The organism is Marseilla massiliensis, from assembly GCF_016899855.1.
Classification (GTDB): Bacteria; Bacteroidota; Bacteroidia; order Bacteroidales; family Bacteroidaceae; genus Prevotella.
The window spans coordinates 1-57,671 of record NZ_JACJJG010000010.1; the positions used below are offsets into that span (position 1 = coordinate 1).

General features: G+C 43.5%; 45 protein-coding genes and 1 tRNA gene (1 of these 46 running past the window's edge). 23 read left to right on the plus strand and 23 right to left on the minus strand.

Going from position 1 to position 57,671, the window contains the following annotated elements:
- Positions 1-240: 240 nt before the first annotated feature.
- Complete coding sequence (locus tag H6A34_RS03665; RefSeq protein WP_021948156.1) at positions 241-837, minus strand: Crp/Fnr family transcriptional regulator; 597 nt, start codon at positions 835-837, stop codon at positions 241-243.
- 34 nt (positions 838-871) lie between these two features.
- Positions 872-2,653, minus strand: coding sequence for a translation elongation factor 4 (lepA, locus tag H6A34_RS03670; protein WP_021948157.1), 1,782 nt, complete (start codon positions 2,651-2,653; stop codon positions 872-874).
- 153 nt (positions 2,654-2,806) lie between these two features.
- Between lepA and H6A34_RS03675 the strand changes: the two genes are divergently transcribed.
- Positions 2,807-3,199, plus strand: coding sequence for a hypothetical protein (locus H6A34_RS03675; protein ID WP_021948158.1), 393 nt, complete (start codon positions 2,807-2,809; stop codon positions 3,197-3,199).
- Positions 3,200-3,378: 179 nt separating this feature from the next.
- On the opposite strand, the gene H6A34_RS03680 is transcribed toward H6A34_RS03675, so the two are convergent.
- From H6A34_RS03680 to H6A34_RS03700, 5 genes are all read right to left on the minus strand, one after another.
- On the minus strand, positions 3,379-3,633 hold the full coding sequence (locus H6A34_RS03680; protein ID WP_205103530.1) for a TIGR03905 family TSCPD domain-containing protein: 255 nt from the start codon (positions 3,631-3,633) through the stop codon (positions 3,379-3,381).
- Between the two features lie 36 nt (positions 3,634-3,669).
- On the minus strand, positions 3,670-4,395 hold the full coding sequence (locus H6A34_RS03685) for a YebC/PmpR family DNA-binding transcriptional regulator (RefSeq protein WP_205103532.1): 726 nt from the start codon (positions 4,393-4,395) through the stop codon (positions 3,670-3,672).
- Between the two features lie 44 nt (positions 4,396-4,439).
- Complete coding sequence (gene pheT / locus H6A34_RS03690; RefSeq protein ID WP_205103534.1) at positions 4,440-6,902, minus strand: phenylalanine--tRNA ligase subunit beta; 2,463 nt, start codon at positions 6,900-6,902, stop codon at positions 4,440-4,442.
- 194 nt (positions 6,903-7,096) lie between these two features.
- Positions 7,097-7,864, minus strand: a complete 768-nt coding sequence (locus H6A34_RS03695; RefSeq protein WP_239480743.1) for an N-acetylmuramoyl-L-alanine amidase-like domain-containing protein — start codon at positions 7,862-7,864, stop codon at positions 7,097-7,099.
- Positions 7,865-7,966: 102 nt separating this feature from the next.
- Positions 7,967-8,950: a Gfo/Idh/MocA family protein gene (locus H6A34_RS03700; RefSeq protein ID WP_205103536.1), complete on the minus strand. Its 984-nt coding sequence runs from the start codon at positions 8,948-8,950 to the stop codon at positions 7,967-7,969.
- 163 nt (positions 8,951-9,113) lie between these two features.
- Between H6A34_RS03700 and H6A34_RS03705 the strand changes: the two genes are divergently transcribed.
- Both H6A34_RS03705 and hisB read left to right on the plus strand, forming a co-directional pair.
- Positions 9,114-10,004 (plus strand): hypothetical protein, encoded by an 891-nt coding sequence (locus H6A34_RS03705; RefSeq protein ID WP_205103538.1) that lies wholly within the window; start codon positions 9,114-9,116, stop codon positions 10,002-10,004.
- On the plus strand, positions 10,001-11,077 hold the full coding sequence (hisB, locus tag H6A34_RS03710; protein WP_205103540.1) for a bifunctional histidinol-phosphatase/imidazoleglycerol-phosphate dehydratase HisB: 1,077 nt from the start codon (positions 10,001-10,003) through the stop codon (positions 11,075-11,077). Before H6A34_RS03705 ends, hisB begins: the two co-directional genes overlap by 4 nt.
- Before the next feature lie 646 nt (positions 11,078-11,723).
- Here the strand turns inward: hisB and H6A34_RS03715 are convergent.
- The 6 genes from H6A34_RS03715 to H6A34_RS03740 all read right to left on the minus strand — a co-directional run bounded on the left by H6A34_RS03715 (position 11,724) and on the right by H6A34_RS03740 (position 18,553).
- Complete coding sequence (locus tag H6A34_RS03715) at positions 11,724-12,344, minus strand: ABC transporter substrate-binding protein (protein WP_205103542.1); 621 nt, start codon at positions 12,342-12,344, stop codon at positions 11,724-11,726.
- Positions 12,345-12,390: 46 nt separating this feature from the next.
- Entirely contained in the window at positions 12,391-13,116 is a 726-nt protein-coding gene (locus H6A34_RS03720) for a DUF5932 domain-containing protein (RefSeq protein ID WP_021948167.1), read from the minus strand.
- 67 nt (positions 13,117-13,183) lie between these two features.
- Positions 13,184-16,720, minus strand: a complete 3,537-nt coding sequence (locus tag H6A34_RS03725; RefSeq protein WP_338088586.1) for a sensor histidine kinase — start codon at positions 16,718-16,720, stop codon at positions 13,184-13,186.
- Positions 16,701-17,369, minus strand: a complete 669-nt coding sequence (locus H6A34_RS03730; RefSeq protein WP_021948169.1) for a bifunctional 4-hydroxy-2-oxoglutarate aldolase/2-dehydro-3-deoxy-phosphogluconate aldolase — start codon at positions 17,367-17,369, stop codon at positions 16,701-16,703. Before H6A34_RS03730 ends, H6A34_RS03725 begins: the two co-directional genes overlap by 20 nt.
- The gene (locus H6A34_RS03735; protein WP_205103543.1) at positions 17,356-17,517 is read right to left on the minus strand and encodes a DUF4177 domain-containing protein; all 162 of its coding nucleotides are present in this window, start codon (positions 17,515-17,517) and stop codon (positions 17,356-17,358) included. The genes H6A34_RS03730 and H6A34_RS03735 overlap by 14 nt, the downstream gene beginning before the upstream one ends.
- Positions 17,518-17,527: 10 nt before the next feature.
- The gene (locus H6A34_RS03740; RefSeq protein ID WP_021948170.1) at positions 17,528-18,553 is read right to left on the minus strand and encodes a sugar kinase; all 1,026 of its coding nucleotides are present in this window, start codon (positions 18,551-18,553) and stop codon (positions 17,528-17,530) included.
- A gap of 811 nt (positions 18,554-19,364) precedes the next feature.
- Here H6A34_RS03740 and H6A34_RS03745 point away from each other — a divergent pair.
- The 9 genes from H6A34_RS03745 to H6A34_RS03785 all read left to right on the plus strand — a co-directional run bounded on the left by H6A34_RS03745 (position 19,365) and on the right by H6A34_RS03785 (position 29,698).
- Entirely contained in the window at positions 19,365-20,429 is a 1,065-nt protein-coding gene (locus tag H6A34_RS03745) for a LacI family DNA-binding transcriptional regulator (RefSeq protein WP_021947746.1), read from the plus strand.
- A gap of 21 nt (positions 20,430-20,450) precedes the next feature.
- Entirely contained in the window at positions 20,451-21,947 is a 1,497-nt protein-coding gene (locus H6A34_RS03750) for a UxaA family hydrolase (RefSeq protein ID WP_205103545.1), read from the plus strand.
- Positions 21,948-22,054: 107 nt separating this feature from the next.
- Entirely contained in the window at positions 22,055-22,891 is an 837-nt protein-coding gene (locus H6A34_RS03755; RefSeq protein WP_205103547.1) for a hypothetical protein, read from the plus strand.
- Positions 22,892-22,963: 72 nt separating this feature from the next.
- Positions 22,964-23,677, plus strand: a complete 714-nt coding sequence (locus tag H6A34_RS03760; protein WP_205103549.1) for a glycoside hydrolase family 25 protein — start codon at positions 22,964-22,966, stop codon at positions 23,675-23,677.
- Between the two features lie 34 nt (positions 23,678-23,711).
- Positions 23,712-24,896 (plus strand): zinc ribbon domain-containing protein, encoded by a 1,185-nt coding sequence (locus tag H6A34_RS03765; RefSeq protein WP_205103550.1) that lies wholly within the window; start codon positions 23,712-23,714, stop codon positions 24,894-24,896.
- Positions 24,897-24,934: 38 nt separating this feature from the next.
- Positions 24,935-26,668: a bifunctional metallophosphatase/5'-nucleotidase gene (locus tag H6A34_RS03770; RefSeq protein WP_205103552.1), complete on the plus strand. Its 1,734-nt coding sequence runs from the start codon at positions 24,935-24,937 to the stop codon at positions 26,666-26,668.
- 31 nt (positions 26,669-26,699) lie between these two features.
- Entirely contained in the window at positions 26,700-27,488 is a 789-nt protein-coding gene (gene nudC, locus H6A34_RS03775) for an NAD(+) diphosphatase (protein ID WP_021947752.1), read from the plus strand.
- A gap of 240 nt (positions 27,489-27,728) precedes the next feature.
- On the plus strand, positions 27,729-28,679 hold the full coding sequence (locus H6A34_RS03780; RefSeq protein ID WP_205103553.1) for a glycosyltransferase family 2 protein: 951 nt from the start codon (positions 27,729-27,731) through the stop codon (positions 28,677-28,679).
- Entirely contained in the window at positions 28,676-29,698 is a 1,023-nt protein-coding gene (locus H6A34_RS03785; protein WP_205103555.1) for a glycosyltransferase, read from the plus strand. Before H6A34_RS03780 ends, H6A34_RS03785 begins: the two co-directional genes overlap by 4 nt.
- 12 nt (positions 29,699-29,710) lie before the next feature.
- On the opposite strand, the gene H6A34_RS03790 is transcribed toward H6A34_RS03785, so the two are convergent.
- Both H6A34_RS03790 and H6A34_RS03795 read right to left on the minus strand, forming a co-directional pair.
- Positions 29,711-30,871, minus strand: a complete 1,161-nt coding sequence (locus H6A34_RS03790) for a glycosyltransferase family 4 protein (protein ID WP_205103557.1) — start codon at positions 30,869-30,871, stop codon at positions 29,711-29,713.
- Between the two features lie 48 nt (positions 30,872-30,919).
- Positions 30,920-31,666: an RNA methyltransferase gene (locus H6A34_RS03795; protein WP_205103559.1), complete on the minus strand. Its 747-nt coding sequence runs from the start codon at positions 31,664-31,666 to the stop codon at positions 30,920-30,922.
- Between the two features lie 69 nt (positions 31,667-31,735).
- Here H6A34_RS03795 and tamL point away from each other — a divergent pair, with 69 nt between their 5' ends.
- A complete protein-coding gene (gene tamL / locus H6A34_RS03800) occupies positions 31,736-33,964 on the plus strand; it encodes a translocation and assembly module lipoprotein TamL (RefSeq protein WP_338088619.1) in 2,229 nt (742 codons plus the stop codon).
- Here tamL and H6A34_RS03805 read toward each other — a convergent pair.
- Positions 33,918-34,424, minus strand: a complete 507-nt coding sequence (locus H6A34_RS03805) for a hypothetical protein (RefSeq protein WP_205103561.1) — start codon at positions 34,422-34,424, stop codon at positions 33,918-33,920. The two genes, tamL and H6A34_RS03805, sit on opposite strands and share 47 nt — an antisense overlap.
- 98 nt (positions 34,425-34,522) lie before the next feature.
- On the opposite strand from H6A34_RS03805, the gene H6A34_RS03810 reads away from it, so the two are divergent.
- From H6A34_RS03810 to H6A34_RS03820, 3 genes are all read left to right on the plus strand, one after another.
- A complete protein-coding gene (locus H6A34_RS03810) occupies positions 34,523-35,326 on the plus strand; it encodes an MBL fold metallo-hydrolase (RefSeq protein WP_021947759.1) in 804 nt (267 codons plus the stop codon).
- Positions 35,327-35,342: 16 nt separating this feature from the next.
- Entirely contained in the window at positions 35,343-36,014 is a 672-nt protein-coding gene (locus H6A34_RS03815; protein WP_021947760.1) for a lipocalin-like domain-containing protein, read from the plus strand.
- 129 nt (positions 36,015-36,143) lie between these two features.
- Positions 36,144-36,683, plus strand: a complete 540-nt coding sequence (locus tag H6A34_RS03820; protein ID WP_205103563.1) for a 30S ribosomal protein S16 — start codon at positions 36,144-36,146, stop codon at positions 36,681-36,683.
- An 89-nt stretch (positions 36,684-36,772) separates the two neighbouring features.
- Here the strand turns inward: H6A34_RS03820 and H6A34_RS03825 are convergent, their stop codons facing one another.
- Together H6A34_RS03825 and H6A34_RS03830 are read right to left on the minus strand one after the other, a co-directional pair.
- A complete protein-coding gene (locus H6A34_RS03825; protein ID WP_205103565.1) occupies positions 36,773-41,197 on the minus strand; it encodes a translocation/assembly module TamB domain-containing protein in 4,425 nt (1,474 codons plus the stop codon).
- A 326-nt stretch (positions 41,198-41,523) separates the two neighbouring features.
- Positions 41,524-42,534 (minus strand): diacylglycerol/lipid kinase family protein, encoded by a 1,011-nt coding sequence (locus H6A34_RS03830; protein ID WP_205103567.1) that lies wholly within the window; start codon positions 42,532-42,534, stop codon positions 41,524-41,526.
- Positions 42,535-42,702: 168 nt separating this feature from the next.
- Between H6A34_RS03830 and spt the strand changes: the two genes are divergently transcribed.
- From spt to H6A34_RS03850, 4 genes are all read left to right on the plus strand, one after another.
- Positions 42,703-43,890, plus strand: a complete 1,188-nt coding sequence (gene spt / locus H6A34_RS03835; protein ID WP_205103569.1) for a serine palmitoyltransferase — start codon at positions 42,703-42,705, stop codon at positions 43,888-43,890.
- Positions 43,891-44,052: 162 nt separating this feature from the next.
- Positions 44,053-46,068, plus strand: coding sequence for an LTA synthase family protein (locus H6A34_RS03840; protein ID WP_205103571.1), 2,016 nt, complete (start codon positions 44,053-44,055; stop codon positions 46,066-46,068).
- Positions 46,069-46,191: 123 nt separating this feature from the next.
- Positions 46,192-46,265: transfer RNA gene (locus H6A34_RS03845), tRNA-Pro, on the plus strand.
- 101 nt (positions 46,266-46,366) lie between these two features.
- The gene (locus tag H6A34_RS03850; RefSeq protein ID WP_239480745.1) at positions 46,367-47,380 is read left to right on the plus strand and encodes an esterase-like activity of phytase family protein; all 1,014 of its coding nucleotides are present in this window, start codon (positions 46,367-46,369) and stop codon (positions 47,378-47,380) included.
- Here the strand turns inward: H6A34_RS03850 and H6A34_RS03855 are convergent.
- The 5 genes from H6A34_RS03855 to H6A34_RS03875 form a co-directional block, all read right to left on the minus strand.
- The gene (locus H6A34_RS03855; protein WP_205103572.1) at positions 47,370-48,182 is read right to left on the minus strand and encodes a hypothetical protein; all 813 of its coding nucleotides are present in this window, start codon (positions 48,180-48,182) and stop codon (positions 47,370-47,372) included. The genes H6A34_RS03850 and H6A34_RS03855 overlap by 11 nt on opposite strands.
- A complete protein-coding gene (locus H6A34_RS03860; protein WP_205103589.1) occupies positions 48,106-50,037 on the minus strand; it encodes a YgiQ family radical SAM protein in 1,932 nt (643 codons plus the stop codon). Before H6A34_RS03860 ends, H6A34_RS03855 begins: the two co-directional genes overlap by 77 nt.
- Positions 50,038-50,108: 71 nt before the next feature.
- Entirely contained in the window at positions 50,109-50,426 is a 318-nt protein-coding gene (locus H6A34_RS03865) for a hypothetical protein (protein WP_021948869.1), read from the minus strand.
- Positions 50,427-50,737: 311 nt separating this feature from the next.
- Positions 50,738-52,318: an NAD(P)/FAD-dependent oxidoreductase gene (locus H6A34_RS03870; protein ID WP_205103574.1), complete on the minus strand. Its 1,581-nt coding sequence runs from the start codon at positions 52,316-52,318 to the stop codon at positions 50,738-50,740.
- Positions 52,319-52,352: 34 nt separating this feature from the next.
- Positions 52,353-53,516, minus strand: a complete 1,164-nt coding sequence (locus H6A34_RS03875) for an alpha/beta hydrolase family protein (RefSeq protein WP_205103576.1) — start codon at positions 53,514-53,516, stop codon at positions 52,353-52,355.
- A gap of 141 nt (positions 53,517-53,657) precedes the next feature.
- Between H6A34_RS03875 and thrA the strand changes: the two genes are divergently transcribed.
- From thrA to thrC, 3 genes are all read left to right on the plus strand, one after another.
- The gene (gene thrA / locus H6A34_RS03880; RefSeq protein ID WP_205103578.1) at positions 53,658-56,093 is read left to right on the plus strand and encodes a bifunctional aspartate kinase/homoserine dehydrogenase I; all 2,436 of its coding nucleotides are present in this window, start codon (positions 53,658-53,660) and stop codon (positions 56,091-56,093) included.
- A gap of 149 nt (positions 56,094-56,242) precedes the next feature.
- Positions 56,243-57,472: a cofactor-independent phosphoglycerate mutase gene (locus tag H6A34_RS03885; protein ID WP_205103580.1), complete on the plus strand. Its 1,230-nt coding sequence runs from the start codon at positions 56,243-56,245 to the stop codon at positions 57,470-57,472.
- Positions 57,473-57,511: 39 nt separating this feature from the next.
- Positions 57,512-57,671, plus strand: the start of a protein-coding gene (thrC, locus tag H6A34_RS03890) for a threonine synthase (RefSeq protein WP_205103583.1). Its footprint extends 1,163 nt past the window's final position; the window shows 160 of its 1,323 coding nt (coding positions 1-160); its start codon is at positions 57,512-57,514; its stop codon lies beyond the right edge, outside the window.

Genomic DNA, 57,671 nt, shown 5'->3' on the forward strand with positions numbered 1-57,671 from the left:
CAATCATTAAGACACTACCCTACCGAGACAAAAGTACAGACATTACCGGAATAAAGAACGGTTGTTACGTGATATATTCGCTAAATTCAAAAGGCATTGCGCATCGCCTGGGATTTGTAAATATAAAAAGGCAATTGTAAATGGTGGCACTTTACATCACGTTTGACCGCATATCAGACGATGAAAGGCCGTGTTCCATTTGATGGAACACGGCCTTTCATTTAGCGCCAAATAAAATGTTTACCCTAAAGTTATATTCGAGCGCACGCGGCTCAACGTCTCAGGGGTCATCTGCAAGTAGCTTGCAATATATACCAGCGGCGCACGCAAAGTCACTTGTGGTGAAAGTTTGCACATCTTTTGGTAACGGTCCTGAGCCGTTTCAAAACGTACAAGGTCAGCATGGATTTGTGAATTGATTAACGACTCTTCAAGTATCTTACGATATAATATCTGTATATTGACATTGTGTAAAGCCACCTCTTCAAGCCTGGCCTTAGGAAGCGCATATATCAGTACAGGCTCAAGAGCCTCTACCTGCAAGCGTGTAGGCTCTTCCTTAAACAGGCTTTCTATGCACATCACGATATTACCCTCAACGGCCATATGCTCCGTAACGTCTTTCCCTTTCTTGAAATAAAACTGGCGGATGAGTCCTTTTTCTATATAATATATATTTTTACATATTTCACCTTCACGCAAAACCATCTCGCCCTTTGCAAACTTCATCGGCACGAGCACGTTTTCCAATATATCAAGCTCGTCATGCGTCATCGTGCTGTACTTTCTTGCCAGCTCACGAGCGATGTCGCGCTTTGTTTTCAACAATTCTTTCATTACTCCTCCCTTTCTTTTAAATTCTGATTTAGCCTTAATCCAATTTCAGGACAGCCAGGAATGCCTTTTGCGGAACTTCCACGTTTCCGATCTGCTTCATTCGTTTTTTGCCCCTCTTTTGTTTTTCCAATAACTTTCGTTTACGGCTTACGTCACCACCATAACACTTTGCCGTAACATCCTTTCTTACGCACTTGACCGTCTCACGGGCAATAATCTTTGAGCCTATAGCGGCCTGGATTGCTATGTCAAACTGTTGTCTTGGTATAAGTTCCTTAAGCTTCTCACACATACGGCGACCAAGAACCACAGCGTTATCCTGGTGGGTTAATGTAGATAATGCGTCAACAGGCTCGCCGTTAAGAAGTATGTCAAGCTTCGCCAGTTTAGAAGGCCTGAAACAATCAACATAATAGTCGAACGACGCATATCCCTTAGATATGCTCTTGAGTTTGTCGTAGAAGTCTATGACAATCTCGCCCAGCGGTATCATAAAATGCAACTCTACCCTATTGCCGCTTATATATTCCTGTTTCAAGAGCTCTCCGCGCTTATCAAGACACAATTTCATTATCGGTCCGATATAGTCCGTTGCCGTAATTATTGAAGCCTTTATATATGGTTCTTCAATATGGTCTATCATCGTTGCGTCAGGCAGTCCGGACGGATTATGCACTTCCTTTACATTCCCCTGCTTATCGTAAACCATGTACGATACGTTCGGTACCGTTGTTATAACGTCCATATTGAATTCACGGTCAAGACGTTCCTGGACAATCTCCATATGCAACAAACCAAGGAATCCGCACCTGAAACCGAATCCTAAAGCAACTGATGACTCTGGCGCGAAAGTCAGCGACGCGTCATTTAATTGCAGCTTCTCGAGTGATGCGCGCAGATTCTCATAATCAACCGGATCTATAGGATAAACTCCCGCAAACACCATAGGCTTAACTTCCTGAAACCCGGATATCGCTTTGGCACAAGGGGTATCAACATGTGTAATAGTATCACCCACTTTTACTTCCTTACTATCCTTTATACCGCTGATTATGTATCCGACATCACCAGTTTTCAACGTCTTGCGGGGAATCATGTCCATCTTCAACACACCTACTTCGTCGGCAACATACTCCATTCCTGTATTAAAGAATTTCACCTTGTCCCCTTTACTAATACAGCCGTTTTCAATCTTGAAATATGCTATAATGCCCCTGAAAGAGTTGAATACCGAATCAAAAATCAATGCTTGTAAAGGAGCACTCGAGTCACCTGCCGGATGTGGTACGCGCTCAACAACAGCCGCAAGGATTTCAGGTATTCCCTCACCTGTCTTTCCCGAAGCACGGATAATCTCGCTACGGTCACATCCAAGCAGATCAACTATCTCATCCTCTACTTCATCAGGCATAGCCGAAGGCATATCGATTTTATTTATAACGGGAATTATCTCGAGATCATGTTCCAATGCCATGTAAAGATTACTTATTGTCTGCGCCTGCACACCTTGCGTTGCGTCAACGACAAGAAGCGCACCTTCACATGCTGCTATACTTCGTGAAACCTCATACGAAAAGTCAACATGTCCCGGAGTGTCAATCAAGTTCAATATATATTTTGACCCATCATGTTCATATTCCATTTGTATGGCATGGCTCTTTATCGTGATACCGCGCTCACGTTCAAGATCCATGTCGTCAAGCATTTGTCCTTCTGTTATCTGGATTGTCTTTGTATACTCCAACAAACGGTCAGCAATTGTAGATTTTCCGTGGTCGATGTGTGCTATTATACAAAAATTTCTTATCTCGTTCATCAATTCTTACTTTTTGGAACGCAAATATACAAAAAAATGTATTCCAGTCCTAAGAAATTGGTTATTTTTATGAATAAATAAAAAAAAACTACGCCTTATGACAAATATAAAAAGATATTGATTACTTTTGTATCAGTAAAACGTGAATCTAACATGAAAAAATATTTATTTTTATTGTTCAGTTTGCCTCTGTTAACGGCATGTCATGAAAGCCTTGAAGACAAAGCAGAACGTGAAGCTGACGAATTTACAAAAAAGAATTGCCCTATTGCCGTTTCCGAAAACATTGTGAACGACAGCATGAAATATGAAAAAGAAACACGTACAATACACTATTTCTACACTATCAGCGGTAAAGCCGATACAACCGCTATAAACAAACAGCAGGCAAAAGAAGAACTCATCAAAGGAGTAAAGGATGCCATGACCATAAGGACATACAAGGAACATGGTTTTAATTTTGCTTATACATACTTCTCCGCCAAGAACAAAGGACAAATACTTATTGATGTAAAAGTTACGCCAAAGGACTATAACGGCAAATAACTTCAGGCGATTGATGAAAATACAAGCCTACTGTATAATACCCACAAACCTGTACTCCTAAAGAAAACCTTTCAGAATAGACATTTCCCATTCATAAACGTGCTATGATGTTCTCATGACCCATTAAAAATAAGGGTGGAATGACAGGAGTCGTTCCACCTTTATTTCTTATCAGGACTCTATTGCCGTTCCAAATGTTCTATTGCTCTACATAGTTGGTCCGGACAACTTGTCGTCTTACTTCCACAACATATGCCATTAAGTTTGCTCTTGACTTCATCGATATTCATTCCTTTTACAAGTGAACAAATACCTTTCAGGTTTCCGTTACAACCGCCAACAAAACTTATATTGCTTATACGGTTGTCATCATCAACTTCAAGATTTATTAGCTTACTGCAAGTTCCGGAAGTTATATAAGATATTTTTTTCATTTATGACAATATCCTAAATTTCATATAAAACACGTATTATTCCGGTTTCATATTTGTATAAACACTTTGCACATCATCGTCATCCTCAAGCAAATCAACCATTTTGTCAATAGTTTCACGCTCTTCAGGTGTAACGTCTTTAAGGTCATTGGGTATACGTGTGAACTCTGCACCTGTAACTTCAAAGCCGTTTTCTTCAAGATGTTTTTGTATTTCACCGAAACTCTTTGGGTCACCATAAATGGTTATCTCGCCTGATTCTTCATCTTCATCATACTCATCATCAACCCCATAATCGATCAAATCGAGTATCATTTCATCCATATCAAGCCCGTCTTTTTTCTTGAATGTGAAAACGCATTTATGGTCAAACAGGAAAGAAAGGCTCCCCATCGTACCCAAGTTACCATTAAACTTATTGAAAATAGCACGCACATTGCCAACAGTACGGGTTGTATTATCAGTTGCCGCATCAACAAATACAGCTATTCCGTGAGGTCCGTATCCTTCATATGTTACCTCTTTATAATCACTTTGATCCTTACCCATTGCATTCTTTATAGCACGCTTTACATTCTCCAGCGGCATATTTTCACGCTTTGCATTAAGGATAATAGAACGCAAGTGAGGATTATTATCCGGATCAGGACCACCGGCTTTAACTGCTATTGCTATCTGCTTACCAATCTTTGTAAATGTCCTGGCCATGTGCCCCCACCTTTTAAGCTTTGTAGCTTTACGGTATTCAAATGCTCTTCCCATATTATGTAACTATATCTGTTATTTTACTGTTTTATTCTTCCAACTTATCTTAATTCAGCATTCAACTCTTTCTTTAGATTTGAAATGAGTTTATTCATTATGCTGTCTATCTGTTTATCTTTCAGCGTCTGATTTTCGTCCTGAAGTATGAAATTTACAGCATAGCTCTTTTTACCCTCCGGTAAATTCTTTCCTTCATATACATCGAACAATTCTACACTCTTTAGATACCTACGTTCCGTCTTATTTGCTATCCGCTCTATTTCGCTGAACTTTACACTCTTGTCAAGCAATAGGGCCAAATCACGGCTGACAGCAGGATATTTGCTTATTTCACTGAAATGTATTGTATTCTTACGGATTGCCCTGAACAATGTATTCCAGTGAATATCTGCATAATAAACAGGATTTTCTATATCAAATTTTTTCAAGATATTCCGACATATCAAACCGATTTCAGCAAAAACCTTACCAGTTCTGTCTTCCAATGTAAGCCCGTCACTGAAAATATTATTGTCACTTACTTTCGTTGTTATCGCATTATTAGCGACGCCTAAACGGCGGAACAGATTGTCGACATAAGCCTTAAGCTCATAAAAAGAAGAATCCTCATCAGCATGAGCCCAACTGCCAACGACACGTTTTCCTGTTATCCATAAGCCTATATGGGCGTCCTCTTTATAGGCGGCCATAGGATTTTCCGGATTCTTTTTCTCGGGAGAATACTTGTAGATATTACCAACTTCAAAGAATCTCAAGTTCGGATTTTTCCTATTTATATTGTAAGCAACACTTTCAAGCCCACCAAACAAAAGTGTTTCACGCATTACATTCAAGTCCGAGCTTAACGGATTCATAATACGGACAAGATTCTCGGCCGGGTAAAGATTAAAATCTGAATAGTACGCTGCTTTAGTGAGCGAATTATTGAATATCTCACTAAAACCATAACCAACCAACTGCTCAGCAATAATATTCTCTAATTTATGCTTATGGTCATCGTCTCCCTTTATTACCAGCGAGCTCTTGAGCTGTGTTGGAATTTCAACATTATTATATCCATATATACGCAAAATGTCTTCCACAACATCGCATGGGCGTTGCACATCAACCCTATATGGAGGTACACTTAGTTCCAAGCCATTCTCTTTTTCATCATCAATTTTCATATCAAGGCTTGTTACTATAGACTTTATCATATCCGCAGACAAGTCCTTGCCTATCAATGAGTTTACATACTCATACTCTAAAGAAACCTTGAAGTCTTGTATTGGCTCAGGATAAACATCTTTTATCTCCATGGATACTTTACCTCCTGCCAACTCCCTGCACATAATTGCTGCTTGTTTTAAAGCATATATAACACCGTTAGGGTCTATTCCTCTTTCAAAACGGAACGATGCGTCCGTACTTAATCCGTGACGGCGTGCACTCTTTCTAATCCAGGTAGGATGGAAATAAGCACTCTCCAAAACGACATTCCTTGTTGTTTCGTAAGTACCACTACCCTTACCACCGAATACTCCTGCTATGCACATTGCATCTTCTGCATTGCATATGGCCAAATCATGCTCTCCAAGCTTGTGTTCAATCCCGTCCAATGTTACAAACGGAGTACCTTCCGGCATGGTCTTTACCACGATACGATGTCCTGTAACCATATCCGCATCGAAACAGTGCAATGGTTGACCATATGCCATCATGATATAATTTGTTATATCAACAATGTTGTTTATCGGCCGCAAACCGATAACACGCAATTTTTCCTGCAACCATTCAGGACTTTCCTTTACCTCGCATCCTGTAATACTTACGCATGCGTAACGCTTGCATGCATCATGGTTTTCAACCGTAACATCTATCGGCATATCATTATTATCGACGCTGAAAGAATTACAATCAGGACGATGCAATGATGTTTCATACCCGTTGCGCAATAGCCAAGCATATAAATCCCGTGCTACACCCCAATGGGAGAGCGCATCTGCACGATTGGCCGTTATGTCTATCTCTATTAACCAATCACTTTCCAAATGGTAATATTCTGCCGCCGGCAAACCTATTTGCGCATCATCCGGAAGTACAATAATACCGGCATGGTCATTACCCACACCAATTTCATCTTCGGCACATATCATACCGAAACTTTCCACGCCGCGCAGTTTCGACTTCTTTATAACAAATTCCTTATCCCCGTCATAAAGGACGCAGCCCAAATCGGCTACTATCACTTTTTGCCCGGCCTTGACATTAGGAGCTCCACAAACTATTTGTGACGGAGTATCCTTGCCTAAATCTACGGTAGTAACATGCAAATGATCCGAATTCGGATGAGGCTCACAGGTTAAAACTTTTCCAACATACAGACCTTTCAATCCTCCTTTTATACTCTGCACCTCTTCCAATGCGTCAACTTCAAGGCCTATGGATGTTAAAGCGTCGCAAACCTCTTGTGGCGTAAGGTTAAAATCTACATATTCCTTAAGCCATTTATAAGATATATTCATCGCAATTTATTTTATAATGCTGTTCTTTTTAACCGACCGCAAAAGTACTAATTTTTAGTCATTCACACAAAAGTTTATGACAAAAAACCACAAGTTACAGTATTGTACAAAGATTAACGCATAAAGTTACAGTATCACAAATAGCGCAACTGACAGTATTTGTAATTGTTAAATATATTCCTACAATAGTAGTCTTATTCTGTTAGTCTGACGATTCTCGCCCCTGTCATTGTGCGTTGTTTCTGCAAATATGCATATAATGTCATTGTTTCTTCAACTACTTTATGTCTCAAGCTCGACGCATTTATAAGATGGAGTCCGTCTTTATGCCATACAGCAAAACCGATATGCTGAATGTCTAATCCCTTTAACGATGTGGTCAAAGCAATGATATCCCCGTCTTTTACCGTTTTACGAAGGAGAGCCGTATTGGTTATTCCACCTTTCGGAATATACCTATATGACTTCTTGTTAATTAAATTCTCCATTTTTGCGATCTCGGGCAAATATCCGGGATTTTCCTTCAACATCTTATACTTTCCAGGGTTGGATGACATGTAATATACATTGACATCCTGAACTGAAGAAAAAGGAGGGTCTGGACTTTGTATCTCGGCACATATGCCTTTCGATGTGTTGTCTTCTATCCACTCCGTAAAATAATGCAACCTTCTCGTATAATGCGGCATTTCTCCACCACGATAACGTATTTTACACAAATTATCGCAAAACGCCTTAAATGTAAACTTCCCTTGCTTCACACATAAATTCAATGCCACAACATTCTCAACGAATGTCGTACAGTCAAGTTGCCGTAAATTAACGACCAGCTTCTCTGTCTTATTTACCTCCAACGTATGTGCCACATATGGAATACCCAACAACTTCCGTGCAAAGAAAATAATAAAGTTGGTATTGCCGTTTTGCCGGCGCGCATCAGTAAGCAGGTTTATTACACGCAAACTGTCAGACTTCTCGTACTGTACGTCATAAGCATGACATAAACATGGCAGCAAAATCAACGCAATTATGAAACAGACTTTCTTCACAACAATAGTGATATCTTAAAATTTCCCCAATATTCTGTCGAGCACCCAATTTACAGGCGTCGCCGAAACACTTGTACATGAACATGCCCCAAAGCCCTGCAAATCTTCAATGACGGCTGTTATTATAGGCAATTGTACATAAGGAGGATTAGGTACTGTTATACTTGTTGTACCTTCACTCGTCACTAACTGGATTGGGTCGTAATTATATACAGAGAAGCACAACATTCCCTTATCACCGATAACCTCGATTCTGTCCTCTTTGGCTGACTTATGCCCAACAAAGCACCACGAGCCACTTCCGGGTAACCCACTCTCGAAACGAAAGCATGCACTAACACTATCTTCAGCCGAATACAATCCTGCACGATTGGCACACATACCTTCAGCCTCGGTTATAACGCCGAACAAATCCTGTAACAAATCCAACTGATGGGGAGCCAAATCATAAAAATACCCTCCGCCTGCAATGTCCGGCTGTAGACGCCACGGTAAAGAGCCTCCCGAGGAATAATCCAAATCACGCGGCGGACACGAGAACCGAATCTGAACATTCATAATGTCCCCTATACCACCTTGCCGTATTATTTCCTTCACTTTCCTAAAATAAGGTAGATACCTTCTGTAATAGGCAACAAAGCACGGAACTCCGGTCTGTTCACTTATGCGGTTGATTCTCGCACAATCGTCATAGCTCGCCGCCAAAGGCTTCTCTACATATACAGGCTTTCCTGCCCTCATTGCCATTATTGCAAACGTTGCATGGCTTGACGGCGGCGTAGCTATGTATATAGCATTGACATCCGGGTCGTCAATCAATTCTTGAGCATCGGTATACCATTTGCTTATATGATGCCGTTCGGCATAAGAGCGTGCCTTCTTTTCGCTACGGCTCATCACGGCAATCACTTCAGAACCTTCAACTTCATTGAATGCCGGACCGGATTTCTTTTCAGTCACCTCCCCACAACCAATGAATCCCCACTTCAACAATTTCATAAATGTGTTCGGATTTTATATTAAACGTCAATCATGCCGCGCCATCCATACGCCATGACAAGTATTAATGTTTTGCAAAGTTAGCATTTTTTATTGACATCATGGTACCATCTTACCAGGAATATTATTACTTTTGCATTATATTATAATAATATCAAGAAAAATGAACAATCTAAAACAAGCCGCGTTAGACAAGAGCCGCAGTTATATTTCATGTCTTTCGGAGGCCCACAGAATGCTTTTCGACAACATCAGGCAGATTTTCAGCAAAACCTGGATATTTGTTCTTGCGCTTTCCATTTTATCTGCCACGTATTTCTCAATCCATATCCATGCAATGCTGTACGGCACGAACACAGCCCTGACAACAGGGATATGCATAACGGCCGTGGCAACATTGTGTGCCCAAGTTGTTTACTTGGCACGGGTAATGTTCTTGATTAACGGCAGACCGATGATATGGAACATCAAAAGATGTACCAATATTACCGCTTGTTATATTGGCTTTTGCTTTATCCTCACCCTCATTTACGCCGCGATAACCTACGGAATCGTTCTGTCCAAGGGAAGTGTTACGCTTGCCGAACTATTGCCAGTGTTCTATATCTTCGGAGGCGTATCGTTTGTAATAATGCTCATCATGTTGCCTTTCATATACGTTGGGCTGAAATACATCATGGAGCCGGACAGTAAACTCAGGAAAATTATTACCAAGTCATATGTTACGGGCTTACGTTACTGGGGCTTCATATTCATAGCTTTATTACTTGCTACACTGTGTACTTCCATATGTGGCGCGTTGGTGTCCATCCCTACATTAATCGTTATGGCAGCCAACGCACTTTCCGTATTTGGCGTCAACTATCTCGGCGACCCTACAGGATTACCGCCTTACTTTACGGTAATTCAATTTACTGTCATTACATTTTCATCATTTATATGCTTGTATATCAATATTTTCGCAATATTCGTTTGCTATTTCCTTTATGGCAGCATTGAAACTAAGGAGAAGGAGAAAAAGGAATACGAAAAGAATAAAAACGTAAAAGAATGAAACCACAACGCATATTGTTTATCGACCGCGACGGAACGCTTGTAGAAGAGCCGCATGACGAACAGGTTGACTCGTTCGACAAACTTAAATTCACAAAAGGAGTTTTCAAGAATCTTGGATTCATACGTTCGAACCTTGACTTCCGTTTCGTTATGGTAAGCAATCAAGACGGTCTTGGAACCGAGTCTTTTCCAGAAGAAACATTCTGGCCGGTACACAATTTTATATTGCAGACTCTTGCCGGCGAAGGAATCACGTTCGACGACATACTGATAGACCGCCATTTCCCAGAGGACAACCATCCATGCAGAAAACCGGGAACAGGCATGCTAACCGAATATATCAATAACCCACAATACGACATTCCCGGAAGCTATGTCATAGGCGACCGTGACACTGACAGGCAACTTGCTGACAACCTGGGGTGTAAAGCCCTTATTTTAGGACAAGACAACATGTCTTGGGATAAAGTTTCAGAAATACTTTTTGCCGGCGAACGCACGGCAGAGATAAGACGGACGACAAAAGAAACGGACATATACATATCCTTAAATATCGACGGAACGGGCAAAAGCGACATTTCCACCGGTATAGGATTCTTTGACCACATGCTGGAACAAATTAGCAGGCACGGGATGATGGACTTAACCGTTAATACAAACGGTGACCTGCATGTGGACGAGCACCACACTATAGAAGACACCGCCCTTGCATTGGGTGAATGCATATTGAAAGCATTAGGGAACAAACGTGGTATCGAACGCTATGGTTATTGCCTGCCTATGGACGACAGTCTTTGCCAAGTAGCCCTTGACTTCGGCGGAAGGCCATGGCTGGTATGGGAGGCGGAGTTCAAACGCGAGAGGATAGGAGAAATGCCTACTGAGATGTTCTATCATTTTTTCAAGAGCTTAAGCGACGCCGCACGGATGAACTTAAACATCAAGGCAGAAGGAGTCAATGAACACCACAAGATTGAAGGTATATTCAAAGCGCTGGCAAGAGCGCTGCGCATGGCCGTAAAACGTGACATCTATCATTTTGAATTGCCGTCAACCAAAGGCCTGCTATAGCCCTTTGTACATCAGACAATATAACAGGTTAATAACAAAAGCAGGAGTGTCATAATGAAGAAATCAGCGCCCCAAAAGTTTTTTGTCTAACTTTTGGGGCGCAATGTGCCGGACGTGACGACATTGTCAGGGGCGCACGTTTTGTTAATTTGCACCGCAAAGCATTGCCGCCGTTATGACAGATTGTAAACGTAAACGTGTGTTTGCACGTCATTTGTCTATACATGTTTTTCGGGCAAAAGTGATGAAATAGGTTGCCGATAGTGGCGCCGGCAATGTTCAATGCTGCGTTTTACCGTCGACAAGTAGACGAAAGGTCGTGTTTTGTGTCATGATATGCCATGTTTTATTATGAAAAAGACCGTCTTTTCAGTACGATATGACGGCTTTTACGCACCGAAAAGACGGCCTTCGAAGGGCAAAAAGTCGGTATTTACGCCTTTTCCTTGCCACATTTATTGCACATTTTTACTGTTAAAGTCATAACATATTGCCGTACAGAGAGTTGCGCTTGCACGCCGTAGAAAGGCATATTTGCGGCCAAACGCCTTTCCGACTGGAAATAACGCCGCCACGGAACGTCAACACAAATCAGTTTGTAAGCTAACAGAGTGTTTGCCTTACATAATGAAAATATACCAGCCTCTCAGCCTACGGCAAACACAAACACGACCAAATAATACAATTGTACCGCCAAGACATATACCGGCATGAACGGAGCGAACATGACAACCCCGGAATACAGGCTTCTGAATATATCGCCGACATGCGCCAGCCCGCCGCTTGCCATGCCGTATATGATTGAAAGGACTGTTATAGAGAATGTTATTATAGGTACAAGCGCTGAACTGAACGCGCTCGGGAATAGCCCTCCTGACACTCCTAAAAGTACGGCATGCGGTACAAAGGCAAGCATAACAACAACAAAAACCATCACGCATGCCACGACAGCAACCGTATATACGGCATGCCGACAACGATAGGCCAACCGCTCTCCGCGCCAAAGCGAGCATAACGCATCCTTTAATCCGCTATGCGAATAAGTACCGTATGCCATGAAACCGAGCAACAGCCAAACGAGCAAAGGACACGACATATTATCCACAAAGCTCCCGAAGTACCACCTTACGCCCTCGCCACTCAATACAGACCTTAATTCGGCATACGGCCATACGGACGCAACTATCCAAGAAAAAAGCACCAACGCCGCCTGGAGCACGACCAAGACTATAACAGACCACGGTAAAACCTTACGCTTTAAGTTCATCCGAATACTATCAAAAAACATTCATGAACAAATCCATCATATCATCTTAATTCTCGTCAGGACGTAGATTGTCCGCATCTAACACGTGCAATTCAATGGCGCGTGTAACAAGACGTGTGGCATTCACTCCCACTCCGCCGTTTCCGTCGGGAAACAACTTACGTACAAGTTCGTTTTGACGTTTCTCAAGACTCTTAACCCCGAAAGGCATACCACGCAAACCCGTTATCTGCTCTTTTGTATATCCCAACGCCAGATGGCGTAAAAAACGTTCGTCGTATTCGTCAATCTCATAGTTGACCAATGCCTCTTGCCTCAAGATACGGCTATTGACGCTATGCTTGAAGCATTTAATTATTTTATCAAGTATAGGCTTATTGAACACGAGTTTGCGGCCTTCCATGACTTCGGATATATCACTTCTCGTCAACAACTCACCGGTTTTAAGAATTATGCCGTTGCATCCGGCGTCCAATGCATCAACCCATAATTTCTCATTCAATATTTCACCAGTAAATATCAGTACCTTTATTAACGGATACATCTCCTTAGTCTGGCGACATATCTCCACTCCTACAGTTGTCGAGCCTCCCAGGCCTAAATCCAACAACACAAGGTCCGGCTGCCGTTGCTTTATCAAACGCCAATATTCCACCTCGTTGGCAGCCGTACCTATTACTTCGGCTTCAGGCACGTCATTTCTCAATATTCCCTCCGTACCTTTCAATTCCAAGGGGACATCCTCAACTATTATAACACTGAACTTATCCATAATCAAAATAATTTATATGCTTTATATAATCTCCGGAACATACCAAAGGCTGCCCCTGACACCATTTTCACTTATCTTGTAAAATATATTTTCCGTCACCGGCAAGAGTCACCTTGACCGTAACAGCTCCATCATCATCCGCTACTACGTCTATTCCACAACCATGAAGATTTGTCTGTTCAGCGTTCTCACGAACGATCTGCCTGCATATCAGGAATGGTATATTAGCCGTAGAAGGTGTGAACAGATCTACATTTTGCCTATCCTCAATCTTCATGTTACGGCATACCAAATTAACAACAACATATCTTTCCATGACAAAATCTACCGAGACATCAGAAGCTTCATATCCACATTGCTTCTTCAAGATATCAAACAGGTATGTAAGTAAAGTCCTGTCGCCCAACACATTGCATTCCACTCCCAATATTCCCTCCATTGATACGGGCCTGCATTCGAACTTTACATTCTCTATCTGCCGCCTGATTTGCTCACATAGGATAGAATAAAGTTCCTTATAATACTTGGCCACTTCACATATTGCGTCAATGTTGCCCTCTGTGTCATCAACCAGCTGGCGTATACGCGAAGGGTAATACATCGTCTCATGCTTAAGCGTGCTTAAACTGTTATCAATGACATTGTTACTTATATATAATTTCTCGATTTCATATTTTATCCTGTGCAAATCGTCTTCGGCATATTCAATGTCGAGCGATTTCACCCTGTCTGTATCAATGGACCGCGCTAACGCAGCTTGTATCTTCAGTATTATGTTTTTCAATACGTCGGGATATTTTCTTACATCTACGTCATTTATTAAGCCTGCTTTTTCCTCATTACTTATATCGGAAAGCAATATCTTGTTGATGTTTTTTATATTCTCGACACAAAAACGGAAGTACAACACATAACGATAATACAAGAAATAATAAGCCGCAATTATCGCAACAAACAATATTATAAGTATGATAATCGCTATTGTCTTATTCGTCTTTGATTCCTGCATAGCTACGCAATAGTCAGACAAGCCATTGTCTGCCGAACGGGCTTTAAACAGTTGGGTATAAATCTTGTTGTTATACACATATAGTCCCCACTTATGTAAAGCAAGAGCTGCCACCGCGCTTTCGTTACGCATGTCCTGTATAACATCATAATCGGTCTTGACGTTATTATGAAACCATATAAGTTCAGCTGGAACTCCGTTAAAACTTTCATCCCCGGAAATATAATATTTCCCCTCGGGATACAAAAGTTTGTAATTCTTATTAAGATAATATATAACTGAATCGGCAAACTCAAGTGTCCGTAAATAAGTACCGCTCACATTGCTATAATATGCCGAGTCTGCATATATGTCGGCTGAATCCAGAAAACATGCACTCATTTCGTCTACCCTATCTGCCATATTGCCAACTGTGTTACGGGAAAAAGCATATTGCCCGTATAATACGGTACAAATTAACAATATAACATTCCTGATTACGCCGAACGGAAGACGAAAATAAAACCTGCTACCTTTACCCTTTTCACTTTCAGCAAATAATCCGCATACGCGGAATATATTGCTGATTTTTTTATATTTCTCGATAATACCTTTACAGTTCATCAGCCCGAAACCATGCCCGTTATAAATCTTATGTTCGAATATCCCTGACAATTCCTTTTCCGATAATCCTGTTCCTGTGTCACTTACAGATATCTCCACATAGTTTTCCGTCTTAACGGCATATACTTTAACCGCTCCTCCAACAGGGGTGAACTTACGGGCATTGTCAGCAAGAGTGTTCAACATGAAGAGTGTTAAGATTTTATCCGCTTTAACTACCGCGTCCAATGGAATAACCTCAAGACTGACACCCTTCAGCCTGAACGACATGCCGGATTTCGATAAAATATCGAACACCTCGTTTATGTTAAAACTTTCAATATGCAAGCTAAGCTGGCCCTGCTGTAGCTGAATCCAATATGTAAGAACGTCATTATATTCGTTGATTTTATCCGTCAGTTCAGCCATATACGCCTTACGTTCTTCATATATGCCCTTATTACCTGATTGCTCCTTTAATTTTCCTGCCTCATTGATTATTCTATCTATATACGGAATAACGTTATTTACGAGAAACACTTTTGCCTTGTTATCCAAAGCCCTTCTTTTGTCACGTTCAAGACTCAGCCTACTCAAAGACAACTCTTCATTTATTGTCTCATACTTGTCATTAAGCTCATCCTCCCTTAGTTCTTCGTGTTCCTCCCACGTCCTCAATGGCACTAGCAATTTATCTATATACGCCTGGTTATTCTTCTTTTTTCCTAATTTGTCAAATACATAAAGAAGAGCTATAACGACGGCCATCAACAAAAGAATGACAACAATCAGTGCATTTAGTTGCACGGAAATACGGTTTAGTTGTTCTGCACGTGCCTCCAACTGCCGGTCCTGCCGCGTTTCTTCTTGAATGTCCAGATACTCATTGCGATTCAAATCGCTGTTGTTTTTATCGTCCATGGCCGAATAGACCATGCTTAAACATTCCCTGATACTGGCCACAAGATCCGGAGCCTGCTCTACCGCAGGATTGCCATTCAGCGCATTCTCGAGACATATCAACGACGATGAATAATCTCCAATCGCCCAATAACAAAACGAAAGGGTACGATACGCGCCTACAATCTGGTAAACATCCCCATAATCAGAAAACAACCGCAACGCCTTTTGGGCCAAATAACCTGCCAAAAGACTGTCCGGCATATTATCATCATTAATGTAAGTAAACGCCGCACGGTTTTCCGCGATCAGCTGTCGGCGGGTTTTCCCTGACAGTAAATGCTCACTTATCGACTGCAATGAGTTCGCCTGCCAATAAGTATAGCCATAGTTTTTCGCCAATATATAACACTGGAACAAATACTCAAGTTCTTTTTGCGAAGTGGCAATATGTGATTTTTCGTCTATAATGCCACCACTTCCAACCTGGTATAAATAATTAAGGTATTGCGCCGTATCCTTCTGGATGTCGCCGGATGGGTCAATTTCCTTTAGAGACTCTTTAGTCTGGCGGGTAAGGCCGACATAATAATAATAGGTAGAGCAAATTATTGAATATTCAGTCCTGGCATAAATCAACCTGTCAAGCATGCGCTCCGGCAAGACAGATATTTCTTCGTCAATTCGCTTTAAGCGATTTGAGGCCCGTTCCTTGTATTCGTAAAAATCCTTGTTACGTGACATACGTTGGCACAAGCGCATATATTGTATGTCCGCAACCAAGAGTTCTATTTGGTTGTCCGTTGATTCAACAACCAGACCAAGAAGGCTGTCGGCTTTTGCGTACTCCATTCTCGCCATGCTGACAAAAGCCAAGTTATTATACGCTTCCGCCTTTCCGGCTGGGTAACCGTCGCACATGGCCAATGCACTATCCGCATAAATCTTTACAGAATCAAGACTACGGTAATGATAAGCGTAAGACAAAGAATTAAGTACGTCAACTCTTCCGTCTTTTGAAGAAGTACAAGCTGACAAAAATAAAAGGCCCAATATGCCGACAAGCAATATTGAGCCTTTATAATAATATCTATTATCCGCGTGCCTTCGCAATGTAAGCCAAAGCCTCCTTGCACTTGTCGGTTATTGCCTGCCAGTTGCCTGCGGCTACAACATCCTTCGGGAAGAGCTTAGAGCCCATGCCCACGCAGAACACTCCGGCCTTGAACCATGACGTAAGGTTCTCCTCGTCGGGAGAAACGCCACCGGTCACCATCAGCTTAGACCATGGCATAGGAGCCAAAAGGCCCTTAACCAACTTAGGTCCGAGCACGTCACCGGGGAACACCTTGCACAGGTCACACCCCTTCTCCTGGGCGAAACCTATTTCGGATACGCTTCCGCAACCAGGGGTATAAGGGATAAGGCGACGGTTGCAAACCGTAGCTATCTCCGGATTGTACAACGGGCCAACAACGAAATTAGCCCCAAGCTGGATATAAAGCGCAGCCGTAGCAGGATCGACAACCGAACCTACGCCCAAGGCAAGCTCCGGACATTCCTTAGCGGCATACTTTACAACCTCTCCGAATACCTCGTGAGCGAAGTCGCCACGATTGGTGAACTCAAACGCACGCACACCACCGTCATAACATGCCTTGATTACTTTCTTTGCTACCTCTACGTCCTTATGGTAAAAGACAGGTACCATACCGGTTGCGCCCATCTTGCCCAACACGGCGATTTTATCAAATTTTGCCATTTTCTTCTTTTTCTCTTTTAAATATTAAGTAAAGTCCCAGACAATAGGAGCATACAAGTTCCCAACCTTCCTCTCCCAACTCGTTCAGGGCTTTCTGCTCATCTTTAAAACAAAATGATACTACCTTATATTCAAAACGTCTGCCCATACGGATTGAATTAACGCTGAACACGGCCTGAAGCGTCGCCACCTGCAAGGTTCTCAACCTCGTCTGCCGACATAAGGTTGAAGTCGCCGGGGATAGTGTGCTTCAATGCCGAAGCCGCAACGGCAAACTCAAGAGCCTTACCCTGGTTGTCGGGATATGTCAGCAAGCCGTGGATAAGTCCGCCCGCGAACGAGTCGCCTCCACCAACACGGTCGATGATCGGCATGATGTCATAATGCTTGCTCTGGTAGAACTCCTTGCCGTTGTAGATAAGAGCTTTCCATCCGTTGTGGCTTGCGGAAAGCGACTCACGCAAAGTTGATACGACATACTTGAAGCCGAAAGTCTCCATCATGCCCTTGAATATGCCGTAATATCCCTCTGCGTCTGTCTTGCCGCCCTCTACGTCAGCGTCAGGCTTGAAGCCAAGGCAAAGCTGCGCGTCCTCCTCATTGCCTATACAGACGTCAACATATTTCATGAGGGGCTTCATGATGCTCTGTGCCTTCTCCGAGGTCCACAGTTTCTTACGGAAGTTAAGGTCAACGCTTACAGTAACTCCATGACGCTTTGCGGCCTCGCAAGCAAGACGTGTCAATTCGGCAGCCTTGTCGCTGATAGCGGGCGTAATGCCGCTCCAGTGGAACCACTGTGCGCCTTCCATAATCTTGTCGAAATCAAAGTCTGAAGGATCAGCCTCTGCTATTGAGCTGTGGGCACGGTCGTAAATAACCTTAGACGGGCGCATGCTCGCTCCGCTCTCAAGATAATAGATTCCGACACGGTCGCCGCCACGGGCGATGAACTGCGTGTTGACACCGTAACGGCGAAGCGCGTTCACGGCGCACTGTCCTATTTCGTGCTTTGGCAATTTGGTTACGAAATATGCGTCGTGGCCATAATTTGCAACGCTGACCGCCACGTTAGCTTCGCCACCGCCATATACAACATCGAAAGAATCGCTCTGGACAAATCTTTTCTGACCCGGAGAAGAAAGGCGAAGCATTATTTCGCCTAATGTAACTACTTTAGCCATTTTCTTTAATTTTAATTTTTTGAATGTTTATAGATTCGTTTTTTCGTTACAAAAATACTATTTAAATTATAACCAGACAAATAAAAGGACAAAAAATAAAGCTTTTTCAGAAAAATATTCCTGTATTTTCAGCATTCCGATAGCGTCAGCCATTTCCCTCTCCTGTTTATTGTTGTGTAAGCGAACCACCCCCGACGGCAAGCGCAAAGGTACGCATTATCACCCGCACCGCCAAAAAAAGCGTGCGGCTAAGGCGTTAAAAAAATTCACAATCGAATCGGATGGGCGTTTTTGTAATTGTAAGTGTAAGCGGTACGGACGGCCCGTCGTGGATTTAAGGCCAAGCCGTAGGGCAATTATGGATTACAATTACAATTACAGTTAGCCCCATGCGTGAACGCAAATATGGCAAAAGAAAAATTATATTATATATATAAATATATATTTATATATATAATATAAACCCTAAAATACCACTTGCTTACACTTACCCCTACCCCAAACTGTAATTGTAATTGTAATTGCCGTACGCCCCCTGCGCCGCAAGAGCCATCGATACGCCCCCGCATAGGCCACGTATGGCCCCGTAAAGGCGGCACCCTCGAGACAAGGATGTCCCGTCCCTCCCCGTGGCGGGGCGGAAAGAAGGCGAAAGGGACGGGGCGGACGGGCAGCCGGGGCTAATGTGTTAAAACGGGCAAAACGCGATTGTTTTGGCTAAAAAACTGCACGTGTTTTTCGCACAATTCATTTTTTATATGTATTTTTGCCGAAAATATCAGCGTTTGTTCCGTAAAGGCAGGCAGACATCATGAATGAAAAAATCAGAATAAAGGATATAGCCGAAAAGTCGGGAGTATCGGTCGGGACGGTAGACAGGGTGCTCCACAACCGTCCCAACGTGTCGAAAGCCGCTCGCGAGAAAGTCGAGTCGGTACTGAAAAACATCAACTACCAGCCGAACATGTACGCAAGCGCGCTTGCCTACAACAAGTCATACGTCTTTTATTGCATCATCCCCAAACACGAATCGGAGGCTTACTGGGAAGAAATAGAGGAAGGAGCGCAACGTGCATGCGAAGCACGACGCGACTTCCATGTAGACGTGAAAATGATGTATTACAGGAGGTTCGACTCCGACACGTTCGTAAAAAAATGCAAGGAATGCCTTAACGCTAACCCGAATGGCGTAATAGTAGTGCCGAGCGAACTCGAGATCACCAAGAAATTCACTGACAAGCTGCATGAACGCAACATCCCTTTCATCCTTCTCGATTCGTACATGCCCGACCTTAAGCCCCTTTCCTTTTACGGGCAGGACTCATTCTGTAGCGGGTATTTCGCGGCAAAAATGCTGATGCTCATAGCTTCCGGGGAAAAAGAGATAATGCTTATGAAGCAGACAAAAAACGGGAAAGTGGCGAGCAAGCAGCAGGAGAACCGCGAAGTAGGCTTCAGGCATTACATGCAAGACCATTTTCCAAAAGTAAAAATACTGGAACTGGACTTACCGCTTGACGGGGACAAGGAACGGTACGATGAAATACTTGAAGAGTTTTTCGTCAGCCACCCACACATACACCACTGCATAACCTTGTGCTCAAAAGGACACATAGTAGGCGAATTCCTGCTCAAGACAAACAGGCGCGACATACAGATTATGGGATATGACATGGTTGAGCGCAACGCCAAATGCCTGCGCCTTGGCTCAATATCATTCCTTATTGCGCAACATGGCTTTATGCAAGGTTACAATTGCGTCGACACATTATTCAAGGCCATCGTGCTGAAAAAGAAAGTAGACCCGGTAAACTACATGCCTATAGAACTGCTGTCGAAAGAGAATATCGACTTTTACAGAAGAACTCAATTATAAACAATTAAAACAAATCATTTTATGGAACAAGTTTCTTTTATCAAGATTAACAAGGCCGACACCGTTGTCGTATGCCTAAGGAACTACCAAAAGGGCGAGACCATCAACGTTGACGGCAAGGCCGTCACGGTCATGCAGGACACACCTGCCGGCCACAAAATCCTGATACACGATACTCCGGAAGGAGAAAACATAATAAAATACGGATATCCCATAGGGCACGCCAAGGAAAATCTCAAGGCAGGACAATGGGTCAACGAGAACAACCTGAAAACAAATCTCGCAGGAACTCTAAGCTACGAATACAATCCTGTAAATGAGGAACTTGACATCCCGACAGAGAACATTACCTTTAAAGGCTACAAGCGCAATAACGGCGAAGTAGGAATAAGGAACGAGGTATGGATTGTCCCGACCGTAGGCTGCGTCAACGGCATTGCCGAGAAACTGGCAAATATGCTTGCCGAAGAAACAGAACTCGAAGGCATAGACGCCGTGCATGCCTGGCACCACAATTACGGTTGTTCGCAACTCAGTGACGACCATGAGAACACAAGAAAGATATTACGCGACATTGTGCTCCATCCTAATGCCGGCGCGGTACTCGTATTAAGCCTTGGTTGCGAGAACAACCAGCCTGACCAGTTTGAAAAACTCCTCGGCGACTACGACAAGGACAGAATAAAATTCCTTGTTGTGCAGAAAGTACAAGGCGACGAAATAAACGAAGGAATGAAGATTCTCCGCTCGCTTTACGGCATCGCGAAGAACGATAAACGTACCGACTGCCCCCTGAACGAGTTGCGTGTCGGCCTAAAGTGTGGCGGTAGCGACGGCTTCAGCGGTATCACGGCGAACCCGCTTGTCGGAGAATTCTCGGATTTCCTCGTGGCACAAGGCGGAACATCAATCCTTACGGAAGTTCCCGAAATGTTCGGAGCCGAGACAATCCTGATGAATAGGTGCAAGAACGAAGACCTGTTCAACCAGACAGTCAAGCTGGTCAACGACTTCAAGGAATACTTCCTAAGCCATGGCGAGCCCGTAGGCGAAAACCCGTCACCGGGCAACAAGGCCGGCGGAATATCCACACTTGAAGACAAGGCTCTCGGGTGTACCCAGAAATGCGGCCGTGCCCCCGTTTGCGGAGTGCTTGGCTACGGCGACCGTCTACGGACAAAGGGCCTAAACTTATTATCCGCCCCGGGCAACGACCTTGTCGCGTCTACAGCTTTAGCGGCGGCGGGTTGCCAGATCGTATTGTTCACGACCGGACGTGGAACACCGTTCGGAACGTTCATCCCGACAATGAAAATATCAACGAACACCAACCTGTATAAAAACAAGCCCAACTGGATAGACTTCAATGCCGGAGAACTTGTTGACGGTACGGAAATGCATTCGTTGCTCCGCAAGTTTATCGACAAAATCATTTCCGTTGCCAATGGAGAACAGACTTGCAACGAAAAGAACGGATACAGGGAAATATCCATATTCAAGAATGGCGTGACATTGTAAAATAAGCAACAATCAAAGAACGGACGGCAATGCAATAGGAACAGCCCCTGTCAATCTATGGCATTGGCGCCCGTTCATTCGACAAATTGTATTCATAACGACATAACATGAATATTCTCGCGAGAAATTTCATCAAACTGCTGTCAGCCGGAACTTTTAATGTTGAAGACACAGTTGAGCCCATGTCCGAATACAAATGGAAAAGACTATTGTCGGCGGCTGAAACGTACAAAGTTCAAGATTTCATAGGCAATGGAATTACTACTATCTGTAAATCGGGTGTTACCATAATTCCGACACGCATTCAGGAGGCCGCACAAAACCTAACCGTAGCTAAAGAATACGGGAAAAAACAAGACTATACAAAACTTGATACAATTACAGTTTCAGGCAAGGCTAAACCGTTCGCGAATTTTTACTTGAACCGAAAATACAATAAAATCGTATTCAATGAGATTCATAGCATTGACACGTCAATTGACTCGATTGTTTTCATAAACAAATTGATTGAAAACATCAATAAGCTTTTAAACTCAGGACTGGACTTCAGGAGCTTGTCGGATCTCGGCTTCTATTTAAGGCTAAACGGTGATAAAATAGATTTCGTTAAAACAGACGGATGGATTAAAGCGTTAAAAATTCAAGGCATTGCGAATCTTATAGGTAATTGCCTCGTACAATTATTCAACTTTGACAATGACGAATTACCGTTCATTACCGAAACAGGTGATAAATACCTACATACCATCTCAAGAGAGATAGACAACATGATAACCAACCCCACTCGACATATCGAAATAAACGACAACAGTCCACAAAAAGGAATAAACCCCATAAAGAAACCTAATTCACACCCTATAAAATACAAATCATATTGCCCGCTTGAGACGTCAAGCAGATTTATGGCCAATATAATTAAAAGTCTTTCAAATATTGATGAATAACTAAAATTTTATAATTTTTTTTGAGATACAGACGATTAGCAGTACCTTTGCATGAAATAAGATACGCCCGTAATGAAACAATACATAGTTCTTTTTATTTGTCTATCACTTTTCAACATACTGCCTTCCACTGCCCAGAATGACGATCAAGAAAGCTACATCCAATGCGAGGACACCTGTCGCCATGTGCATGGAATAGACCTCAGCCATTATCAGGGAGAAGTTTTCTGGGAAAACGTCGGCGCAAACAGTAAAATGGCCTACGTATATCTAAAGGCAACTGAAGGTAGTACCCATATTGACGAAACTTATGAAAGAAACATTGAATTGGCTCATCGTTATGGGTTGAAAGTCGGGTCATACCATTTTTTCCGTCCCAAAACAGACCTGGCCAAACAACTGGAAAACTTCATTTCACAATGCCGCCCTGGCGACCAAGACCTCATACCAATGATTGATATCGAATCTACAGGCGGATTAAAGACTGATGAATTCTGCGATTCACTCTTCAAATTCTTGGATCTGGTGGAAAAAGCATACCGGCAAAAGCCTTTGTTGTATACTTATACAAACTTCTACAACAAGCACCTGAAGGGGAAAATCGATGATTATAAGCTCATGATTGCCCAATATTCAGACGAAAAACCGCAACTGGCTGACGACAGGGACTACACAATGTGGCAATACACGGCTAAAGGACGTATCAACGGAATTAACGCATACGTTGACAAAAGCCGTTTCATGGGCAGGCACAGCATGAGGGAAATAAGATTCAAACACTTTTAAATAAAACGGTAATTTAACATAAAGGAACAGTACAATGGCTATCATAAAATGTCCAGAATGCGGCCATCAAATCAGTGACAAAGCGCCCGTATGTCCTGCATGTGGTGTTGAAATAGCAGGAAAAACAGTAAAATGCCCATATTGTGGAGAAGCATATTTCAAAAGCGAGACAGCGTGTCCACATTGTCATAAAACAACTCCAATAAGCACCACTGAAATAGAACAAACGACAGGCAACAACGTCCACCAGAGCATTACAAATGCACCGGCCACAACGCCTGTAACTGAAGAAGGGCATGAAATACAAAATAACAGTATTGATAAAAATCATGTACCGGAAAACAATCCTAACCGGAAAAACAACAAAACAATAATACTTGTATCAGTAGCCATTGCATTGCTGGTACTCGGCACGTGCCTGTATTTCTACAATAACGCAAAGAGCGACAGAGAGCAAGAAGAATACATCTTTGCAATGCAAAGTGATGATCCTACAATATTACAAGCATACCTTAATAACTTCAAAGACGCTCCGCAAGCCCATATTGACTCTATTGCCAGACATCTGGAAGAACTTAACAAGATAGACCAAGACTGGACTGACGCTGTTGTCATGGGCTCAAAGAGAGCGTTAACCGAATATCTTAATACGCACCCTGACAGCCCACATAAACAGGAAGCGCTTGAAAAGATTGACTCTATCGACTGGGCACAATGCCAAAAGCTGAACACGGCAGATGCATACCAACTATACATAGACAGCCATTATGACGGTAACCATTACGAAGAAGCCGTAATTGCCCTTAATAAAATAAAATCCAGCGAAGTGACGCCTGATGATAAACAATTCATCAGCAGTATATTCCATAACTTCTTTATCTGTATCAATTCCAGGAACGAGAGCAATCTTACGGCAAACATCGGCGACAATATAAACTTCCTTGGTAAACCAAACGCGACAAAAGCCGACATCGTTTCATTCATGAACAAGATTTATAAAGAAAACGTGGAAAGCATGATATGGAGCATAACAAGCGATTATGAAATAAGCAAGAAGGAAATAGGTGACCTTCAATATGAATACAGTACAACATTTATGGTCAGCCAAGACGTCAAAAAGGATGACGGCACTAATACAATAAATAAATTCCGTATAAATGCGAAAGTCGATCCAGACGGTAAAATAACGGAAATGGCCATGACCAGAATCATCGAATAACACTCCGCCGGCGATACTTAAGGAAAGCAAGCACAATCATGAACAAATTAATCACCACTTGCCTGTTGGCATTCGGCCTTACAAATATGATAGCAGCACAAGAAAAAAGCGTAGAGATACGAGTTATACAGACAAGCGATGTACACGGTTGTTTCTTCCCTTACGACTTCATCAACCAGAAATCCATGAGCGGCTCGCTTGCAAGAGTGTCAAGTTACGTGAAATCGCTTCGAAAGGAATATGGAGACAACCTGCTTTTGTTGGACAACGGAGACATTCTGCAGGGACAACCGACATGTTATTACTGTAACTTCATTAAGCCAGAAATGCCAAATGTGGCAGCCTCTGTGATAAACCATATGGGCTATGATGCGCAAACCATTGGCAATCATGACATTGAAACAGGACATGCAGTATATGACAAATGGATAAAAGAAGTGAAGTGCCCTATGCTCGGGGCTAATATCATCGACACGACAACGGGATACCCATATCTTAAGCCGTACGTGATTTTCGAACGCGAGGGAGTGCGTATTGCGGTATTAGGATTGACTACTCCGGCCATCCCGAACTGGCTCAACGTACGTTTATGGGCAGGATTACGTTTCGAAGATATGGTCAAGAGCGCTAATTATTGGACAAAACACATCATTGAGAACGAACATCCGGACGTTATTATCGGTCTGTTCCATTCAGGCAGAGACGGAGGAATAACCACCGATTCGTATGACGAAAACGCCTCTTTGCGCATTGCCAATGAGGTGTCGGGATTTGACCTAATACTGTATGGACACGACCATAAAAGCAACAAGGAAAATGTAAAGAACAATGATGGAAGCAATGTCTTATGCCTGAATCCTTCATCAAACGCGAATTTTGTTTGTGACGCGACTATAAAAGTAACATTGAATAACGGCAAAGTTACCGGGAAAAGCATAACCGGAGAAATACACGATATCAGGCAACAGCCAATCGACAAAGAATTTATCGAGATATTCAAAAACGACATAGATAGCGTAAACTATTTTGTCACACGCAAAATTGGCACGTTCAAGAACTCCATATACACTCGAGATTCTTATTTCGGGAGCAGTGCGTTCTGCGACCTTATACACAACCTACAGCTAAAGATTACAGGAGCGGACATATCGTTCAACGCCCCATTGTCATTTGACGAATGCATAAAAGCCGGCGACGTACATGTAAGCGACATGTTCAACTTGTATAAATACGAGAACCAGATATACGTCGTGAAAATGACAGGAAAGGAAATCCATAATTATCTTGAGATGAGTTATGGCCTTTGGACAAACACGATGCAAAGTCCTGACGACCATATCATGTTGCTCGAACACAACGGCAACGGAGCTGACGGCTATGGTTTCAAGAATCTTGCTTTCAATTTTGACAGTGCCGCAGGTATCGATTATGAAGTGGATGTAACAAAACCATATGAAAAAAAGGTTAGAATAACAGGAATGACAAACGGAGAGCCTTTCGATGAAAACAAATGGTATAAAGTGGCAATGAACAGCTACCGCGGCAACGGCGGCGGTGAGCTGCTGACTAAAGGGGCGGGAATTCCGCATGACTCATTGCCGGAAAGAATTATATACGAAAGTGAACTTGACCAGCGATACTACCTCATGAAGGAAATAGAAAAAGCAGGGATAATGGCTCCCGAACCCAACAATAATTGGCATTTCGTGCCTAAAAGCTTTACCGAGAAAGCCATAATAAAAGACAAAAAGCTTCTATTTGGAATAAACTGACAACATATAATAATATCCAAAGACGTTTATCATGGACAAATATTGGTTCGTCTTCATCAAATCGGAACTATTGCTTGAAAAGACAAGCAATGGTAATTACACAATTCCGTTACAAGAGAATCCACCGATTGCCGTCGACAATGCGGACGACATACACAACATAACCCCATTAGGCGATATTGAAGTCAAGACATATAACTCGGGGCATGACAACATTGACACCTCACGCTATGAACTTTGCGGCCTGCGTGCTTCATATAATAAACTGACTTATGAACTGTATCTGAAAGCAGGAAAATGCGCGGAAATACTATATTGGGACTCTAACACAAAATTCTGCGGGAAATGTGGCGGAAAAATGAAACTGCACACCGATATATCCAAAGTATGCACAAAATGCGGCCGCGAGATATGGCCACAACTATCAACAGCCGTCATTGTACTAATCCGGCGTGAAGACAAAGTCCTACTCGTTCATGCAAATAATTTCAAAGGCCATTATTACGGCCTTGTAGCAGGCTTTGTCGAAACAGGCGAGACTTTGGAGCAAGCAGTCCAAAGGGAAGTAATGGAAGAAACAGGCTTGACAATAAAGAACTTACGGTATTTTGGCTCACAACCATGGCCCTACCCCTGCGGGCTGATGGTTGGTTTTCATGCCGACTACGCAAGTGGAGAAATCCACTTGCAACGTTCCGAACTCGGAGCTGGTGGATGGTTCAGCAAAGACCATCTACCCGGAATTCCTGAAAAATTATCAATAGCAAGAAAACTCATTGACAACTGGCTTGAATCGCAAGAAGGCATTTCAGAGCCATAACGATACGTCAATATATATTCAAGTTGTAACCAATTGAGAATCAGATACATTACAAAATGCCGCCTTTCAGCTAACGAAAGACGGCATTTTACATCTCAAAAGACGCTCTTTCGTTAACTGATATACGGTCGTTTAAAAAAGTTAAGCATACGTATTATCAAACACCAAGCACTTTGACAAACACTATCATTCGTACGCTTATTATTTGCCTTGTTGCAAATAAAATATTACTTTTGCACCATGAGCGACAAAAAACAACCCTTAGTAAGTTTTATCGTGACATGCTACAACCTGCCTCACGACATGGTGAAGGAATGTCTGAACAGCATTATCAACCTGTCATTGCGTAAGGCCGAAAGGGAAATAATACTCATCGACGACGGTTCTGACACCGACCCGCTTGCTTCTTTAAATGATGAACGTAACGAAATAATGTACATCAGACAAAAGAACGGTGGACTAAGTTCGGCCAGAAACACAGGCCTGCGCATGGCTACGGGCAAATATATCCAGTTTGTCGACGGCGACGACCGACTTGTTACGGAAGCATACGAAAGATGTCTGGATGTCGTAAGATACAATGAACCGGACTTGGTGCTTTTCGATTCGACGGACAGTGACAAGGTGCGCATAAACTACGAACTGCCAGAACCAATGGATGGCGCTCACTACATGAGGCATAACAACATACACGCCGTAGCATGGGGATATATCTTTAACAGAAGAATACTCGGCAACTTACGGTTTACACCCGGCACATTGCATGAAGACGAAGAGTTTACCCCACAGCTGATATTACATGCCGAAAAAGTGTACAGCCTCAACATAACGGCATATTATTACCGCAAACGACAAGGCTCTATAACAAACAACGTAAACAAAAGAAACATAATAAAACGCCTAAACGACGTTGAACGGATAATAACACATCTCAATTACCTGGCTGACATATTGCCTGCAGGCGACAAAAGTGCCATGAAAAGGCGAGTAGCGCAACTTACGATGGACTATATTTACAATACGGTTATCCTGACACGTTCGGCAAAACAAATAGAAAAAAGAATCAGCAGGCTGGAGACAAAAGGCCTATTCCCTTTACCTGACGCAAATTACACCACAAAATATACAATATTCAGACATTTGTCAAAAAACAGAATACTCAGAAAAATTTTCGAAATAACGCTGAAATGACACCCTCACAATATAAAAACCTTATATCTGTAATAGTACTAACATACAACGAAGAAAAAACTATTACCCGCACACTCAACTCTATATTATGCCAAAAATGCCATGTCCCATTCGAGATCGTACTGGGAGATGACTGCTCAACAGACAACACGCGCAAGATATGTGAAGAATACGCCAAACGGTTTCCCAACATCATACGATTAATGGAAAAGGCACCCAACAAAGGTGTTATTGATAATTATTTCGATTGTCTATTGGCTTGCCAAGGGAAATACATCGCAGACTGTGCCGGCGATGATTTCTGGGTTGACCCACTGAAACTGGAGAAAGAAGTAACTATATTGGAAAATAATCCAGATGTAACATTAGTGCATACAGACTGGATGTATTATGATGAAGAAACAAAAGCGACAACCAGTCCCGGCACAAATCCGTTCAACTCAGACATCACGGACGGGAGAAAAATGCTTGAAGCCATCATAACACAGACTAAGAGGCCTATAATTCATCTATGTACTGCAATGTACAGAGCTGATATAATGAGAAAAGCATATAATGATGACCCTAAAATGTTCAGAAATAAAGATTTCGGATGTGAAGACTTGCAGATTTGCTTCATCATGGCCTATATGGGGAAAATAGCATACATACCAAAAATTACATTGTATTATAGCTATGGACGTGAAACCGTTTCATTCTCAAACAATGATAAAAAACAATTTATCTTCGTAAAAAAAACGACAAATCTCAGCTCGTATATATGTAAAACGTATAATATAAACAGTCAAACGACTTATAAATATTTCCAAAACAGGTTGTTTGGACTCACTATGCACGCCTTTCGTTGCAAAGATAAACACTTACATCGAATGGTGCAGGATTGCAGTAATGACTGGCAAGTCCAAATTCCAACAAAAGCAAAAATTGCCAATGTAATAATGTCCAACATGCTTACATGGAATTTATTTTTATATATCCGCAAGATTTTCGTAGGCATTAAACACATTTTAAGAAAATAATAATTATCATAATTAACCATGACTTGATATAATATTCTTGAAAACCTGTTCTAATTTTAATCCGACAGCTTCCTGTGACACCATATTTACAACTTCTGATGAAATCATTTTTGAACTAATATTATCATCTGAACAACGCTTTAACATTGCCTCTGATAATTGAACTGCATCGTCAATCTTTGTCACAGTACAACCAGACAACTTTTTAATACTTTGTGGAATACAATCAGTTGAAATCACAGGTATTCCTGTACACATTGCTTCAAGCAATACCAATGGCTGCGCTTCACTTCTTGACGCAAGTACAAGGCAGTCGCTGTTATACAACAAATCACGTACTCCTTTCTTGTCAAGTTCACCACAAGCAATTATCTGATTACTGTTTCCCAACATTGCCATACAACTTGGCCCCTTTGTATCCTTTCCTGCTATATACAACTCTACATTGGCATTATGCGTTACCAAGAGTTCAAATGCACGGAATAATACATCATATCCTTTTCGTGGAATAAAATTCGCTAAACAACAAAAACGATATCTTCTCCCTTTCAACGGCTTACGCTCTTTATACGCAAAAAAATCAGTATCAATAGTATTCGATATTTCAATCCAACGGTAGTCTTTACCAAAATAACAAGAAATATCATCAACCAATTCCGCAGCAACAGGAATAACCATATCCGAAGACTTATACGTTTCTTTCAATAAAGGAATCTGCCAGACTTTTGTCAGGTCCGTTCCAAACTCTGCTTTATATATCATTGACGGCAAATGCTCAGTAATCACGAACGGAATGCCATATTCCTTACTTATCTGATATGCTGCATAACCAGCCCATTTTGCACAGTGCGCATGAATTATGTCTGGTTTGCCATTAATATGTACATACGTGTTAAACATACTTCTCACAATATTCACCCAACGCTTAACATTCGGACGAACACACAACGGTATGCCACGCATGTCTGAACGATACACTTGTATGCCGTCAACGGTAACCCATCTACGCTTATACGGAGTTAACAAATATGTAAAAAGGCCACGTCTTACAGCTAATTGAACATTTGCCAAAATTGTTACATCATGTCCCAAAGCTGCTAAAGCCTTACTTTGTTCTAAACAAAACTCCCCACCATAAGGAGGAAAAAACGATGGTATTTCGACTATTTTCATACTATATTTGGCTTAAATCCTAAAAAACAAGACTCATAAAAGTCAAACTCACCTTCTTCTAAACTCCGCACAAGTTACAGCCGTAGCAACCGCAACATTAAGACTGTCGATTCCTTTGGATTTACGATAACATGGAATAAACAAGGTACGATTGACTTTTGACATGACTTGTGGAGAAACCCCATTACCCTCATTACCCATGATTATCATGCCATATGAAGATAACTCTTGAGAATAAATATTTTCTCCTTCTAACGAAGTTGCATAAACAGGTATTTCTGTAGGCAACCCATCAAGCACTGCGCATAAATCTCTATATACGAGTTTTACCCTCGCTATACTGCCCATCGTTGCCTGCACAACTTTTGGATTAAAAGCATCTGCAGTGTCAGGACTACAAAATATCGTCGAAATGCCAAACCAATCGGCAATGCGTATTATTGTTCCGAGATTGCCAGGGTCTTGTATTTTATCAAGCGCAAGACACAAATCCTTGTTACATATATCAATAGAAACTTCTTCATGAGGTTTACGAAACACCCCAAGCACCTGTTGGGGATGCTGCAAGAAACTGACTTTGCCAAGCTCTTCTTCTGTCACAACCGCATCTTGCTGACGCGGAGCGATGTTAGTCGAAGCATACCATTTATCTGTAGCGACAAGTATTTCAGGAGTCTGCACAGCCAACAAGTCAGCCACAACTTTTGGCCCCTCTCCTACAAAACAGCCCTCTTTGTCACGATTCTTTTTTAGTGCTAAAGAGTGGATATATTTGATCTGGTTCTTGCTTATCATATCATTTTTAAGTTTTGCAGGACAAAACTACTAAAAATTTAGTATTTTTGCAGTCTAAAACAAAATTAAGTGATAAAACGGATAATAAATAGATTGCAAAAGATAGTTTCCACATTAATTATTGTGGTAACAATCACTGCTTGTTCAGCCTCAAAGTTCATTCCTGAGGGCAGCTATCTATTAGACGATGTCAAAATAAAATCCGACACAAAAAATATTGAAACCAGCCAGTTAGAACCTTATATAAGACAAAAAGGAAATTCCAAATGGTTTTCACTTTTTAAAGTTCCTTTAGGCACATACGCTTTATCAGGACGCGATACAACAAAATGGATTAACCGAAAACTGCAAGCCTTGGGAGAAGGTCCTGTTTTATTTGATTCCCTTCAGGCAGAGCAGACATGTAACGATTTAAGTAACGTATTACATGGAATGGGATATATAAAAGCACAAGTAGACTATGCATTGAAACGTGAAAAAAAGAAAAAGGTAAAAGTAATATACAACCTCCATCCTGGCAAACGCTATCATATCAGCTCTATTAATTATGACATCCAAGACAAAAATATTGACTCTGTACTTAAAAATAAAAAATTTCATTCTACTAATCTGCGCATTGGCATGCCTTTCATGGTAAGTGTTCTTGACAATGAACGAGAACAAATTACCGACTTCTTAAATAATAATGGCTATGTCAACTTCCACAAGGATTTCATCTCGTACTCGGCTGATACAATAAGTGGAAGTACAGATATAGACATAACACTACATCTGCATAAATTCATATCCGGCAACGGCGAAGAAGAAACAGAGCATAAACAATATACCATTGGCAAGATAAATTATCACGCAAATGGTGATTTTGATAAAATACCATTACGAAAATCCGTTTTGGAAGAAAATACGATTATTGAAGCAGGAAAATTATATAATGCCGATGAACTGCAAAAAACCTACAACCGATTCGGACGGTTACCAATAGTAAAATACACTAATATTAAGTTTACAGAGCGACCTGACAGCAATATTCTTGATTGCAATATAGGAATAAGTACTAATAAGATCAACAGCATAAGTTTTCAGCCGGAAGGTACAAATACAGCTGGAGACCTTGGGGCTGCAGCCTCTCTTACTTATGAAAACAGAAATATCTTCAGAGGAGCAGAAACATTCAGCATAAAACTCAGGGGAGCTTTTGAGGCAATAACGGGACTGGAAGGATACCAGAACCAGGATTATGAAGAATATAGCCTGGAGGCAAAACTTTTGTTTCCACGATTTGTCGTGCCGTTCTTGTCTAAAAAGTTCAAGAAACAGTCAACAGCCATGTCAGAGTTGACAGTTAGCTACAACATGCAAAACAGGCCTGAATTCCACAGAAGAGTCTTCACAGCAAGCTGGAGATACAGATGGAATGACATATCCGGGAAAAAAAGCTATAAATTTGACTTGATAGACCTTAACTATATCTACATGCCATGGATATCAACCACATTCAAGGAAGAATATCTTGACGATGTAAACAACAGGAATTCTATTTTAAGATATAATTACGAAGACCTATTTATAATGAAATTAGGTTTCGGGATGTCATTTAACAATGGCGATGAAGCATATAAAATCAACGTTGAGACATCAGGAAACTTTTTAAGTGGAATTTCTCACTTGTTGGGAAGCAAACGCAATGAAAACAATCAATATACTCTATTTAACATTGCATTTGCCCAATACGTCAAAGGAGATTTCGACTACACAAAAATTATAATGTTCGACCGCAACAATAGTTTGGCATTACACGCCGGCCTTGGCATAGCCTACCCTTATGGAAACAGCATGATATTGCCGTTTGAAAAACGTTATTTCTCTGGCGGTGCAAACTCCGTAAGAGGTTGGAGCGTAAGAGGACTTGGTCCTGGTAAATTCAAGGGAACAAACGGAGCCATTGATTTCATAAACCAAACAGGAGATATAAAACTTGACTTAAATATTGAATTGCGATCATTTTTATTCTGGAAAGTGTATGGTGCGGCATTCATCGATGCCGGTAACATTTGGACCATCAGAGCTTATGAAGAACAACCTGGTGGACAATTCAGGTTTAAGGATTTTTACAAACAGATAGCTGTTGCGTATGGCTTGGGAATAAGATTTAACTTCGATTTCTTTATTCTTCGCTTTGATATGGGTATGAAAGCAATAAATCCAGCATACAATTCAAATAACGAACACTATGCCATTTTCCATCCTGATTTCAGTCGTGATTTTGCCTTTCACTTTGCAGTAGGCCTTCCATTTTAACAAGCCATTTACCATTCCTTTTTACAACAGGTATTCTAAAAACAGCTTGTTCGGTTATACATCCCGAAGTCCCAAGTGTATCCACCCGCAAGAAATTAAAGATAGAACAATTAGCCACGACAAAAGTATCACATATGTGCTCTATTTCACCTATTTCATGAGTCGCGCCAACCTGCTGCGTCCGTATGATGTCCACATCCGCCTGAGAAATATTACTTGAAATAAAACTCAACCATCTTTTTGACTCTATTGTACAAAAAGGCACAGCACCAACGAAATCTAAATTAAAATAACAAGACGCAAAACAATCAACGACATGCCCGACTTCTTTATCATTTTCATCTTTTGAGCCTGAACATGAGAGGAAAGATAATAGAGCAAGAATGCAAAGAAACATAAAAACAAATGCATATAACCGCACTTTATCTACGTTCAATATTTTAATAACCATAAGTTTCATTCCCTATACTTTACAACATTAAAAATTTCTACAAAGGTATTAAATTTTTTTGCCCTATAACCTTTTCTTTATAAATTTGCAGACAAAAATAAAAAAAGATGCTGAAATTTATATCTTTCGGGAGTGGAAGTAGCGGTAATTGTTATTACATTTTCACTGAAAAATACGGATTATTAATAGACGCCGGTATAGGTATTAGAAAGATGAAAAAATATTTCGGCGACTTTGGTTTAAGTTTTAATAATATTGACTGTATTCTCGTTACTCATGATCATGCCGATCATGTAAAAGCCGTAGGATTTGTAAGTAGTACATACAACCTACCGGTTTACGCAACTGAAAAAGTACACGAAGGCATTAAGCGAAACTATTGCGTTAGAAAAAAAATTGACAACAATAATATCAAGTACATCAATCTTGGAGAGAATATATTGTTAGGCGACTTCACCGTCAGTACGTTCCATGTTCCGCACGACAGCTTGGATAATGTTGGTTTCAAAATCAAATATGGAGAACAGACATTCTGCTTGATGACCGATATCGGGCATGTAACAGAAGAGATGGCCCATATAATAAGTGAGGCTAATTACCTTGTCATCGAATCCAACTATGATGAGGAAATGCTATGGAGCGGAGCATATCCTGAATACCTTAAAAAGCGAGTATCCGGCGGCATGGGACACTTGTCGAACAAAAAATGTGTACAAGCAATAATAGAAAATGCGACGAACAGGTTGCAAGAAATCTGGCTATGCCATCTTAGCCAAGAGAATAATCACCCTGAATTAGCCCGAAAAACAATAGAACTGGACTTGAGAGAGACCGGAATAGATTACCTGTCAACCGTTCCCGTTGAGGTCCTAAGAAGAAATGTCCCAAGCAAGATATATGAACTCAAATGACTAAATCAAAATAACAATGAAAAAGTTTTTAGTAAAAAGTGTGTGTTTATGCACTGCGTTAATTTTCAGCTCACAAGCAAACGCCCAGCTAAATCTTGGAAACATACTTAAGAACGTAGTTTCCGGAACAAAAGACAAAACTGAGACAAACAACTCGCAAGACGAGAACAAAAACGGAAGTATCATTTCCACGATCACAAATATCTTCTCTGGGAATAAGGTAGCCACTAAAGATAAAATTATTGGTACATGGGTTTATGAGGAACCGGCAATAGTATTGTCAAGTGACAATAACCTTAAAAACATCGGAGGAAAGCTGGCTGCATCGACAATTGAAAACAAACTGAAAGATAAACTCGAAGGATACGGCCTTACGAAAGGATGTGTCAAAATGACCTTTGACGAATCTGGAAATTTCACTCAGACAGTAATGGGAAAAGAACTGAAAGGCACATATACCATAGAAGACAAAAACATCACGCTCAAATATGGAGGTAAAGTATCACAAATCATTGGTACCACGCAACTCGACGGCAACAATCTGTTAATAGTCATGGATGCATCAAAATTACTTAAATATGTAAATGTCTTAGGAGATATATCCCAGAATGCAACTTTAAAGACAGCAACGTCCCTGCTCGGCAGCATGGACGGACTTGAATGCGGTTTAAAGCTTATCAAGCAATAGTATCCTGAAAAAAGTTAAAAAACAAAAAAAAACAGAAAAAGTTAATTTTTTTAATTTTAAAATACTACCTTTGCACCCGCTATTACGAGTTAGTAGCATAATTCAAACCTAAAATAACAAAAAAACAAAATGGCAACAAAAATCAGATTGCAGCGTGGCGGTCGTAAAGGCTATGCCTTTTACCGTATTGTTATCGCTGATGTAAGAGCACCACGTGATGGTAGATTTACAGAAAAAATCGGAACTTACAACCCAAACACGAATCCGGCTACTGTAGATTTGAATTTCGACCGTGCACTTTATTGGGTAGAAGTTGGCGCACAACCCACTGACACTGTACGTAATATCCTTAAGCGTGAAGGTGTGTATCTCATGAAGCACCTGCGTGGCGGAGTCAAGAAAGGCGCTTTTGACGAGGCTGCAGCCCAAAGTAAGTTTGACGCATGGAAAGCTAACAAGGAAAAAAGTCTCGAGCTCATACGTGAAAACGACGCAAAGAGCAAGAAAGAGACTTATGCAAAGAACCTTGAAGCTGAAAAGAAGTCAAATGAAGCAAAAGCTAAACAGGTCGCAGAAAAGAAGGCCGCCATCGAGGCCGCTAAAGCTGAGGCAGCAGCTGCCGAGGCTGCTTCTGAAGCAACCAACGAGGAAGCTCCTGCTGAAGCATAATAACGACATTTTATATTTTAACGACAAAAAAGATGGTGGACAAGCTTTTGTCCACCATCTTTTTTGCGTACATATCGCAATGATTACATTCAATCATCCGCATCATCCGGCAATATGACCGACGGCCTACGTTTCCTCTTATAACCAAACAATTCCAACAACGAGTTAAAATCCTTTTTGAGTATGATGCCTATGCCTTGAGTATTCAATGATGACTTCGTAAAGTATCTGTCATTAGTCTGGTTATAAACCTTAAGGGCTATATTCCCATTTGGCAGCAACAAATAATTTATATCAAAGTCACCAATGAACGATGTTGTTGCATTAGCATTGTCACGATATCCGAATTGACCGTTGATAATGAGCCTATTGTTTAGCAGACGCCCAGACAAAAGACCTTCGTATTCTGCGTTGTTAAATCCCTCGTCACCGGTGCTTATGTTAGCGCCGAAAGTCCAGTTGTTGTTCTTTACGAGGCTACCCAGCAGAGTGTTTATCTGTTGGCTTATGGTTCCGCTCAGTAAACTCTGCATAGCAAGGCTCGTTTGGTTGGATTGGTTCTGTTCCGAGGAGTTGTTATTACTTTGCATATAGAAGCGTCCGACACTTAAGAGGTACACCACCTGCTGGTTCATCTCCTCCTCGCCATTGATGACAGTGCGTACCATTTGTTCGGCGTCCTCGTTTACCGTTGGCATGTCTATATTAAAGTCTACGTGAGGCGCCTGCGGCGTACCGCTTATATTCATAAGGCAGTCAACCCTTACATTATTGCTCGAGAAACTGTTCCCCAACTGCAGGTCAGACAAAGGTACTCCATTAACAGTATATACGGCCTGCAAATCTAACAAGGCGTCATAAGGATCGCCGCCAAAAACAATCGTGCCTCCACGCTGGAATTGAAATATCTTTTTAATTATGTTCTGTATTGTCAATGTATATACGCCATGATCAATGGTGTATGTTCCGAACATATCAAATGATCCTTTATTAAAATACGAGGCCCTTATCGTTCCGGTGCCGTTCAGGGCTATATAGTCATTCGTGTTTTTATCCATCAGCACCCTCAACGTAGCGTCTGGTGTCATGTTTACGATGAAGTTTATCCTCATGTCCGAAGGTATATCGACAGGTAAATACCGCTCTGCAGGACTTTCTACAATGTCCCTCCCAAGTGTGTCACCGTCATGCGACAGCGAAGTCTTGTCGCGCCAAGTTATGAATTGCTGGTCAGATATTACGCCAGGGCTTGCCGCATTATATTCTATGAACGAGTTATTTTCAGGAGTAATGTCTATGTCTATGTCAACCCTTCCATCGCGTCCCTGTATGCTGCATACGCCTGTGCCATAGGCCGTGCCGTAAAAAGAGTCGTCACCGTACCCGTTGGTGTCGTAGCATAGCAGGTTCTTAGTACTAATGCTTACGTCATAGGTCAAGTGGCTGAGATGCTTATGGTGAAGGCTGCCGTTTACGATACCTATGTTGCCGTTCCGGTCACGTATGGTGTCCGCCCTGAACACTATATTGTCTGGCATGAAATGTATCGTATCGTTTACAAGGCTATAGCTGACGTTTATTGGTGTTATCCGTGCTTTGCCGTTTGCCACGACCTTGCCTGTCAATTCGATGGCATCCAGCGGGCCGTACAATCTGAGATTGCCATTGGCCTTTGCGTTGATTTCGTCCATAAACGCTCCGCAAAAACTTTCAAGAAACTCTATATTAGTATCTTCGGCCTTTATGCCCAGGTCAATGCGGTTATTGGCTGGAGAAACATAGCCCTGTATCGTAGTTCGTGCGTTATCGGCGTCGTCGGCACGTGCGTCGATATCTATACGTTTGTCTTCCTTGTTCCAGTTTACTTTGGCGAAGAGCTTGCCCATCCTGCCGTGCTCGAACGTGAAGTTGTCAACTATCAGGTCGGCATATGCATCCGGTCCATAGAAGACCGATTTCACGTAGGCCTTACCAGTCATGTTTCCACCGAACTCTACTGAATGGAAATTAACAAGCCCGAGTACATAGTTTACGTCAACGTCTTGCAGGTCCACAGTTATAGAGTCGTCGGCATGCTTCGTGGCCATACCGTCTATCCTGATATGCTGCCTGTCATGCTCTATGGCAAAATGGTCTATCGTCAAGTCACCCCCGTTGTAGGCGATACTTGAAGGCAACACATTCCATATGGTATCATTGACCAATATATGCGACGGTTTCACGGCTATATCAACACCTGTACCCCCAGCGTCGCTCCTAACAAACCGCGTCTCGGCGTTTAATACACCCGCCATCAGTCTGTCCATGTTGTTGCTCCATCTGACCGATGTCGCAAGCTTGTCGTCAACGGCAGCCGCTTCGAGCGACAGATCTAGCCTGTGACCGTTACCCATAACCTTGCACACGCTACCGTCCACCGACAGAGTATCGCCTAACGCGTCCATCCGTATTGCAAAATTCTCGTACGGATTGCCGTCATAGTCAATCCTGTCTGCATGGCACACCATAGACATCACGCCGAGACCGTCGTCCACGTTGGCACTTACTTTCAACGGGGCACCAAGTTCCAGCGGCACGTCGAACAAGACTGAGAGCCAATCCGTCTTTACTACCTCGGCATTAAGAGTAAACCTGTTATCCGTTGCGCCAGCTCCCCCACACAGAGTAGGCAACCTCGAACCAAGCATGCCCGTAAGACTCCTTGCGATAGTACGCAACCTATAATCACCTGTAATCCGTGCTGTAGCAAAGTCGCTGTGCAATGCCAGACTACCCGCATCGGCCACCACGTCAAGGCTGTCAAGCCTATACACAGTATCGCTGGAGTACATCGAAAAATTCCTTACCCCCACACGACCCTTAAAAAAGTTAGCCTCGTTTCCAGACATCCGCGTGTCCATACTTACGTCCAAGTCAAACTTAGCTCCACTCCACCTATCAGTTATCTTCAAGGCTGCAAGGTCGAGTCGCCGCACCGTAGCTTCAATATCAGCAGTACGCCCCGACGCAGACAGATCCATACTGCCGCTGACGCTTATACTTCCGTTTGGGTCGTCAACACTCAGCAAACCGTTGAACGAAGACCCTCCGTAAGTTCCCTTCGCCGTAATGCCTGAATAAGAATAACCGTTATAATCGAACCGCGGAAAAACACCGTCAATGCGTACGTCAGAAATACCGCCTTTGCCTACTCTACACCATGCCTTTACCGTTGTGGCCAACATACCTAACCGTCCGTTGTCAAGCAGCCGTCCCACGTCAAGCCCCGCCGAATTGACATAAGCTTCTACACGGCCTCCGTCATGCCTAAACCTGACGTCAGCCCGCCCAACATCAGTACGCAGCAAGCCGCTAAGCGTCATCATCCTGCCCTTGCCTGACACGTTTCCAGAATAGCTTACGTCACCAAGACGCAGCAAGACCTTCGCCACATCGTCGTCCACATCGGTAAAACCATTAAGAGCCATGTCCAGCCCAGAGGCGGTGCATGCCAGCCTATCGATGTCTGCATACCAAGCGACTCCGGCTTCCGATTTTGCCACACGTCCTCTAGCCGCAAAAACGACGCCGTTTCCTGGAGACCTTACATCCAGCCTACCAACGTCCAATGAACGCCCCGTACCACTGAACTCGGCGCTGAGAAACAAAGGCTCTGTGTACCCAGCAAACGAAGGCACAAAGCACGCCAGATCACATAGCGACACTTTCGACGAACCAATCCTACCCCAGAAGCGCAACGTCGACAGATCCGGACCGCCGCTCCTCGAGACGTAATCAGCATGTACGCTGGCAAGACGAATCTCCGAACCTGGCAAATCCAGTTCCAGTCCTTCAAGTTCAGCTCCGTCGTCACATACGGTAAGGTCAAGCCCTAGCCTCTTGACTATAATGCCCGAAGACTCGCTTAACGACAACTTCTTAACCGAAACGCACATACTATCTGGCGTATAATACGGTATTACCATATGTGCACTTATGTCCTTAACGAACAAATGGCATGGATTAAACCTCGACGGCGTAGGAGGCACGTCGTAACGATCATACTTCACCGAACCGTGCCGTATGATTAGCGAATTGACACTAAGCTCTAAGGATGACTTTCCATCGCCTCCCGACGCAAGCGAATCGAGAACAAACTGGTAGTTAGGCTCAACGTCGGCGCCAGCACTGTAGAACACACCCTTAACACCGAACATCTGCGCTGACGACACACGTATTCGCCCAGACCGTATCAAGAGGGCATAGTCAACCTTGGCGGCCAGACGCGACGCACTGACCATCAACACTGATCTCTTGTCGTACATCCTGAAACCATCTACGACAACCCTGCCCAGCAGCCCAAGATGCACCCTGTCCACCGACACCCTGGCACCTAACCTACCGCCCACGACTGAGGCCACACGCTCCCCTATCCAGCCCTGCACCGCCGGCAGTTGCACAAGCACCGCCACCGATACATACAGGATAACGACAGCCCATATCGCCGCCCTTAGTATACGTTTTATCGTCTTCAATTTCAATATCTCTGTATATTAGCGCCGCAGCAGTCGTAGCCATAACGCAGCACATCCATAATCAAATAACCATACAAAGGTAAAAAAAATAGGCGGAATAAATAACTATCCGCCTGTATTTTAATGATTTAAAACATATCTGCCTATTATTTGGCAGAACAAAAAAACAAAGACATTTCATCAATAACATTTAACGCAATTCCCTCACTGACGGAATATCCGAAACCGCAGAACTGAGAAAATAAAAGTTAAGGTCGCTCAATTTCTAACAAAACTTCATTAAAATGACAAAACACATCCTCAGAGTGCCTGAACAACCCAGATTTTTATTTTTCGTGAAGCCCTGGCCTGTCCCCTCTTCTTGGCCACTCAGCCCTAGCGTTGATTATGTCGTTAAAGAACACGCTGAAAGCAGTCTGCATTGCGCTAGGGCGACGCCTGGCCTTCTCGGCATAAGGATTTACTATAATGCGTATGCCCTTGTTCACCACGGCTATATCGACATCTGCACCAGTCATGATAGGATCGCCGTCAACATGCACAAATCCCGCCTTCTCCCTGCGCACATGTATGCGCTCTGTCTTGAATGTCTTGATGTTAGGGTTCTTGTCGAGCGTTTTATTGAACATGTCGATACTAAGCTGAGGGGCCTCCATAACGCCAAATGGTTCCATGACGACTACATCAAGCAGACCGTCGCTCATCGACGCCTGCGGTGCTATGTAGGCGTTATTGCCGTACTGCGAGGCATTAGCACAGGATATAAGGAATGCCTTGTTGAGGAACGTGCCCCCGCCATCTTCTATCTCGTATGTCTCGGGCTTATACTTCAGGCCTTCACGCAGGATGTTCTCAAGGTAGGTTATGGGGCCACGCCTACCGGCCTCAGCAAACTTCATGCTGATGAAGGCGTCGAACCCCATGCCGCACGTACAGAAAAAAGGCATAGAGTTAATCACTCCATAGTCAAGCTCGTGTACAGTGAAAGCGTTTACCACTCCTACGGCCTTGCGCACGTCCATGGGCAACATCAGGTGACGAGCCAGGCCGTTACCCGAGCCGCATGGTATGACACCTAGAGCCGTGGCCGAACCCGCTACGGCCCGACCCACTTCGTTTACCGTTCCATCGCCGCCAACAGCCACTACGGCATCAAGCCCCGACCGGACAGCCTCGCAGGCTATCTCGTAAGCGTGGCCGCCGTAACGGGTGGCAACTATCGAATAATCAAAGCGGGTACCGTCGACGGCTTTGCCGATGGACTCGCCGACACTCTGCTTCCTTGACGTTCCTGAAATCGGGTTGACAATGAACAATATGTGCTTCTTCGTCGTCATAAGTGATGCAAAAATAATAATATTCAATATAAAAAGATTTGCCGCAAGCCAATATTTTCACTTTTGAAACACTTTTCCACGTTTTTTCTTAGGCTTTCGACATTTTTTTGTATCTTTGCAGCCTGATTTTGAAAGTATAATGTAGTAAAACTACACCTTATTCTTATTATGGGACTATTACAAGAAAGATACAAGAACTACCGTGAACCGCAAAAGTTCATGGAAGCTGGCGTCTATCCGTATTTCCGTGAAATAACGGGCAAACAGGGCACCGAGGTACAGATGGAGGGTCACAAGGTACTTATGTTCGGCTCTAACGCCTACACTGGTCTGACTGGCGACCAGCGCGTTATCGACGCAGCCAAGGCCGCGCTCGACAAATACGGCAGCGGTTGCGCCGGCAGCCGTTTCCTCAACGGCACGCTCGACCTGCACGTACAACTGGAAAGGGAGCTTGCTGAATTCGAGCACAAAGACGAGGCGCTGTGCTTCTCGACTGGCTTCTCGGTTAATGCCGGAGTGCTGTCGGTGGTCTGCGGGCGTGAGGATTATATTATCTGCGACGATCGCGATCATGCCAGCATTGTCGACGGCAGGCGCCTGTCGTTCGCCACATGCCTGAAATACAAGCACAACGACATGGAAGACCTCGAGAAACAGCTACAGAAGTGCCGCCCCGAGTCTATAAAACTAATCGTTGTAGACGGCGTATTCTCGATGGAGGGCGACCTTGCCAACCTACCAGAAATCGTGCGTCTGAAAAAGAAATACAACGCTTCGGTAATGGTGGATGAGGCCCACGGACTAGGAGTGTTCGGCAGGCAGGGACGCGGCGTATGCGACCATTTTGGCCTGATTGACGACATTGACCTTATCATGGGCACCTTCTCGAAGAGCTTGGCCAGCATTGGAGGTTTCATCGCCGGAGACAGAGATACCATTAACTACCTGCGCCACACTTGCCGCACGTATATCTTCAGTGCCTCAAACACGCCAGCGGCTACCGCTGCGGCCATGGAAGCCTTGCATATCATAAAGAGCGAGCCCGAAAGAATAGAGCGCCTGTGGAAGGTGACGAATTACGCCCTAAAGCGCTTCAAGGAAGAAGGATTCGAAATTGGCGACACCGAAAGCCCGATTATCCCCCTGTACGTACGCGACGTAGACAAGACTTTCCTCGTCACCAAGTTGGCTTTTGACGCCGGTGTATTCATCAACCCCGTAATACCTCCTGCATGCGCCCCGCAAGATACGCTTGTACGCTTCGCCCTCATGGCTACGCATACAAAAGAGCAGGTGGAGCGCGGTGTGCAGGCCCTGAAAAAGATATTCGTCGAACAAGGTATCATTAAATAAATTCAAGAATCAAGGAATTTTTCTTCTGCGGTTAAGGAAGTTAATCAAGGTCAAGGAGAAAGACATTAGCCTTGCATGGTGAATGCAACAAAACGTATCGTCTTTCTCCTTGACTTGTATTAAATCCTTAACTATTGGAAACATATACCGTATCCACAGACCATGAAAACATGTAAAATCAGTATCGGCGGTAAATCTCCTACCAAGGTTTACGCCGTGTCACTATGTTATCTTCTTTCCATACACATACTTGCGTTGGTGTTCTTTTCAGCGTTCCGTCTCATGCTGTTCCTGTCCGCCGACTACACATTCCCGCCCGACATTGCAGGCGACTATGCGCTTTATTCAATCGCCTTCATTCGTGGACTATGGTTTGACAACGTCATAGCGTGCTACATCCTACTGCTGCCGCTGGCGGCGTTTTGGATAGCGGCATGGTTCGGCTGCACGGCAAGATGGCTGTACCGTTCGTCGGCATGGTACTTCACGATACTTTACGCCCTGTGCTTTGTCATTTCAGCCGCAAACATACCATATTTCAACTACTTCTTCAAGCCAATCAACTCCTCGATATTCAATTGGTTTGACTATATGGGCACAACGGCCGGCATGGTGTTCGGCGAAAGCTCGTACTACCTTCCCATGGCATTGGCTATAGCCACGATAGTTGCTTTCGCCTACATTATTTACAAGCTGTCAACGCTGACGTACGGCAGAGTTACAACAACAATCGGCACATGGTGTCTGAAAGGCGCCGGCATAACGTTCGTAGTTGGCGCCCTGCTCGTAGGCCTGTGCGTATTCGGCATACGTGGACGCCGCGGATACAACCCTATTAAGGTAAGTCAGGCATATTACTGCAACGACCCATTCCTCAACCAGCTTGGAGTCAATCCTGTTTTCAACATAATGACAAGCGCAATAGATGACAACCGAAAGGAGAACAAGGCACTGACACTCATGGCGGCAGACGAGGCCGTAGCCAACACACAACACTTATTGGGCAGGGCAGGCATTGACGGCATATCACCCATAGCACACATTGTCAAAGCCGACAGCAACATTACTATGGTGAAAAAGAACGTGGTAATAATCCTGATGGAGTCGATGTCTGCAAGCCTGATGGGGACATTCGGCAACAAGTCAAGACTTACGCCATTCCTCGACAGTCTGTACCACAGGTCTTTGAGCTTCAGTAACTTTTATTCGTCCGGCATTCACACCAACCACGGCATGTACTCAGCGCTGTACTCCTTCCCCGCCATCATGAAACGTAACGCTATGAAGGGCTCGGTAATACCAGTGTATTCTGGACTGCCGACGGTACTGAAGCAGAACGGATACAGCACAATGTTCTTCATGACCCACGAGTCGCAATACGACAACATGAACGCCTTTTTCAGGACAAATGGCTTTGACGAAATATACTCCCAGGAAAACTACCCCGCCGACAAGGTTGTCAACGGCTTTGGAGTGCAGGACGATTACCTGTTCCAATACGCCCTGCCCGTACTCAACAGACATGCGGCAGATGGTCGGCCGTTCTTCAGCGTTCTGCTGACAATCAGCAACCATCCGCCATACATCATCCCTCCATACTTTCATCCGCATAGCAAAAAGAAAGAAGAGCAAATCGTAGAATATGCCGACTGGTCCATAAAAAATTTCATGACCGAAGCCTTAAAACAACCATGGGCCGACAATACTATTTTCGTACTGATGGCAGACCACGGTAAGCTCGTCGGAACGCCCGAGTGTGAAAGCCCTCTGTCATACAACCACATTCCACTGATGATTTTCGGCAAGGACATAGAGCCACGTATAATAGACAATGTCGGCGGACAAGTAGACCTAATGCCCACCCTTCTCGGTATCCTGAACATCGGATATACACATAACGGCTTCGGAATAGACATGCTGAAGGAGAAACGTCCGTACATGTTCTTCACCGCAGACAACCTCATAGGTGTAAGAGACACTTCACGTCTTTACATATATATTCCCGACACACGCCAAGAGCTACGCTACAACGTAAAGAAAGACGGAAAGGTTGCTCCGGCGGAAGACAACGAAACCTTCAAGGCAATGAAGAATTACGGATTCTCGATGTTGCAATGTGCCGAAACACTTGTCAAACGACAACAAACCGTTGACCATCCAAGGAAAAAACAAAAATAAGCCAGACAGTGAGTGACCAACGATAAATAATTGGACTCCCAATAAGAATTATGGCGAAAAAACTTGCAGGATATAAGAAAAAAACGTACCTTTGCACCCGCAATAACAAAGAAGGTACGTATTCGGGGTGTAGCGCAGCCCGGTAGCGCGCCTGGTTTGGGACCAGGTGGTCGCAGGTTCGAATCCTGTCGCCCCGACAAGTAAAGGGATTATACCGACACAAAGGTATAATCCCTTTGCCTTTTACAGACAACTTGCATCCCACCCAGCACTATATACAACCACATTACCGCACAGCATGAGACAAACAATCTTTATCCTATTCATGATTATGGCGACAACGTCAACGGCGCAGACGGAATTCATAAGGGAATGCGGACAACACGCCTTCCCAAAGACGGTGCCGCCAGGCAACTACAGCGGAATAACGCACATAGAGAAAAATAGGTACGCTATTGTATCCGACAAATCCGAGAATAACGGTTTCTATGTCTTTTCGATAAACATAGACTCGATATCCGGCGAGATAAACGACGCCAGCCTCGAGTCATTCAGGGGAGACTCATGCCGTGGCGGCGACTGCGAAGGAATAGCATATATACCGGAATCTTCGACATTCTTCATAAGCCGTGAGTCTGACGCAACAATAGCCGAATATGATTCAACTGGAAACACTAACGGAAAAACGCTCGAGATACCCGCAATATACAAAAGTGGCATGGGTAACTACGGTTTCGAGTCATTGGCCTATGACAGACAGTCCCGACTGTTATGGACCATTAACGAAAGCACACTGCACGGCGACGGACCACAAGCCACGTCTAACAACGGCGCCGCCAACATATTGAGGCTGCAATCATTCGGCGACGATTTACGTCCGATGGCACAATACGCATACAAAATGGATAAACCCGAGGCACATTCAAAATCAAGTCAGTATGCAATGGGGGTAAGCGAAGTAGCAACCTTGGACAATGGCCGACTGCTCATACTCGAGCGCGAATTCTTCGTCCCCAAAACTAAACTCGGCGCCTTCGTACAATGCAAACTGTACGAAATAACACCGTCAAAAGAATACGAAATTCCTCTTGACGGGGAGATTAACCAGCAAACGAAAATATTACCGAAAAGACTTATCCATTCATTCAAGACAAAACTGCAACTTTTCAAGAATTCAATAGCCAATTATGAAGGGATGTGCGTCGGCCCGAAATTAAAGGACGGCAGCACTGTACTGATATTGGTCAGCGACTCGCAAAATCAATATGCAGGCGTGCTAAAGGACTGGTTCAAGACAATCGTCATACGGTAAACCTTACATAACACCTATCATCAAAAGAAGCATTACCGTCCATAAGCCCCTTGGTTGCCTTGAACGTTCCTATGCACAATGGGTCGTCAGCCAACTGCCTGGATAAAGCCATTTCACTATCCTCCAATGTCGGCTTAAGGAATGGATAACCGTCACTTGCCAGTATTATCTCGCCGCAATCATCATTGACGTTGATTACTTTCACCTTAGAGGTCGGTATTTCAAATCCATCAATGACAGGATAGTCTATATTTTGGTGCATGCAACATTCCTTCAAGTCGTGCATTATAAACCTACGTCCGGGGTCATACGTACATACATCCCCAACCTTGAGTCCACCTTTCATGGCCGCTTTAAGGTATCCTGCACGCTTATCCGCAAGCACAGCCTCCTGCGGTTTGGGATTGTCATAGTATGTTCCTCCAACAATACACTGGCAATCGCCGACCATCCACACCTGCTTATGGCAACATGAATATACCACGGCGCTGGCGGTAAGCCGTTCTACCGGATGTCTTTCGAGATAATCCAGACTCAGCGCATGCGCCATATATTCGTTACGGACTACAGCGGTTACATTAGCACAGAAATCATCCACACTGATGTCAGCCGGCATTATGCCGATATACCACCTTATCAGCTCCATACAATACCTGCCATTCGACATTCCGGGACTGATTTCAACAGCTGTCTTGCTTGTACTCCCGTCAATCACGGCGACAAAGCTATCGTTTATTGCCAGACCGTCTTCGCATGCCTCCTGACTTTTCTTTCCTACGATGGCCTTCTCTATTATCTTCATTGTATACAGATGCTTTTTTGTGAGTATTGCCGCCTGAATACAAACGGTTGAGTAAGTCTGGCCGACCGATACGCCTCAACTCACGCTCAATGTTACGGCGCTCCTCCGGCTTGTACCAGAAAAAAAACTGTCGTTGAGCAAGTTTCTCACGCTGAGTCTTGGCCGAATATACAGGTTTCAAGGTATAAGGGTCATATCCGGTATACCATGTCTCAGTACTTACTGTCATTGGGGTTGGCGTAAAATCCTGTACCTGTTCGAGGTGGAAATCCAGTCCTTTAGTTATCACGGCAAGTTCAGCCATATCCTCTTCTGTACATCCCGGATGGCTGCTTATAAAGTAAGGTATGATCTGCTGCCTGAGATTTTCCCGGGAATTTATCGCGTCAAATATTTTCTTGAACTCCTCAAACTGGGAGAACGAGGGCTTACGCATCAGTTTAAGAACATTGTCCGAAGTGTGCTCTGGAGCCACTTTTAGGCGTCCACTCACATGACGGCATATCAGTTCGCGTATATATTCCTTTGCAGCCTTGTTACACTTCTCGTCCTTGCTCTTGTACAACAGCAAGTCATAGCGTACGCCACTGCCTATAAAGCTTTTCTTTATTCCCGGCAAAGCGTCTACAGCCCTATACACATCAAGCAATTTGCCGTGGTCGGTATTGAGGTTCGGGCATATACCTGGATGTATGCACGACGGACGTCTGCACTTTCCGCAAATAGATTTATCACGTCCTGACATACCGTACATGTTTGCCGACGGCCCCCCAAGGTCGCTGATATACCCCTTGAAGTCAGGCATTTTTATTATGTTCCTGACTTCCTTCAAAATGCTGTCCTTGCTTCTTGACGTAATAAACTTTCCTTGATGGGCACTTATAGTACAGAAAGCGCACCCACCAAAACATCCACGATGTATATTAACCGAGTGTTTTATCATTTCATAAGCAGGTATGCGCTTTCCCTTATATTTAGGGTGTGGCAATCGGGTGTACGGCAAGTCGTATACCGCATCAATTTCCTCTGTCGTCATGGGAGGATACGGAGGATTTACAACCGCATACACTCCGTCGACCTCCTGTAATATCCGGTGTGCATGCAGCATGTTCGACTCTTCCTCAATATGCCTGAAATTCTCGGCCTGCGCCTTTTTGTCGCGCAGGCATTCTTCGTGCGAATGCAGCATTATGTCGTCCGGCATAACCCCGCCAGGTATATCCTCTTCAGCAGAAAGATACACGGTTTGTGGTATGTCACGTATCTCGCGGATATCCTTACCGACCATCAATTCATGGCAAAGGGCCGCAACAGGCTTCTCGCCCATGCCATAAATTATCATGTCAGCGCCCGAATCGCACAAGATACATTTCTTTAACTCCTCCTTCCAATAATCATAATGGGTCAACCTGCGCAACGATGCTTCGATTCCACCAAGCACAACGGGTACACCAGGAAACAGATTCTTCAATATCCGGCTATATACAATAGTAGGATATTCGGGCCTGCAATCATGGCGGCCATCCGGACTATAGGCATCCTCCGAACGCAAACGGCGGTTGGCGGTATACTTATTGACCATCGAGTCCATACATCCCGGAGCTATGCCGAAAAACAAGCGTGGACGGCCAAGCTTCTTGAAATCCCTGAAATCACCGTGCCAATCCGGCTGAGGCACTATCGCTACACGAAGCCCCATTGCCTCGAGGGTCCTCGCTATCACGGCCACGCCGAACGACGGATGGTCTACATACGCATCGCCAGAAAACAATATCACGTCAAGCTCGGTCCATCCCCTTAACTCAACCTCCTTCTTTGTCGTAGGAATCCATGCCGTTTTCGATAACGGCTGCATGCCATCCCTACCCGCTCCGACACGCGCAGATTGCCCGGTCACTACTCCAGGTCCTTGTATATCCCTGCTATTCACGCCTCGCAATCCTTGGTCTCGGTGTTCCATTTATCATAAAAGCGCACAAGCTGGTTTAGGCCAAAAGCCTTCATGTTATTGTTGTAAATCACGTCAAGGCACAAGTCAAGCAGTTCCTTGTCCGTATCGGTTCCCATTTCCAACATTGACCTTACGTTCAGCTTCAGCTTATCAAGCACCTGTTCGTCTATTATTCCGTTACTGTCAACAAGATTCTCGAACAACGAATATTTCCTTATCGTATTGAGATGTTCCTCATTTATCGTTATGCTTCTCGTTCCCGAAGCATTGGTCTGGATTTTATAAGTCTTCATACATATATGTTTTTTAAGTTTTACGAACACCATGCTGCAAGCACAAGCGACACTGTGCCGCATAACGGTGTACGCATTATTTCTGATAGCAAAGGTATAATTTTTATTTGAAAGCGCAAATACATTACATACAAATAATACGCGTGTTTCAACGAAAGGCCACCTTTAGCAATGCCAAAGGCCGTCAACAAGAACACTAAAGGCCGTCTTTGGCATTACCAAAGACGGCCTTTCATAAAACGCTGAATATCAAATAATTGTTGAATGGTACTGTCGCATGCACATTAACGGCATAGCAACGACTGCAACCATCATTCCATCGAGGCTGTTAGATACTCCTTTACAGCGTCCGCACACCGTTCTCCGTCTATTCCGGCGGATACTATACCTCCAGCGTATCCCGCTCCTTCACCACATGGGAACAGTCCATGCAGGCGTACATGCTGCAAAGATACCGAATCCCTTAATATCCTCACCGGTGAGGACGTCCTCGTCTCTGCAGCAATTAACACGGCTTCATTGGTAAGGAAACCATGGCTTGTCCTGCCGAATACAGCGAAAGCCTGTTGCAGACGCTTACCGACTTGCGGCGGCAACCAGAAATGCAGCGGACTGGATATAAGCCCCGGCGCATAAGAACTCTTCGGCAAGTCATAGCTCAAACGCGAACGCGTAAAGTCGACCATACGCTGTGCCGGGGCAGTCTGCCGCATGTTACCCTGTTGCCAACATGTGCGCTCGATTTCTTCCTGGAAACGCAGCATGCACAGAGGGTCGTTACCTTCACCGCAAACATCCTCAGGATGTACCTCAACCACCATTCCGCTGTTTGACCAACGAGAACCACGGTTACTCGGACTCATACCGTTGACGACTATCTGCGACGGCCCTGTAGCGGCAGGTATCACGAACCCGCCCGGACACATACAAAAAGAATATACACCACGACCGTCAACCTGAGTAACAAAACTGTACTCGGCAGCCGGAAGATATCGTCCACGGCCTGTCTTATTGTGGTATTGTATCCTGTCGATAAGCTCGGCCGGATGTTCAAGCCTGACCCCTACAGCCAAGGCCTTAGCCTCTATCTCAACACCTGACTCGCTGAAGTAACGATATACGTCACGCGCCGAATGCCCGGTAGCAAGGATAACCGGACCTTTAAACTCACGCTCGGTTCCAGTATTCAGGTCAACGGCCACAATGCCTGCTACAGTGTCGCCATCGCTTAAAAGACGTGTCATCTTAGTCCTGAAATGCACTTCACCGCCACACTGCAATATCGTACTACGCATATTCTCTATCACACGCGGCAATTTGTCAGTTCCGATATGCGGATGGGCATCGGCAAGGATTGAAGTTGAAGCCCCATGCTGGCAAAAGACGTTCAATATTTTATTGATGTTGCCACGCTTCTTGCTTCGGGTATAAAGCTTGCCGTCAGAGTAAGCTCCAGCTCCGCCCTCACCAAAACAATAGTTACTTTCAGGGTCAACTTTTTGTGTCTTGGTTATCATTGCCAGGTCTTTTTTCCTTTCCCGGACATCCTTGCCCCGTTCTATAAGTACAGGCTTCAACCCTAACTCAATAAGCCTCAACGACGCAAACAAGCCTCCAGGACCAGCGCCAACAACTATTACCTGACGCGACGATGACACATCACGATACTCTGTATGTTCATATTCGTCGTCCGTAGGCTCCTCGTTTATGTAGACACGTACTTTCAGGTTTACGTAAATCGTTCGTTGACGGGCGTCAATGCTACGCTTCAACACTCGCACATGATTAATAGTCCTTGCATCAAGTCCCTTGTCCCTGGACACAAATTCTTTTATAGTAGTTTCGTTTGCTGCTTGTTGTGGCAGTAAACGGAGCTGATATTCATTAATCATATATAAGTATATGAGTATTAATATATTACTTAATTTATTTCAACTTTTTATTAAAGAAATCCAATACACGTTGCTGCGCCTCTATGCCACATGAATGAGGTATAGGCCAAAGCTCAGTTTCAAGATTTCCTCCGGCATTCTGGCTGTCCCAAACCTCATGCATAATCTTAAAAGCCTTCTTAACGCCCGGCACCTTGAACAGCTTGTCTTCAGTACCGCTGATGAACAAAGTCGGCTTAGGACAGGCTATGCTCGCTATATGCGGATAATCAAGATATTGCCGCAACGCCGGTATGCAATTAGCAAATCCACCTGATTCTTTGCGTCCGTACTTCCATGTCATCTGAACATCAGTGGTTATCATCCAACAAACAGCCGCGCAAGCCGATATCTTATCAGACAAGGCTGATAACATCCATGCGCGATATGCCCCCATTGAACATCCAGCACATCCTATCCTTTTGGGGTCTACCTCCGGCAAAGTCGCAAGAAAATCTGTTGAAGCAATATCATCGTAAGTCATAAAGGCGCTTAGATTGCGTCCATACATCATCATATTTCCGGCAATTATGTCATACTTACTGCGGTCTACGCCCTCTGCCCTGCCGCGTTCGCCCCACATAGGCGCATCCGTTGAAAAGACTACATAACCGTTTTTGGCAAGGTAATCGCCGAAATATTGGCCTCCATAAAGATTGTCAACCCACTTATCAGCATCATCCAAAACAAGCGAATCATCATCAAAAGGACGAATCATTTTCTCCTTGCCTATATACAGATGGGCGCCGTGGTCATGCAACAAGTTTACAGCAGGGAACGGTCCTTCTCCATCTGGAATCAACACATAAGCCCTCACACGGTAAAAGTCCGAAAGATTAAACTCCAATTTACGGGCCGTATACCCCTCGCGTTTCTCCTCTCCAATTACCTTAACGTCATAGCTCTTTGCCTCAGGAGGCGGTGTCATCATGCATTCAAAAACTTTCCTGCGGGCGGCAGACTTCCATTCAATAAAATCCTTTATATCGCTATTTCCCCACGCTAAAGGATAAGTAAGCTGTCCAAGCAACTTGTCTGCATAGACGGGAAAATCTTTATAAAACTCATACTTGTCCCGTTTTTGGGCCATTGCGTCCATGCAAATCAAGCACGACAAAAGAACAAAAACAACTTGGTGTTTAGCTTTAATTTGTAACATAATCAGGTATTTTGGTGCAAAATTAGCAATTTAATACGGAAAAATATTGTCATAAAGAGAAATCTTACTAAATTTGTCAGCAATTTTAACAGAGGACAAGCCCTGTTTGTCTCAGGGCTCTCAACTAATTCAATCAAATCAATGAAAGTATTAAAGTTTGGAGGAACATCCGTAGGTTCCGTTAAAAGCATTCTGTGCTTAAAGAGAATTGTTGAAAAAGAGGCGAAACGTCAACCGATAGTAGTTGTTGTCAGTGCGCTCGGTGGAATAACCGACAAGTTACTTGCGACGGCTCAAATGGCATTAAGTGGCGACGAGCTTTACAAAAAAGAATTCGATGCCATGGTAACCCGTCATCATCAGATGATTGACACAATCATTACTGATCCTAAGAAAAGGGAAAACCTTTTCTTTTCGGTTGATGTGCTTTTCGACCAATTAAAAAGCATATATTACGGTGTTTATCTCATTCATGACCTTAGCGACAAGACCAGGAACGCCATTGTTAGCTATGGCGAAAGGCTGAGTTCGCACATTGTGGCGACACTGGTAAAAAATGCGAAACTCTTTGACGCAAGAGAATTCATCCAAACAGAACATAAAAACAAAAAGAATGTCCTTGACAGCGAACTAACGTCAGGTCTCGTACGAAAGGCCTTTGAAGAATTACCACGCATATCGGTAGTACCAGGATTTATTAGTCGCGACGAACATACCGGCGAGACGACAAACCTCGGACGTGGCGGAAGCGACTATACCGCCGCCATCATTGCGGCAGCCCTTAATGCCGAAGTTCTGGAAATATGGACTGACGTAGACGGATTCATGACGGCCGACCCAAGAGTAATAAGGACTGCATACACAATCAACGAACTGAGTTACAAGGAGGCCATGGAGCTTTGCAACTTCGGAGCAAAAGTCATCTACCCTCCTACAATATATCCAGTTTGCATAAAGAACATACCAATAAAGGTAAAAAACACATTCAATCCTAACGGACCAGGCACCGTAATAAAGGATAAAATCGTCAATGACCGCAAAGTAATAAAAGGTATCTCAAGCATTAGCGGCACAACATTGATTACCGTAACCGGCCTATCTATGGTGGGAGTCATCGGTGTTAACCGCCGTATATTCACCGCTCTTGCCGTCAATGGAATATCAGTATTCCTGGTAAGCCAGGCTTCTTCCGAGAATTCAACGTCTATAGCCGTAAAGGACTCTGACGCCGACGAGGCCGTAAATGTGCTGAATGATGAATTTGCCAAAGAGATTGAAACCGGTGCAATGTTCCCTATGCACGCCGAAAGCGGCCTTGCTACCATAGCCATAGTAGGAGAAAACATGAAGCATACACCAGGTATAGCAGGCAAATTATTCGGAACACTCGGACGAAGTGGCATCAGCGTAATTGCATGCGCACAGGGCGCTTCCGAGACAAACATATCTTTTGTAATCGACGGCATGTATTTACGTAAATCATTAAACGTAATACATGACTCGTTCTTCCTTTCGGAATACAACGTACTGAACCTGTTTATTTGCGGAGTTGGCACTGTCGGCAATAAACTGATTGAACAAATCAAGTTGCAATACGAAGAACTGAAACTGAACAGAAGGCTGAAACTTAATGTCGTAGGCATTGCAAGCAGCACACATGCTATATTCAACCGCGACGGGATAGACTTGGATAATTATCACGAGCAACTGAAAAACTCGAAAGAAAGCGATACATCCAATCTGCGCAAGGAAGTTATCGGCATGAATATTTTTAACAGTGTGTTCGTTGATTGTACCGCAAGTAAAGATGTTTCAGCCTTGTATCAAGAGTTTCTTGAACACAATATATCTGTAATAGCAGCTAACAAGATAGCCGCTTCATCCGATTACGGGAGTTACATAAGGCTGAAAAAAACTGCATTGTCAAAAGGCGTAAAGTTCCGTTTCGAAACAAATGTTGGAGCAGGGCTTCCCATTATAGGAACAATCAACGACTTATGCAATTCGGGAGACAAAATCCTGAAGATAGAAGCAGTACTAAGCGGCACACTTAACTTCATTTTCAATGAACTGTCAGCAAGCGTACCTTTCTCTGAAGCTGTCAAGCGCGCAAAAGAGCAAGGATACAGCGAACCAGACCCACGCATAGATTTAAGTGGAACTGACGTCATCCGAAAGCTTGTAATATTAACACGTGAAGCAGGATACAAGACAGAAATAAACGACGTAGAGAAACATTTATTCATACCTGAACAATTCTTCAACGGAACATTAGAAGAATTTTGGAGGAATTTGCCCCAGTTGGACGCAGACTTTGAAGAAAGGCGAAAAAACCTTGAAGCTTTTGGAAAACGTTGGCGTTTCGTTGCGAAGATGGAAATGGGACACACCAGTGTTTCGCTCCAGGAGGTTGAAAAAGGACATCCATTCTACAACCTTGAAGGTTCCAACAATATAGTAATGTTAACAACCGAACGCTACAAGGAATATCCAATGCTCATTCAAGGATATGGTGCAGGCGCAAGCGTAACGGCAGCCGGAGTTTTCGCTAACATCATGAGTATCGCAAACATTTAAAAAAAGCAAAAGAAACAAGGGAAAACCAATCATAAGCCCGAGGGCACTACTGTACAAGCATACAACATACCAAACTTAACTTATGACAACAAGCGGTAATCCGCTTGCCAAGGGTTTCTCTTACCATTAAATCACACAAGTACTGAAAGATGAAACATATAATAATATTAGGAGACGGCATGGCCGATCATCCTGTAGCCAGACTCGGTGGTAAAACTTTGTTGCAATACGCAGATACTCCAAACATGGACATGCTCGCGCGGACAGGGCGCACTGGACGGCTGACTACTATACCTGATGGGTTTCAACCTGGAAGTGAAGTTGCAAACACAGCAATACTCGGTTATGACTTAAACCAAGTATATGAAGGCCGTGGACCACTTGAAGCTGCAAGCATAGGTTATGAAATGCGACCGGACGACTTAGCATTACGTTGCAACATTATAACGTTGGAAAACGGCTTAATAAAGAACCATCATGGCGGCCACCTTACTACGGAAGACAGCGACGTATTAATTAAACATCTTAATAAATGCCTCGGAAATGACAACATACATTTCATAACAGGAACCCAATATCGCCATCTTCTGATAATCCGCAATGGCAATAAACACATTGAATGCGCTCCTCCACATGACCACCCAAACGAGCCATGGCGCAATTTGATGGTAAAACCAGAAAAAGGATGGGAAGAACTTGATGAAGATGGACGAATGTCTGCACAAGAGACAGCGGACATAATAAATAAGCTCATCATTGAGTCACAATACTATTTAGCCCAAAAGCAATCTCAATGTAATGAACAGGAATGCCTGAGCATATGGCCTTGGGGAGGGGGATACAGGCCGAAAATGAAACCATTAAGCGAAATTTACCCACAAGTAAAATCCGGTTCCGTAATTTCCGCGGTTGACCTAATACGCGGAATTGGTCATTATGCAGGGTTAAGAATCATAAAAGTCAAAGGCGCTACCGGTCTTGCCAATACTAATTATGAAGGAAAAACGCAAGCTACACTTGAAGCGCTACGCACCGACGATTTTGTATTCCTGCATATCGAAGCCAGTGACGAAGCCGGTCATGACGGAGACTTGGACCTGAAATTAAAAACAATCGAAAATCTTGATAAAAGGGTTGTTGGACCGATATTCAAAGAAATATCCACATGGACCGACATGCCGGTATGCATTGCCGTATTGCCAGATCACCCTACCCCAGTGGAAATACGGACACATATAAACGAGCCCGTGCCTTTCCTGATTTGGTATCCAGGCATAATACCGGACGAAGTGCAAACATATAACGAAGTAAGTTGCGTCAGTGGCAGTTACGGATTGCTACACCTAAACGAGTTCATCGAAACATTTATAAGGATATAATCAAACACATAATTATCATTCAACAAAAAAACATTTAACATGAAATACTACAGTACAAACGGTAAAGCGCCATACGCCTCGCTAAAAGAGGCTGTGACGAGAAGCTTGGCTCCTGACGGGGGACTGTACGTTCCTGAACAAATCAAGAATGTGCCTGACAGCTTTACTGAAAACATACAAGACATGACATTTCAGGAAA

Excerpts from the sequence above, each read along its gene's own strand:
- H6A34_RS03665 (WP_021948156.1), bottom strand. The coding sequence starts at position 837 with ATGAAAGAATTGTTGAAAACAAAGCGCGACATCGCTCGTGAGCTGGCA.
- lepA (WP_021948157.1), bottom strand. The coding sequence starts at position 2,653 with ATGAACGAGATAAGAAATTTTTGTATAATAGCACACATCGACCACGGA.
- H6A34_RS03675 (WP_021948158.1), top strand. The coding sequence starts at position 2,807 with ATGAAAAAATATTTATTTTTATTGTTCAGTTTGCCTCTGTTAACGGCA.
- H6A34_RS03680 (WP_205103530.1), bottom strand. The coding sequence starts at position 3,633 with ATGAAAAAAATATCTTATATAACTTCCGGAACTTGCAGTAAGCTAATA.
- H6A34_RS03685 (WP_205103532.1), bottom strand. The coding sequence starts at position 4,395 with ATGGGAAGAGCATTTGAATACCGTAAAGCTACAAAGCTTAAAAGGTGG.
- pheT (WP_205103534.1), bottom strand. The coding sequence starts at position 6,902 with ATGAATATATCTTATAAATGGCTTAAGGAATATGTAGATTTTAACCTT.
- H6A34_RS03700 (WP_205103536.1), bottom strand. The coding sequence starts at position 8,950 with ATGAAATTGTTGAAGTGGGGATTCATTGGTTGTGGGGAGGTGACTGAA.
- H6A34_RS03705 (WP_205103538.1), top strand. The coding sequence starts at position 9,114 with ATGAACAATCTAAAACAAGCCGCGTTAGACAAGAGCCGCAGTTATATT.
- hisB (WP_205103540.1), top strand. The coding sequence starts at position 10,001 with ATGAAACCACAACGCATATTGTTTATCGACCGCGACGGAACGCTTGTA.
- H6A34_RS03715 (WP_205103542.1), bottom strand. The coding sequence starts at position 12,344 with ATGAACTTAAAGCGTAAGGTTTTACCGTGGTCTGTTATAGTCTTGGTC.
- H6A34_RS03720 (WP_021948167.1), bottom strand. The coding sequence starts at position 13,116 with ATGGATAAGTTCAGTGTTATAATAGTTGAGGATGTCCCCTTGGAATTG.
- H6A34_RS03730 (WP_021948169.1), bottom strand. The coding sequence starts at position 17,369 with ATGGCAAAATTTGATAAAATCGCCGTGTTGGGCAAGATGGGCGCAACC.
- H6A34_RS03735 (WP_205103543.1), bottom strand. The coding sequence starts at position 17,517 with ATGGGCAGACGTTTTGAATATAAGGTAGTATCATTTTGTTTTAAAGAT.
- H6A34_RS03740 (WP_021948170.1), bottom strand. The coding sequence starts at position 18,553 with ATGGCTAAAGTAGTTACATTAGGCGAAATAATGCTTCGCCTTTCTTCT.
- H6A34_RS03745 (WP_021947746.1), top strand. The coding sequence starts at position 19,365 with ATGAATGAAAAAATCAGAATAAAGGATATAGCCGAAAAGTCGGGAGTA.
- H6A34_RS03750 (WP_205103545.1), top strand. The coding sequence starts at position 20,451 with ATGGAACAAGTTTCTTTTATCAAGATTAACAAGGCCGACACCGTTGTC.
- H6A34_RS03755 (WP_205103547.1), top strand. The coding sequence starts at position 22,055 with ATGAATATTCTCGCGAGAAATTTCATCAAACTGCTGTCAGCCGGAACT.
- H6A34_RS03760 (WP_205103549.1), top strand. The coding sequence starts at position 22,964 with ATGAAACAATACATAGTTCTTTTTATTTGTCTATCACTTTTCAACATA.
- H6A34_RS03765 (WP_205103550.1), top strand. The coding sequence starts at position 23,712 with ATGGCTATCATAAAATGTCCAGAATGCGGCCATCAAATCAGTGACAAA.
- H6A34_RS03770 (WP_205103552.1), top strand. The coding sequence starts at position 24,935 with ATGAACAAATTAATCACCACTTGCCTGTTGGCATTCGGCCTTACAAAT.
- nudC (WP_021947752.1), top strand. The coding sequence starts at position 26,700 with ATGGACAAATATTGGTTCGTCTTCATCAAATCGGAACTATTGCTTGAA.
- H6A34_RS03780 (WP_205103553.1), top strand. The coding sequence starts at position 27,729 with ATGAGCGACAAAAAACAACCCTTAGTAAGTTTTATCGTGACATGCTAC.
- H6A34_RS03785 (WP_205103555.1), top strand. The coding sequence starts at position 28,676 with ATGACACCCTCACAATATAAAAACCTTATATCTGTAATAGTACTAACA.
- H6A34_RS03790 (WP_205103557.1), bottom strand. The coding sequence starts at position 30,871 with ATGAAAATAGTCGAAATACCATCGTTTTTTCCTCCTTATGGTGGGGAG.
- H6A34_RS03795 (WP_205103559.1), bottom strand. The coding sequence starts at position 31,666 with ATGATAAGCAAGAACCAGATCAAATATATCCACTCTTTAGCACTAAAA.
- H6A34_RS03805 (WP_205103561.1), bottom strand. The coding sequence starts at position 34,424 with ATGAAACTTATGGTTATTAAAATATTGAACGTAGATAAAGTGCGGTTA.
- H6A34_RS03810 (WP_021947759.1), top strand. The coding sequence starts at position 34,523 with ATGCTGAAATTTATATCTTTCGGGAGTGGAAGTAGCGGTAATTGTTAT.
- H6A34_RS03815 (WP_021947760.1), top strand. The coding sequence starts at position 35,343 with ATGAAAAAGTTTTTAGTAAAAAGTGTGTGTTTATGCACTGCGTTAATT.
- H6A34_RS03820 (WP_205103563.1), top strand. The coding sequence starts at position 36,144 with ATGGCAACAAAAATCAGATTGCAGCGTGGCGGTCGTAAAGGCTATGCC.
- H6A34_RS03830 (WP_205103567.1), bottom strand. The coding sequence starts at position 42,534 with ATGACGACGAAGAAGCACATATTGTTCATTGTCAACCCGATTTCAGGA.
- spt (WP_205103569.1), top strand. The coding sequence starts at position 42,703 with ATGGGACTATTACAAGAAAGATACAAGAACTACCGTGAACCGCAAAAG.
- H6A34_RS03840 (WP_205103571.1), top strand. The coding sequence starts at position 44,053 with ATGAAAACATGTAAAATCAGTATCGGCGGTAAATCTCCTACCAAGGTT.
- H6A34_RS03850 (WP_239480745.1), top strand. The coding sequence starts at position 46,367 with ATGAGACAAACAATCTTTATCCTATTCATGATTATGGCGACAACGTCA.
- H6A34_RS03855 (WP_205103572.1), bottom strand. The coding sequence starts at position 48,182 with ATGAAGATAATAGAGAAGGCCATCGTAGGAAAGAAAAGTCAGGAGGCA.
- H6A34_RS03860 (WP_205103589.1), bottom strand. The coding sequence starts at position 50,037 with ATGCAGCCGTTATCGAAAACGGCATGGATTCCTACGACAAAGAAGGAG.
- H6A34_RS03865 (WP_021948869.1), bottom strand. The coding sequence starts at position 50,426 with ATGAAGACTTATAAAATCCAGACCAATGCTTCGGGAACGAGAAGCATA.
- H6A34_RS03870 (WP_205103574.1), bottom strand. The coding sequence starts at position 52,318 with ATGATTAATGAATATCAGCTCCGTTTACTGCCACAACAAGCAGCAAAC.
- H6A34_RS03875 (WP_205103576.1), bottom strand. The coding sequence starts at position 53,516 with ATGTTACAAATTAAAGCTAAACACCAAGTTGTTTTTGTTCTTTTGTCG.
- thrA (WP_205103578.1), top strand. The coding sequence starts at position 53,658 with ATGAAAGTATTAAAGTTTGGAGGAACATCCGTAGGTTCCGTTAAAAGC.
- H6A34_RS03885 (WP_205103580.1), top strand. The coding sequence starts at position 56,243 with ATGAAACATATAATAATATTAGGAGACGGCATGGCCGATCATCCTGTA.